Origin of the sequence: Micromonospora sp. WMMC241 (assembly GCF_027460165.1) — a bacterium.
Taxonomy (GTDB): domain Bacteria; phylum Actinomycetota; class Actinomycetes; order Mycobacteriales; family Micromonosporaceae; genus Micromonospora; species Micromonospora humi.
Genome location: NZ_JAPZBF010000001.1, coordinates 6316469 through 6371400, shown reverse-complemented (window position 1 = coordinate 6371400; position 54932 = coordinate 6316469). Strand labels below are relative to the sequence as shown.

60 protein-coding genes, 3 tRNA genes and 1 pseudogene (2 of these 64 running past the window's edge) are annotated in these 54932 nt (G+C 73.2%); 30 read left to right on the top strand and 34 right to left on the bottom strand.

Annotation, left to right across the window (positions count from 1 at the left end):
* The 5 genes from O7598_RS29040 to O7598_RS29020 all read right to left on the bottom strand — a co-directional run.
* Positions 1–516, bottom strand: partial view of a hypothetical protein gene (locus tag O7598_RS29040; protein ID WP_269694370.1) — the 5' portion only. Its footprint begins 444 nt before the window's first position; only the first 516 of its 960 coding nucleotides appear in the window; its start codon is at positions 514–516; its stop codon lies off the left edge, out of view.
* A gap of 10 nt (positions 517–526) precedes the next feature.
* Positions 527–1165 (bottom strand): serine/threonine protein kinase, encoded by a 639-nt coding sequence (locus O7598_RS29035; protein WP_269694369.1) that lies wholly within the window; start codon positions 1163–1165, stop codon positions 527–529.
* A gap of 110 nt (positions 1166–1275) precedes the next feature.
* Complete coding sequence (locus O7598_RS29030; protein ID WP_269695021.1) at positions 1276–2013, bottom strand: NUDIX hydrolase; 738 nt, start codon at positions 2011–2013, stop codon at positions 1276–1278.
* Between the two features lie 84 nt (positions 2014–2097).
* The gene (locus O7598_RS29025) at positions 2098–2931 is read right to left on the bottom strand and encodes a MaoC/PaaZ C-terminal domain-containing protein (RefSeq protein ID WP_269694368.1); all 834 of its coding nucleotides are present in this window, start codon (positions 2929–2931) and stop codon (positions 2098–2100) included.
* A 227-nt stretch (positions 2932–3158) separates the two neighbouring features.
* Complete coding sequence (locus O7598_RS29020; protein ID WP_269694367.1) at positions 3159–4514, bottom strand: 3-oxoacyl-ACP reductase; 1356 nt, start codon at positions 4512–4514, stop codon at positions 3159–3161.
* 54 nt (positions 4515–4568) lie between these two features.
* Between O7598_RS29020 and O7598_RS29015 the strand changes: the two genes are divergently transcribed.
* The 6 genes from O7598_RS29015 to purB all read left to right on the top strand — a co-directional run bounded on the left by O7598_RS29015 (position 4569) and on the right by purB (position 10435).
* On the top strand, positions 4569–5861 hold the full coding sequence (locus O7598_RS29015) for an acetyl-CoA C-acetyltransferase (RefSeq protein WP_269694366.1): 1293 nt from the start codon (positions 4569–4571) through the stop codon (positions 5859–5861).
* An 83-nt stretch (positions 5862–5944) separates the two neighbouring features.
* Complete coding sequence (locus O7598_RS29010) at positions 5945–6454, top strand: SigE family RNA polymerase sigma factor (RefSeq protein WP_269694365.1); 510 nt, start codon at positions 5945–5947, stop codon at positions 6452–6454.
* Positions 6451–7716: a hypothetical protein gene (locus O7598_RS29005; RefSeq protein ID WP_269694364.1), complete on the top strand. Its 1266-nt coding sequence runs from the start codon at positions 6451–6453 to the stop codon at positions 7714–7716. The genes O7598_RS29010 and O7598_RS29005 overlap by 4 nt, the downstream gene beginning before the upstream one ends.
* A gap of 174 nt (positions 7717–7890) precedes the next feature.
* Entirely contained in the window at positions 7891–8715 is an 825-nt protein-coding gene (locus O7598_RS29000) for a TNT domain-containing protein (RefSeq protein WP_269694363.1), read from the top strand.
* Between the two features lie 18 nt (positions 8716–8733).
* Complete coding sequence (locus tag O7598_RS28995) at positions 8734–8979, top strand: hypothetical protein (protein ID WP_269694362.1); 246 nt, start codon at positions 8734–8736, stop codon at positions 8977–8979.
* Between the two features lie 31 nt (positions 8980–9010).
* Complete coding sequence (purB, locus tag O7598_RS28990) at positions 9011–10435, top strand: adenylosuccinate lyase (protein WP_269694361.1); 1425 nt, start codon at positions 9011–9013, stop codon at positions 10433–10435.
* A gap of 111 nt (positions 10436–10546) precedes the next feature.
* Here purB and O7598_RS28985 read toward each other — a convergent pair.
* Both O7598_RS28985 and O7598_RS28980 read right to left on the bottom strand, forming a co-directional pair.
* Positions 10547–11111: pseudogene (locus O7598_RS28985) on the bottom strand (YbjQ family protein).
* Between the two features lie 24 nt (positions 11112–11135).
* Positions 11136–11819, bottom strand: coding sequence for a S1 family peptidase (locus O7598_RS28980; RefSeq protein ID WP_269694359.1), 684 nt, complete (start codon positions 11817–11819; stop codon positions 11136–11138).
* Between the two features lie 466 nt (positions 11820–12285).
* Here O7598_RS28980 and purS point away from each other — a divergent pair, with 466 nt between their 5' ends.
* From purS to O7598_RS28950, 6 genes are all read left to right on the top strand, one after another.
* Complete coding sequence (gene purS, locus O7598_RS28975) at positions 12286–12549, top strand: phosphoribosylformylglycinamidine synthase subunit PurS (protein WP_091062209.1); 264 nt, start codon at positions 12286–12288, stop codon at positions 12547–12549.
* Entirely contained in the window at positions 12546–13229 is a 684-nt protein-coding gene (purQ, locus tag O7598_RS28970) for a phosphoribosylformylglycinamidine synthase subunit PurQ (protein WP_269694358.1), read from the top strand. The genes purS and purQ overlap by 4 nt, the downstream gene beginning before the upstream one ends.
* Before the next feature lie 91 nt (positions 13230–13320).
* Positions 13321–16242, top strand: coding sequence for a phosphoribosylformylglycinamidine synthase subunit PurL (gene purL / locus O7598_RS28965; protein WP_442929902.1), 2922 nt, complete (start codon positions 13321–13323; stop codon positions 16240–16242).
* Between the two features lie 10 nt (positions 16243–16252).
* Positions 16253–17002 carry a 2-phosphosulfolactate phosphatase gene (locus O7598_RS28960; RefSeq protein ID WP_442929944.1) on the top strand — a complete coding sequence of 250 codons (750 nt, stop codon included), beginning with the start codon at positions 16253–16255 and terminating at the stop codon, positions 17000–17002.
* Positions 17003–17352: 350 nt separating this feature from the next.
* The gene (locus O7598_RS28955) at positions 17353–18753 is read left to right on the top strand and encodes a helix-turn-helix domain-containing protein (protein ID WP_269694357.1); all 1401 of its coding nucleotides are present in this window, start codon (positions 17353–17355) and stop codon (positions 18751–18753) included.
* On the top strand, positions 18753–19307 hold the full coding sequence (locus O7598_RS28950; protein ID WP_269694356.1) for a GNAT family N-acetyltransferase: 555 nt from the start codon (positions 18753–18755) through the stop codon (positions 19305–19307). The genes O7598_RS28955 and O7598_RS28950 overlap by 1 nt, the downstream gene beginning before the upstream one ends.
* 51 nt (positions 19308–19358) lie before the next feature.
* Here O7598_RS28950 and O7598_RS28945 read toward each other — a convergent pair whose 3' ends face one another.
* On the bottom strand, positions 19359–21620 hold the full coding sequence (locus O7598_RS28945; RefSeq protein WP_269694355.1) for a carboxypeptidase-like regulatory domain-containing protein: 2262 nt from the start codon (positions 21618–21620) through the stop codon (positions 19359–19361).
* A gap of 190 nt (positions 21621–21810) precedes the next feature.
* Here O7598_RS28945 and O7598_RS28940 point away from each other — a divergent pair, with 190 nt between their 5' ends.
* The 5 genes from O7598_RS28940 to amcA all read left to right on the top strand — a co-directional run bounded on the left by O7598_RS28940 (position 21811) and on the right by amcA (position 26443).
* On the top strand, positions 21811–22134 hold the full coding sequence (locus O7598_RS28940; RefSeq protein ID WP_269695019.1) for a sterol carrier family protein: 324 nt from the start codon (positions 21811–21813) through the stop codon (positions 22132–22134).
* 168 nt (positions 22135–22302) lie between these two features.
* Positions 22303–23820: an amidophosphoribosyltransferase gene (gene purF / locus O7598_RS28935; RefSeq protein ID WP_269694354.1), complete on the top strand. Its 1518-nt coding sequence runs from the start codon at positions 22303–22305 to the stop codon at positions 23818–23820.
* 56 nt (positions 23821–23876) lie between these two features.
* On the top strand, positions 23877–25031 hold the full coding sequence (gene purM, locus O7598_RS28930; protein WP_269694353.1) for a phosphoribosylformylglycinamidine cyclo-ligase: 1155 nt from the start codon (positions 23877–23879) through the stop codon (positions 25029–25031).
* A gap of 127 nt (positions 25032–25158) precedes the next feature.
* Positions 25159–26250, top strand: coding sequence for a cyclophane-forming radical SAM peptide maturase AmcB (gene amcB / locus O7598_RS28925; protein ID WP_269695017.1), 1092 nt, complete (start codon positions 25159–25161; stop codon positions 26248–26250).
* On the top strand, positions 26231–26443 hold the full coding sequence (gene amcA, locus O7598_RS28920; protein WP_091062220.1) for a multiple cyclophane-containing RiPP AmcA: 213 nt from the start codon (positions 26231–26233) through the stop codon (positions 26441–26443). The genes amcB and amcA overlap by 20 nt, the downstream gene beginning before the upstream one ends.
* Before the next feature lie 148 nt (positions 26444–26591).
* On the opposite strand, the gene O7598_RS28915 is transcribed toward amcA, so the two are convergent.
* Positions 26592–26804, bottom strand: coding sequence for a DUF3073 domain-containing protein (locus O7598_RS28915; protein ID WP_091062223.1), 213 nt, complete (start codon positions 26802–26804; stop codon positions 26592–26594).
* Positions 26805–27103: 299 nt separating this feature from the next.
* Complete coding sequence (locus O7598_RS28910; RefSeq protein WP_269694352.1) at positions 27104–28186, bottom strand: Glu/Leu/Phe/Val family dehydrogenase; 1083 nt, start codon at positions 28184–28186, stop codon at positions 27104–27106.
* A 176-nt stretch (positions 28187–28362) separates the two neighbouring features.
* Between O7598_RS28910 and O7598_RS28905 the strand changes: the two genes are divergently transcribed.
* Both O7598_RS28905 and O7598_RS28900 read left to right on the top strand, forming a co-directional pair.
* Positions 28363–29202, top strand: coding sequence for a hypothetical protein (locus tag O7598_RS28905; protein ID WP_269694351.1), 840 nt, complete (start codon positions 28363–28365; stop codon positions 29200–29202).
* A gap of 256 nt (positions 29203–29458) precedes the next feature.
* Positions 29459–29668 (top strand): BldC family transcriptional regulator, encoded by a 210-nt coding sequence (locus O7598_RS28900; RefSeq protein ID WP_007073996.1) that lies wholly within the window; start codon positions 29459–29461, stop codon positions 29666–29668.
* A gap of 57 nt (positions 29669–29725) precedes the next feature.
* Here the strand turns inward: O7598_RS28900 and O7598_RS28895 are convergent, their stop codons facing one another.
* Positions 29726–30124 carry a PPOX class F420-dependent oxidoreductase gene (locus tag O7598_RS28895; protein WP_269694350.1) on the bottom strand — a complete coding sequence of 133 codons (399 nt, stop codon included), beginning with the start codon at positions 30122–30124 and terminating at the stop codon, positions 29726–29728.
* A 53-nt stretch (positions 30125–30177) separates the two neighbouring features.
* Here O7598_RS28895 and O7598_RS28890 point away from each other — a divergent pair, with 53 nt between their 5' ends.
* Entirely contained in the window at positions 30178–30957 is a 780-nt protein-coding gene (locus O7598_RS28890) for a class I SAM-dependent methyltransferase (protein WP_269694349.1), read from the top strand.
* A 52-nt stretch (positions 30958–31009) separates the two neighbouring features.
* Here O7598_RS28890 and O7598_RS28885 read toward each other — a convergent pair whose 3' ends face one another.
* Entirely contained in the window at positions 31010–31297 is a 288-nt protein-coding gene (locus O7598_RS28885; protein WP_269694348.1) for a hypothetical protein, read from the bottom strand.
* 165 nt (positions 31298–31462) lie between these two features.
* Here O7598_RS28885 and O7598_RS28880 point away from each other — a divergent pair, with 165 nt between their 5' ends.
* On the top strand, positions 31463–32320 hold the full coding sequence (locus tag O7598_RS28880; protein WP_269694347.1) for a 3-hydroxyacyl-CoA dehydrogenase family protein: 858 nt from the start codon (positions 31463–31465) through the stop codon (positions 32318–32320).
* Positions 32317–33060, top strand: a complete 744-nt coding sequence (locus O7598_RS28875; protein ID WP_269694346.1) for an enoyl-CoA hydratase/isomerase family protein — start codon at positions 32317–32319, stop codon at positions 33058–33060. Before O7598_RS28880 ends, O7598_RS28875 begins: the two co-directional genes overlap by 4 nt.
* A 56-nt stretch (positions 33061–33116) precedes the next feature.
* Here O7598_RS28875 and O7598_RS28870 read toward each other — a convergent pair whose 3' ends face one another.
* Positions 33117–34451, bottom strand: a complete 1335-nt coding sequence (locus O7598_RS28870; protein WP_269694345.1) for an ABC transporter substrate-binding protein — start codon at positions 34449–34451, stop codon at positions 33117–33119.
* Between the two features lie 166 nt (positions 34452–34617).
* Between O7598_RS28870 and O7598_RS28865 the strand changes: the two genes are divergently transcribed.
* The gene (locus O7598_RS28865; protein ID WP_091062238.1) at positions 34618–35007 is read left to right on the top strand and encodes a hypothetical protein; all 390 of its coding nucleotides are present in this window, start codon (positions 34618–34620) and stop codon (positions 35005–35007) included.
* 34 nt (positions 35008–35041) lie between these two features.
* Entirely contained in the window at positions 35042–35746 is a 705-nt protein-coding gene (locus tag O7598_RS28860) for a DUF2786 domain-containing protein (protein ID WP_269694344.1), read from the top strand.
* A gap of 25 nt (positions 35747–35771) precedes the next feature.
* Here O7598_RS28860 and O7598_RS28855 read toward each other — a convergent pair whose 3' ends face one another.
* Entirely contained in the window at positions 35772–36287 is a 516-nt protein-coding gene (locus tag O7598_RS28855) for an SRPBCC family protein (RefSeq protein WP_269694343.1), read from the bottom strand.
* 185 nt (positions 36288–36472) lie between these two features.
* Between O7598_RS28855 and O7598_RS28850 the strand changes: the two genes are divergently transcribed.
* Positions 36473–37333 carry a hypothetical protein gene (locus tag O7598_RS28850; protein WP_269694342.1) on the top strand — a complete coding sequence of 287 codons (861 nt, stop codon included), beginning with the start codon at positions 36473–36475 and terminating at the stop codon, positions 37331–37333.
* Positions 37334–37436: 103 nt separating this feature from the next.
* Here the strand turns inward: O7598_RS28850 and O7598_RS28845 are convergent, their stop codons facing one another.
* The 4 genes from O7598_RS28845 to O7598_RS28830 are packed head-to-tail and all read right to left on the bottom strand — an operon-like array spanning position 37437 to position 39177.
* Positions 37437–37646, bottom strand: a complete 210-nt coding sequence (locus O7598_RS28845; RefSeq protein ID WP_269694341.1) for a hypothetical protein — start codon at positions 37644–37646, stop codon at positions 37437–37439.
* A 36-nt stretch (positions 37647–37682) separates the two neighbouring features.
* On the bottom strand, positions 37683–38081 hold the full coding sequence (locus O7598_RS28840; protein ID WP_269694340.1) for an arsenate reductase ArsC: 399 nt from the start codon (positions 38079–38081) through the stop codon (positions 37683–37685).
* On the bottom strand, positions 38078–38815 hold the full coding sequence (locus O7598_RS28835; RefSeq protein WP_269694339.1) for an aquaporin: 738 nt from the start codon (positions 38813–38815) through the stop codon (positions 38078–38080). The genes O7598_RS28840 and O7598_RS28835 overlap by 4 nt, the downstream gene beginning before the upstream one ends.
* The gene (locus O7598_RS28830) at positions 38812–39177 is read right to left on the bottom strand and encodes an ArsR/SmtB family transcription factor (protein ID WP_269694338.1); all 366 of its coding nucleotides are present in this window, start codon (positions 39175–39177) and stop codon (positions 38812–38814) included. The genes O7598_RS28835 and O7598_RS28830 overlap by 4 nt, the downstream gene beginning before the upstream one ends.
* A gap of 76 nt (positions 39178–39253) precedes the next feature.
* Here O7598_RS28830 and O7598_RS28825 point away from each other — a divergent pair, with 76 nt between their 5' ends.
* The gene (locus tag O7598_RS28825; RefSeq protein WP_269694337.1) at positions 39254–39661 is read left to right on the top strand and encodes an ArsI/CadI family heavy metal resistance metalloenzyme; all 408 of its coding nucleotides are present in this window, start codon (positions 39254–39256) and stop codon (positions 39659–39661) included.
* Between the two features lie 71 nt (positions 39662–39732).
* Here O7598_RS28825 and O7598_RS28820 read toward each other — a convergent pair.
* From O7598_RS28820 to O7598_RS28785, 8 genes are all read right to left on the bottom strand, one after another.
* Positions 39733–39806 (bottom strand) — tRNA-Phe (locus tag O7598_RS28820).
* Positions 39807–39881: 75 nt separating this feature from the next.
* A tRNA-Asp gene (locus O7598_RS28815) sits at positions 39882–39955 on the bottom strand.
* A 33-nt stretch (positions 39956–39988) separates the two neighbouring features.
* Positions 39989–40061: transfer RNA gene (locus tag O7598_RS28810), tRNA-Glu, on the bottom strand.
* A gap of 143 nt (positions 40062–40204) precedes the next feature.
* On the bottom strand, positions 40205–40996 hold the full coding sequence (locus O7598_RS28805; RefSeq protein ID WP_269694336.1) for a polysaccharide deacetylase family protein: 792 nt from the start codon (positions 40994–40996) through the stop codon (positions 40205–40207).
* Positions 40997–41073: 77 nt separating this feature from the next.
* The gene (locus tag O7598_RS28800; protein ID WP_269694335.1) at positions 41074–42021 is read right to left on the bottom strand and encodes a MerR family transcriptional regulator; all 948 of its coding nucleotides are present in this window, start codon (positions 42019–42021) and stop codon (positions 41074–41076) included.
* Positions 42011–42631: an isopentenyl-diphosphate Delta-isomerase gene (gene idi, locus O7598_RS28795; protein ID WP_269694334.1), complete on the bottom strand. Its 621-nt coding sequence runs from the start codon at positions 42629–42631 to the stop codon at positions 42011–42013. The genes O7598_RS28800 and idi overlap by 11 nt, the downstream gene beginning before the upstream one ends.
* Entirely contained in the window at positions 42628–44109 is a 1482-nt protein-coding gene (gene crtI / locus O7598_RS28790; RefSeq protein ID WP_269695016.1) for a phytoene desaturase family protein, read from the bottom strand. The genes idi and crtI overlap by 4 nt, the downstream gene beginning before the upstream one ends.
* Positions 44110–44138: 29 nt before the next feature.
* Positions 44139–45293 carry a polyprenyl synthetase family protein gene (locus O7598_RS28785; protein WP_269694333.1) on the bottom strand — a complete coding sequence of 385 codons (1155 nt, stop codon included), beginning with the start codon at positions 45291–45293 and terminating at the stop codon, positions 44139–44141.
* A 64-nt stretch (positions 45294–45357) separates the two neighbouring features.
* Here O7598_RS28785 and O7598_RS28780 point away from each other — a divergent pair, with 64 nt between their 5' ends.
* Both O7598_RS28780 and O7598_RS28775 read left to right on the top strand, forming a co-directional pair.
* Positions 45358–46284 (top strand): phytoene/squalene synthase family protein, encoded by a 927-nt coding sequence (locus O7598_RS28780; protein ID WP_091062268.1) that lies wholly within the window; start codon positions 45358–45360, stop codon positions 46282–46284.
* The gene (locus O7598_RS28775; RefSeq protein WP_269694332.1) at positions 46281–47603 is read left to right on the top strand and encodes a cryptochrome/photolyase family protein; all 1323 of its coding nucleotides are present in this window, start codon (positions 46281–46283) and stop codon (positions 47601–47603) included. The genes O7598_RS28780 and O7598_RS28775 overlap by 4 nt, the downstream gene beginning before the upstream one ends.
* Before the next feature lie 10 nt (positions 47604–47613).
* Here the strand turns inward: O7598_RS28775 and O7598_RS28770 are convergent, their stop codons facing one another.
* Positions 47614–48714, bottom strand: coding sequence for a serine hydrolase domain-containing protein (locus O7598_RS28770; RefSeq protein WP_269694331.1), 1101 nt, complete (start codon positions 48712–48714; stop codon positions 47614–47616).
* 93 nt (positions 48715–48807) lie between these two features.
* On the opposite strand from O7598_RS28770, the gene O7598_RS28765 reads away from it, so the two are divergent.
* Positions 48808–50292: a dihydrolipoyl dehydrogenase family protein gene (locus O7598_RS28765; protein WP_269694330.1), complete on the top strand. Its 1485-nt coding sequence runs from the start codon at positions 48808–48810 to the stop codon at positions 50290–50292.
* A gap of 4 nt (positions 50293–50296) precedes the next feature.
* Here O7598_RS28765 and O7598_RS28760 read toward each other — a convergent pair whose 3' ends face one another.
* The 4 genes from O7598_RS28760 to O7598_RS28745 form a co-directional block, all read right to left on the bottom strand.
* Entirely contained in the window at positions 50297–51061 is a 765-nt protein-coding gene (locus O7598_RS28760) for a crotonase/enoyl-CoA hydratase family protein (RefSeq protein ID WP_269694329.1), read from the bottom strand.
* A 51-nt stretch (positions 51062–51112) separates the two neighbouring features.
* A complete protein-coding gene (locus tag O7598_RS28755) occupies positions 51113–51538 on the bottom strand; it encodes a PIN domain nuclease (protein ID WP_269694328.1) in 426 nt (141 codons plus the stop codon).
* Entirely contained in the window at positions 51535–51744 is a 210-nt protein-coding gene (locus O7598_RS28750) for a type II toxin-antitoxin system VapB family antitoxin (protein WP_269694327.1), read from the bottom strand. The genes O7598_RS28755 and O7598_RS28750 overlap by 4 nt, the downstream gene beginning before the upstream one ends.
* Before the next feature lie 77 nt (positions 51745–51821).
* Positions 51822–52283, bottom strand: a complete 462-nt coding sequence (locus O7598_RS28745; protein WP_269694326.1) for a nitroreductase family deazaflavin-dependent oxidoreductase — start codon at positions 52281–52283, stop codon at positions 51822–51824.
* Positions 52284–52363: 80 nt separating this feature from the next.
* Here O7598_RS28745 and O7598_RS28740 point away from each other — a divergent pair, with 80 nt between their 5' ends.
* Entirely contained in the window at positions 52364–53215 is an 852-nt protein-coding gene (locus O7598_RS28740) for a Rieske 2Fe-2S domain-containing protein (RefSeq protein ID WP_269694325.1), read from the top strand.
* Between the two features lie 12 nt (positions 53216–53227).
* Here the strand turns inward: O7598_RS28740 and O7598_RS28735 are convergent, their stop codons facing one another.
* The 3 genes in view from O7598_RS28735 to O7598_RS28725 are tightly spaced (at most 14 nt apart) and all read right to left on the bottom strand, a layout consistent with a single transcriptional unit that may run on beyond the window.
* Complete coding sequence (locus tag O7598_RS28735) at positions 53228–54247, bottom strand: LysM peptidoglycan-binding domain-containing protein (RefSeq protein WP_269694324.1); 1020 nt, start codon at positions 54245–54247, stop codon at positions 53228–53230.
* A 14-nt stretch (positions 54248–54261) separates the two neighbouring features.
* On the bottom strand, positions 54262–54696 hold the full coding sequence (locus O7598_RS28730; RefSeq protein ID WP_269694323.1) for a hypothetical protein: 435 nt from the start codon (positions 54694–54696) through the stop codon (positions 54262–54264).
* A protein-coding gene (locus tag O7598_RS28725; protein WP_091062288.1) for a TadE/TadG family type IV pilus assembly protein crosses the window boundary here: on the bottom strand, positions 54693–54932 show its 3' portion. The gene runs 231 nt beyond the window's last position; only the last 240 of its 471 coding nucleotides appear in the window; its start codon lies off the right edge, out of view; its stop codon occupies positions 54693–54695. Before O7598_RS28725 ends, O7598_RS28730 begins: the two co-directional genes overlap by 4 nt.

Genomic DNA, 54932 nt, shown 5'->3' with positions numbered 1-54932 from the left:
CAGGTAGCCGCGCCGACCCCGCTTCGACCAGCTGTCGGTGACCGTGTGCCGGGCCATGAAGTGCAACGCCAGCTCGTACGACTCCATCATCTGCCCACCCCCGCCGCCTTCCAGCACGATCCGGCCGAGGTCGTCGTCCATCCGGTTGTCGGACTCGAACTGCCCGATCTGCAACGGCACCCGGTCGCAGGTGGCGTCGCCGATCGCGCCGAACATGACCTGCGGGTCGCGGGCGTACCCCTGGCGTTGCAGCAGGCCGAGCAGCTGCGGCAGCTTGCTCTGCAGCACCCGGGGCACGTGGCCCATCGAGCCGGTCACGTCGAAGAGCACCGCGATCGGGGTGGACTGCGGGTGTTCGGCGGAGTCGCGGCTCTCCCGCGTCGCGCCGCGCGGGTCGAGCGCCGGGTGCACGGTCCGCGCCCCGCTGTCGCTGTAGGAGAACGCGCTCCGGCCGGTCTTCCGCCGGTAGCGGTCGGCGGCGTCGTACACGTCGGTGGACCAGATTCCGCTGCCCATGGCAGCCTCCCTAGGGGTTGAGGGTGAAGGGTCGGAAGGTGCGCGGCCCGTAGAGCCGCTCCAGCACCTCGTCGAGTTCGCGGAGCAGCCGCCAGGCGTCGTCGGGCCGGGCGGACACCGCGGGTTGCCGGCAGCCGTCGGCGAAGGCGCGCAGTTCGCGTGGCGCGCGGTCAGCCATCAGCCAGGTCAGGCAGCGGGCGGCCAGCGCGATGTCGGTGCCCGGGCCGCAGGGCCGCTTGGCGGTGACCTCCGGCGGATACCAGTCGGCCAGGTCGGTGACCAGCGCCGGCACCAGTCCGCCCGGTTCGGCGGAGAAGCACCAGTCGACGAGCACCAGGCCGTGCGCGTCCGGTTCGATCAGCACGTTGCGGGGCAGGACCGCGCCGTGCACCACACCGGCGCGGTGGGCCAGGCCGAGCGCGACCAGCAGCCGCCGCCACATCCAGGCCGCGTCGCGCGGGTCGACCCCATCGGGGTACGCGCGGCGCACGTCCTCCAGGCTGTGCAGCCCGGGTACGGTCTCCAGCACGTTGACCAGCAGTTGCGCGCCGGTCGCCGGATCGCGCACCGGATAGGAGTCGACCAACCGCGGCACATACGCGAGGTGACGCGGGTCCCCGCGCTCCGCGATCCGCCGCAGTGCGCGCACCTCGCGCCTCATCAGGTCGTTGTCGCTCGGGTGCCGCGGCGCCTTCACCTGCCGGTGAGAAGGGGCACCTTCTCTACCTGAGGCGTTAACAGGGGGCCCTTCCTTCGCCCTCATCGGAGGGTCCGGAGCAGGGCGGGGTGCAGGAGGCGGGCGGTGCCGGGGCGGTAGAGCTTGGCGCGCGGGCCGCCCCGGGCGCCACCGCGTTCGGTGCTGGCGCCGGTGCTCTCCACGAAGCCGGGCACGGAGAGCACCTTGCGGTGGAAGTTGCCGGCGTGCAGCGGCTCGCCCCAGACCGTCTCGTAGACCGCGCGCAGTTCGGTGACGGTGAACTCGGGGGCGAGGAACCGGGTGGCCAGCGGGGTGTACTCCAGCTTGGAGCGGGCCCGCTCCAGCCCGTCGTCGATGATCCGGCCGTGGTCGAAGGCGAGTTGCGGGCTGCTCAGCGCGGTGACCGGCAGCCAGATCGCCTCATCGGCGTCGGTGTCGGCGACCGGGTCGGGCAGGTCGGGGGCGAACGCCAGGTGGGCGATCGACACCACCCGCATGCGCGGGTCCCGGTCGGGGGCGCCGTAGGTGCCGAGCTGCTCCAGGTGCACCCGGTCGAGCCGTTCGCCGCCGAGCCCGGTCTCCTCGGCCAGCTCGCGTCGGGCGCCGGCGAGCAGGTCCTCGTCCGGGCGGACGAAGCCGCCGGGCAGCGCCCAGTGCCCCGCGTAGGGCGGCGCGCCCCGGCGGATCAGCAGCAGGTGCAGCGCGCCGTCGCGGATGGTCAGGGCCACCACGTCGACGGTGACCGCGACCGCCGGGTAGTCCCGGGGGTCGTATCCGGCGAGGAAGTCCTGCTCGTTCACGGCGCTCACTCTCTCAGCTTGAGAACAACTCAATCTGAGAACAACTTAGCGCACGAAAGAGGGAACGCCAAGTCCCCTCTTTCCTCAGCGGACGGTGCCCACCAGATGCGGCCTGCCGTCCCGGCCGCCGTGCAGCGCGAAATCCCAGCCGTCGCCCGAGGTCGCGGCGCTGAAGGCCACCGTGGACGGCAACGGCACCGGCAACTTGAACGCCACGTCCACGGTGTACGCGTCGGGCAGCCGGCTCTCCAGCGCGGCCAGGCAGCGGGCCTTGCTCCACATCCCGTGCGCGATCGGGCGGGGGAAGCCGAACAGCCGCGCGCCCAGCTTCGAGGTGTGGATCGGGTTGTGGTCGCCGGAGACCCGCGCGTAGTCCGTACCGACGCGCGGCGTCACCCGCCACCGGGCCGAGGCCGCCGGCGCCGCCGGTCGGTCCCCCGGGTCGCGCCGCGGGCCGCCGCCGGCCGTGCGCTCCTTCCCGAGGTACGTCGACACGCCCCGCCACACCTCCTCGCCGTCGACCGAGCCGACCAGCACCACGTCGAGCTGCCGGCCCCGGTCGTGCGGGCGCAGGTTCTCCGCGTAGGTGCGGAAGTCGACGCTCTCACCGACCCGCACCGGCCGGCGCACGGTGATCCGGTTGGCCACGTGCACCACGCCGGTCAGCGGGATGGGGAAGTCGGCGGCGGTCATCAGCCGCAGCGACAGCGGGAACCCGAGCACGTGCAGGTAGGTCGCCGGCAGCCGGTCGGCCAGCCGGAACCCGCAGACCCGGTCGTAGTCGGCCAGGTGCGCCGGCTCCACGGTCACTCCCGAGACGCCCAGCTCGACGGCCGGCAGCTCCCGCCCCCGTCGCCGCCCCGTCCCGGGCAGCGCCCCCAGCATGGCCCGCCGATAGAGCGTCCCCGCCGCCGGCATCCGGACCAGCTCGACATTCCGCCGCCCGCCCGGCTCCCCACCGCGTCGATCATGAAGTTGGCTGCCTTGTGGATCTCCGAAAGTGCCGTCAACTTCATGATCAACAGGGTGGGGCGGGGTCAGTGCGGCCGCACGAGCCGAGGCGAGGTCCTGGGTGCGTCCCTCGATCAGGTCGTGCAACGACAGCTCCTCGGCCGGCTCCTCCGGCCCCTGCTTGCGCCGCGCCATCACGCCCCCAGCAGGCTCTGGCCGCAGACCCGGACCACGTTGCCGCTGACCGCGCCGGACGCCGGCGAGGACAGCCAGCCGATCGTCTCGGCCACGTCCACCGGCAGGCCGCCCTGGGCCATGCTGTTCATCCGCCGGCCCGCCTCGCGCAGCGTCAACGGGATGCGTGCGGTCAGGCGGGTCTCGATGAACCCGGGCGCCACCGCGTTCAGGCTGATCCCGCGCTCGCGCAGCACCGGGCTGAGCGAGTCGACCAGGCCGATCACGCCGGCCTTGCTCGTCGCGTAGTTGGTCTGCCCCCGGTTGCCGGCGATCCCGGCGATCGAGGAGACCGAGACGATCCGCCCGCCGGCCGGGATCAGGTCCCGTTCCAGCAGCACGTCGTTGATCCGCTCCTGGCTGGACAGGTTGACGTCGATCACCGAGTCCCACCGGTCGGCGTCCATCCGACCGAGCGTCTTGTCCCGGGTGATGCCGGCGTTGTGCACCACCACGTCGACCCGACCGTGCCGGGACGCCAGGTGCTCGGCCAACCGGGTCGGCGCGTCCGGCGCGGTCAGGTCGAGCTGCACCGCGCTGCCGCCGATCGCGTTGGCCACCGCGGCCAGCTCGTCCCCGGCCGCCGGAATGTCCAGCGCCACCACCTGGGCGCCGTCGCGGGCGAGCACCTTCGCCAGCGCCGCGCCGATGCCCCGGGCCGCGCCGGTCACCAGCACCACCTGGCCGTCCAGCGGCCGGTCCCAGTCGGCCGGCGCGACGGCGGTGCCGGCACCGACCCGGACCACCTGGCCCGAGACGTACGCGGAGCGGCCGGAGAGCAGGAAGCGCACTGTGGACTCCAGGCTCACCGGAGTGCCGGCGTCCCCGTCGCGGGTGACGTACACCAGTTGGGCGGTGACACCCCGGCCGAACTCCTTGCCGATGCTGCGGGTCAGCCCCTCCAGGGCGCGCTGGGCGGTCGCCTCCCGGGGCGACCCGCACTCGGCGGGCGGCGTGCCCAGCACGATCACCCGGCCGCTGGGCAGCAGCGAGCGGGCCTGCGGGTGGAAGAAGTCGTAGAGCTGGCGCAGCCCGGTGGAGTCGGTGACGCCGCTGGCGTCGTACACCAGGGCCGCGAAGCGGCTGTCCCCGGTCGCGGCGGCCGGGTCGACAAGCTCGACCCCGGCGGCGGTCAGGATCTTGCCGGCCGGCTCGGCCAGCCGGCCGCCGGTCGCGGCGCCGAGCAGGACCGGCCCGGGAACGAGCGGGTCGCCCGGCGTGTGCCGGCGCAGTCGGGGCGGGTCGGGTAGGCCGAGGCGCTTGACCAGCGCGCGACCGGCCCCCGTCTGGACGAAGCTCGCGTACCTGTCGGTCATAGGCGTAGCCTACTGGCGAGTAGGGTTCGGGCAACAGCTACCAGGAGGCTGATCGTGCAGAGTGTCCGGCGGGTCGCGGTCATCGGGGGCAACCGCATCCCCTTCGCCCGGTCCAACTCGCGCTACGCGCACGCGTCCAACGCGGACATGCTCGGCGCGGCGCTCGACGGGCTGGTCGCCCGGTTCGGGCTGGCCGGCGAGCGGGTCGGCGAGGTGGTGGCCGGCGCGGTGCTCAAGCACTCGCGCGACTTCAACCTCACCCGCGAGGTGGTGCTCGGCTCCCGGCTCGACCCGCACACCCCGGCCTACGACATCCAGCAGGCCTGCGGCACCGGGCTGGAGGCCGCCATCCTGGTGGCCAACAAGATCGCCCTCGGGCAGATCGAGGTGGGCATCGCCGGCGGCGTGGACACCACCTCGGACGCGCCACTGGCCGTCAACGAGGACATGCGCCGCACGCTGATCCAGCTCAACTCCGCCCGCACCCTCGGCGAGCGGCTCAAGGTGGCGGCGAAGCTGCGCCCGCTCCAGCCGTTCAAGCCGGAGATCCCGCGCAACGCCGAGCCGCGCACCGGCCTGTCGATGGGCGACCACGCGGCGGTCACCGCGCTGCGCTGGAACGTCGACCGGGCCGCCCAGGACGAGCTGGCGCTCCGCTCGCACCAGCGGCTCGCGGCCGCGTACGAGAAGGGGTTCTTCGACGACCTGATGACCCCCTACCTGGGGCTCACCCGCGACCAGAACCTCCGGCCGGACACCTCGACGGAGAAGCTCGGCTCGCTGAAGCCGGTCTTCGGCACCAAGGGTCCGGACGCCGAGCGGGCCACCATGACCGCCGGCAACTCCTCGCCGCTCACCGACGGCGCGTCGACGGTGCTGCTCGCCTCCGAGGAGTGGGCCCGGGCGCACAGCCTGCCGGTACTGGCCTGGTTCTCCTGGTCCGAGACTGCCGCCGTCGACTTCGTGCACGGCGACGAGGGGCTGCTGATGGCACCCGCCTACGCGGTGCCCCGGATGCTGGCCCGGGCCGGGCTCAAGCTCCAGGACTTCGACTTCTACGAGATCCACGAGGCGTTCGCCTCGCAGGTGCTGGCGACGCTGGCGGCCTGGGAGTCGCCGGAGTTCTGCGCCGAGCGGCTCGGCCTGGACGCGCCGCTCGGGTCGATCGACCGGGAGAAGCTCAACGTCAACGGCTCGTCGCTGGCCGCCGGGCACCCCTTCGCGGCCACCGGCGGCCGGATCGTCGCCACCCTCGCCAAGCTGCTCGACGCCAAGGGCGGCGGGCGCGGCCTGATCTCCATCTGCGCGGCCGGCGGGCAGGGCGTGACCGCGATCCTGGAGCGCTGACCCACCGATTTCGAGGGCCGGGGCAACCCGCGTGGCGGGTCGCCCCGTTCCCCAGGCATGAGACGCACGCAAGGTCCGCTGCGGTGAACCAGGCCGACGAGGACGAGTACCGGCAGTTCGTGAGCGCCCGGCTGGAGCCGCTGCGGGTCACCGCCTTCCTGCTGTGCCGGGACTGGCACACCGCCGACGACCTGGTCGCCATCACCGTCGGCAAGCTCTACCGGCACTGGCGCCGGGTGCGCCGGGTGGAGCACGTCGACGCGTACGTGCGCGGCATGCTCACCAACGCCTGGCTGGACGAGCGGCGCCGCCCGTGGCGCCGCGAGCGGTCCACCGACGAGCTGCCCGACCAAGCCGAGGCGTACCTGCCGGAGGCGGCCCTGGCGGATCGCGAACAGCTCCTGGAGTTGTTGGCGCAACTGCCACCGCGCCGGCGGGCGGTGGTGGTGCTGCGCTTCTACTGCGACCTGTCGGTGGAGGAGACCGCCCGGGCGCTGGGCGTCAGCACGGGCACCGTGAAGAGCCAGGCGGCCCGAGGGCTGGCGAGCCTGCGCGCACTGGCCTCGATCGACGTGAGCGGGGAGGGCGCATGAGCTACCGAGTGATCTTCGACGAGGCGGTCGGCGAGGTCCCGCCCAGCGCGATCGACCTGGACCGGGTGATCGCCCGACAGCGCCGCCGCCTCCGGCTCCGTCGGCTCACCGTGGTCGGCGCGGCGGCCGTCGCGGTCGGGGCGATCGCCATCGGGACGGCGGTGACCGGCGGCCACCAGCGGACGGCGCCGCCGGTGGCGCCGAGCCCGACGGTACGTGTCCCGCCGCCCGGCCAGGGCCAGACGTTCACCCCCACCGACCACGCGATCTTCGAGGCAATGAGCCGGGTGGCGCCGGGCCTGGAGTGGATCCGGCAGGACCGCGCCTGGGAGGGATCGGGGGTGTGGGATTCGGGAGCGAGCACCACCGGCTACACACCTGACGGATACCTGGGCCAGGGGCGGGTGCGGGTCGGGGACCGGGCCGGCTACCTCATGGTGGGCATCCCGCTGGACCGCGAGCCGCTGCTGCCCTGCCCGCCGAAGCAGGCGAGCAAGGCCAGTTGCGCCGTCCGGACCGGACCAACCGGCGAGACGATCCGGACCGGTTCCGCGCGCAACCGGGATGACATGTTCAAACGGAGTCCCACCGGCTTCACCGTGAACCGCTCGGTCTGGGTGGCTCGGCCCGATGGAGTGGTGGTCAACGTGAGCATCATGGGTGAGGACGAGGATCCGCCGCTCACTGAGGGGCAGATGGCCGCGTTGGTGCTCGACCCGGCGGTCGCCGCGGTGGCCGCCGACCCGCTCCGTGGTGACGAGCGCGCCCGCCGGCAGTTGATCGACAGTTGGGTGCTCGCCTCGATCCAGCGGCAGAACCCGGGTGTCACCGGCGCGGAGGGCAAGGGGCCGGTGTTCGGCGCCAACGACCTGGGCGCGGGCTGGAGCGACCGGGGCGCGGAGAACCGGAACACCACGGACACCTACTGGGGCTACGGCCGGGTCATGGTCAAGCGGGTGGCGGGGCTCATGTCGGTGGACATCCGGCGGGGTGACGCGGTTCCGGCCGGCGAACTCGGCTGCGGCGAGCCCGATCCGACGCGGACCTGCGACGCGGCCGCCGGCCCGCGCGGTGAGCGGTACCGCACCACCACGATCCGTCGGGACGGCGCCACCGTGGAGCGGCAGATCGAGGTACGCCGGAGCGACGGCATCTGGCTGCGGGTGACGCTCGCCTCGAACGTCAAGGGTGAGTTCCCGATGAGCCCTGCGCGGCAACTGGGCATCGCCCTGGATCCGACGGTCACGCTGCCCGGCAGGTAGGTGCTCGACGCGGCGACGCCCGGCCCGGTGGGTGCCGGGCGTCGCCGATCGGAGGGGTCAACGGCGCGAGACGGCAGGATAGCCCGATCAGGTAGCTAATCAGACAAAGGCTCATGTTTGTCGTAAAGCCTCCGAGGATGAGGTTACCGCTCATCCCATATCAGGAGGTTCACGGTGAAAACTCGTCGTTGGTTGCTGGCCGCCCTCTCCGGCGCGGCCCTGACGCTGGCGCCCGGACCGGCGCTGTCGGCCCTCGGGCCCTCGGCCGCGCTCGCCCAGGGCGCCACGGTGGTCGACGAGCGGGCGGCCGGTCTCACGCCGGCCGGTCCGCAGCCCGGGCCGGTCAGCCCGAGCCTCTGCGCGCCCGGGCTGCCACCGACCGCGCCGCAGACCACCCAGTTCTACGACAACAACCGGCTGCTGGGCCCGCTCGCCCTGCCCACCGCCTCACCGGTCGGACCGCTGCTCGCCGGCTACCAACGGCTCGGCGCGCAGACCGAGACCGAGTGGCTGAAGAACTGGACCAGCGGACCGACCACCCTGCTCTTCCCGCCGGAGGACGGCTTCGTCCTGGACCCGCACGGCGCGCCGATCAAGAGCCGGCAGGTCATGCTGCCCGGCTACCGGTTGGACCGCTTCGGCAACCCGACCGGTGCCTTCCTGGCGCCGCTCGGCACCCCGTTCAGCGCGCGTTCACTCGCGCCCCAGAGTCTGAACACCCCGCCGACGCCGCCGGCCACCACACCGCTCGCCCCGCTGGCCAACTACCACACGTACTGCGTGGTCAAGCCGTTCCCGGTGGACTCCGGGCCGATCGCGCCGTGGTTCGCCCAGCCCGGCATGGGCACCCAGTTCGAGCTGAACCAGGCCTACTTCCCGCAGGCGTCGGACCCGGTGAACGTGCAGTGGCTGCTCGACCACGGTTTCCTCGTGGAGGAATACCTGGACGGCCTCTGCACCGACCCGACCGGGTGGGCGCAGTCGTCGCAGATCTGCTGATCGGATCGGAGGTCGGGCGTGGACCGGTACGAGTTGCGTGCCGCGCTGCTGGCGGCGGGGGTGTCACCCGACGCCTTCCAGTTGGCGGACGCGCACGAGTACCAGCCGGTCCCGCCCGACTTCTGGTTCCTGCGGCCCGCTGACGGCGGTTGGGAGATCGGCCCCTACGAACGCGGTCGCTACCGGCGGTGGCGGTGGTACGCCACCGAGGCGGAGGCGACCGCCGCGCTGTTCCACATCCTCGCCGAGCACCCGGCGCCCTGAGCGCCCCGACAGGTACGGGAGAATGGGCCCCGTGACGACGATCCCCAACGTGCTCGCCAACCGCTACGCCTCACCCGAGCTGGTGGCCCTCTGGTCGCCGGAGGAGAAGGTCCGGATGGAACGCCGGCTCTGGCTGGCGGTGCTCCGGGCCCAGCGTGACCTCGGCGTGCCGGTGCCGGACGGGGTGGTCGAGGCGTACGAGCGGGTGGTCGACGACGTCGACCTGGCCTCGATCGCCGCGCGCGAGCGGGTCACCCGGCACGACGTGAAGGCCCGGATCGAGGAGTTCAGCGCGCTCGCCGGGCACGAGCACGTACACAAGGGCATGACCTCCCGGGACCTGACCGAGAACGTGGAGCAGCTCCAGATCCGGGCGTCGCTGGAGCTGGTCCGGGACCGGGTGGTCGCCACGCTGGCCCGACTGGCCTGGCACGCGGGCGAATACTCACCGCTGGTGATGACCGGCCGGTCGCACAACGTGGCGGCGCAGGCCACCACGCTGGGCAAGCGCTTCGCGTCGGCCGCCGAGGAACTGCTGATCGCGTACGAGCGGTTGGAGGACCTGATCGGCCGCTACCCGCTGCGTGGGATCAAGGGGCCGGTGGGCACCGCGGCCGACCAGCTCGACCTCTTCGACGGCGATCCCGGCAAGGTGGCCGAGCTGGAGCGCCGGGTGGCCGGGCACCTGGGGTTCGCCCGGGTGCTGGACAGCGTCGGCCAGGTCTACCCGCGTTCGCTCGACTTCGACGTGCTCGCCGCGCTGGCGCAGGTGGCCGCCGCGCCGTCGTCGCTGGCCACCACGATCCGGCTGATGGTGGGTCAGGAGCTGGTCACCGAGGGCTTCAAGCCGGGGCAGGTCGGGTCCAGCGCGATGCCGCACAAGATGAACACCCGCTCGTCGGAGCGGGTGAACGGCTTCGCGGTGATCATCCGGGGTTACCTGTCGATGGTCGGCGAGCTGGCCGGCGACCAGTGGAACGAGGGCGACGTCTCCTGCTCGGTGGTGCGTCGGGTGGCGCTGCCGGACGCGTTCTTCGCCGCCGACGGCCTGTTCCAGACGTTCCTCACCGTGCTGGACGAGTTCGGCCCGTACCCGGCGGTGATCAACCGGGAGCTGGAGCGCTTCCTGCCGTTCCTGGCGACCACGAAGATCCTCGTCGCCGCCGTACGCCGGGGCGTGGGCCGAGAGGTCGCGCACGAGGTGATCAAGGAGCACGCGGTCGCCGTGGCGCTGGCCATGCGGGAGAAGGGCGCGGCCGAGAACGACCTGTTCGACCGCCTGGCCGCGGACGGTCGCCTGAACCTGACCCGCTCCGAGATCGACACCCTGGTGGCCGACCGCAGCACCTTCACCGGTGCCGCCGACGACCAGGTGACCCGGGTCAACGTGAGAATCACCAGGATCGTCCAGGCCCACCCCGAGGCCGCCGCCTACTCCCCACCCCCCATCCTCTGACCCCGGATCTTGTCGTCGATCATGAAGTTGACGGCGAAGTGGATCTCCATTGCTGCCGCTAACTTCATGATCGACGGGGAGAGGCGGGAGGGCGGAGGGCGGGGCAGGGGGTCAGGGGCCGGTGGGGGTTTCGGCGGCCGAACTGAGGTTGGGGGCGCTGGCGGGCTCGGCGATGCCGCCGGGGGCGGTGGCGATCTCCGGCTCGTGGGCGGTCTCGGCCGCGATCATCGGCTGGTCCGGGGGCATGACGTCGGGGGTCTTCGGGGCGACGATCACGGCGGTGCCGTACGCGCAGATCTCCATCCACATCTCGCCGCAGTCGCGGCTGTCGAAGCGCATGCCGATCACCGCGTTCGCGCCGAGCCGCTGTGCCTCCTCGCCCAGACGGGCCACCGAGTCGGTCCGCCACCGGGTGAGGTTGTCCGGCGCCATCGGGTCGTACGCGCCACCGCGCAGGTTCTTGACCCCCTCGCGGTACGGGTTGCGGGTCCTCGCCATCGAGGAGACCACTTCGCCGAGGATCTGGCGGATCTCGTAGCCGGGCAGTTGATCCGTCGTCACGACCAGCACGGTTCCGATGCTGTCAGTCACCGGCGGAGGTGGTTCGGGTGCCGTGTGCAGCTGATCGCATGCTGCGAAACGGCGCGGCGCGGACGGTCGGGCCGGTCCCGACCATCCGCGCCCTACGCGGTGGAAAGCGTCAGACACCGGCCACCGAGGTGATCCAGGACCGGTTGTACGCGACGCTGCCGTAGTTCTGGATGCTGGAGCCGTCGGCGGTGGAGGCCACGCCCACCTGCTGGCCGTTGTAGAACTCCGGGCCGCCCGAGTCGCCGCGCCAGGCGTTGCCGTTGACCCGGGTGCTCCGGATCGCCTGGCCGCCGTACGCGTCGGTGGCGCTGGTGCTGGTCACCCGGACGCTGGCGGTCTTGAGCTGGGGCGACGCGCCGCAGCCGCTGTAGCAGGTCATGCCCCAGCCGTAGATCGAGTTGGTGGAGCCGACCGGCGGGTTGCTGCTGGCCAGCGACACGGTGGAGGTGCTGACCGTGCTGGAGAGGCGGAGCAGGGCCAGGTCGTTGCGGGTGTAGGAGGCACTCACGGTGCGGGTGACGCCGCCGGAGGCGTAGTAGACGCTGCCGACCCGGACCGACATGGTGCCGCTGACGCAGTGCCGGGCGGTGAGCACCCACTGGGACGCGATCACGCTGCCGGAGCAGGTGAACGAGCCGTTGCTGAAGACGGCCGCGGCCCACGGGGCGGACGAGACGGTGCCGCCGCCGATGATCGGCTGCGGGCCGGCCGGTGCGGCGCCGGCGCCGGACGCGGTGGCCAGCACGCCGGCCAGGGCGGCGGTCAGCACGGCGAGCAGGGGACGGAGGCGCATGGTCGGGCTCCTTCTGGGGGACACCCGGGGTCACCGGGTGCGGATCGGGGCCGCCGGGCGGGGTGGACCGACGGGGACATCGATCAATTGCATCGACATCTGACGATGCATGCTACGGGCGGCCCGGGCCGTGTCACAAGATGTGAATCGAACGAAGTCGATCGTGTGAGGTGCGCCGCGCGGTGCGGCGGGGCGGTGTCGGAAACCGGTCCCACCGGCCGCCGGTAGAGGGCAAAATGCCTGGTGAGAGCCGTTGCGCCCGGTCGGTGCGCGCCGTGCTGCGCAACGTTTACGTATCGACGCCGCAACGAACGCGCAACGGTCTCCGACCCGTGCCGCAGCTCCCGCCGATCGTCGCCGGAACTGGCCCGGCCGGTGCGGGCAGGACGGTATCTGCCAGGTAGGCTGGCTGCGCTCGGCCGTTTGTGGGCCGGCACCCAACTGCGTACACAGTCAGGAGTGCCCAGTGCCTCGCGTCGTCGTCGACGTCATGCTCAAGCCCGAGATCCTCGATCCGCAGGGCCAGGCCGTCGCAAACGCACTGCCCCGGCTCGGCGTCAGCGACGTCGCCTCGGTCCGGATCGGCAGGCGGATCGAGATCGAGTTCACCGGCGAACCGGACCTTGACCGGGCCCGCGAGATCGCCGACAAGCTGCTCGCCAACCCGGTGATCGAGGACTTCACCGTCCACGTCGTCACCGCCGACGAGAACGCGGGCGCGCACTCGTGACCGCCCGGGTCGGTGTGGTGACCTTCCCCGGCTCGCTCGACGACGGGGACGCGGCCCGCGCCGTGCGCATCGCCGGCGCCGAGCCGGTTCGGCTCTGGCACGGCGACCCGGACCTGCACGGGGTGGACGCCGTCGTCCTGCCCGGCGGTTTCTCGTACGGCGACTACCTGCGCTGCGGCGCCATCGCCCGCTTCGCCCCGGTGATGGAGACGGTCGTGGAGGCCGCCCGCGGCGGCCTGCCCGTGCTGGGCATCTGCAACGGCTTCCAGATCCTCTGCGAGGCGCACCTGTTGCCCGGGGCGCTCACCCGCAACCAGCACCTGCACTTCCGAAACCGTGACCAGGTCCTGCGCATCGAGGCCACCGGCACCGCGTGGACCAACGCGTTCCAGCCCGGCCAGGAGGTGCTCATCCCGGTCAAGAACGGCGAGGGCTGCTACGTCGCCGACCCGGCCACCCTCGACCGGCTGGAGGGCGAGGGGCGCGTCGTCGCCCGCTACCTGGGCGGCAACCCCAACGGGTCGCAGCGTGACATCGCCGCGATCACCAATGAGGCCGGCAACGTCGTCGGCATCATGCCGCATCCCGAGCACGCGGTGGAGGCGCTCACCGGCCCCTCCCTGGACGGCCTCGGCTTCTTCACCTCGGTGCTCAAGCACCTGGTGGGAGCCCCCGCGTGAGCGCGAGGAGTGAGCCGGTTCTGCGAGCCCCGCAGTCGCTCACTCAAGGCAGTCGCGTGAGTGTGCGGAGCGAGCGCAGCAAGGAGACGTCATGACCACCCATCCGGAGCCGACCCTGCTCCAGGCGCAGGGCGTGGTGCCGCAGACCGGCCCGACCGAAGACTGGGCGCCGGGCGTGGACACCGTGCAGCGCGCCGGTGGCACGCCGGAAGAGCTTCAGCCGTACGCCGAGCTGGGGCTCCGCGACGACGAGTACGACCGGATCCGGCACATCCTCGGCCGCCGGCCCACCCAGGCCGAGCTGGCCATGTATTCGATCATGTGGAGCGAGCACTGCTCCTACAAGTCGAGCAAGGTGCACCTGCGCCAGTTCGGTGAGAAGGCCCCGCCGAGCGACCGGCTGCTCGCCGGCATCGGGGAGAACGCCGGCGTGGTCCGGGTCTCCGACGAGCTGGCGGTGACCTTCAAGGTCGAGTCGCACAACCACCCGAGCTTCGTCGAGCCGTACCAGGGCGCGGCGACCGGCGTCGGCGGCATCGTCCGCGACATCCTCGCCATGGGCGCCCGCCCGGTGGCCGTGATGGACCCGCTGCGCTTCGGCGCGGCCGACCACCCGGACACCGCGCGCGTGCTGCCCGGCGTGGTGGCCGGCGTCGGCGGCTACGGCAACTGCCTCGGCCTGCCCAACATCGGCGGCGAGGTCGTCTTCGACCCCTGCTACCAGGGCAACCCCCTGGTCAACGCGCTCTGCCTGGGCGTGCTGCCGGTCGACCGGCTCCAGAAGAAGGACGCCACCGGCCCGGGCAACGTGGTGGTGCTGATGGGCGCCCGGACCGGCCGCGACGGCATCGGCGGCGTGTCCGTGCTGGCCAGCGCCACCTTCGACGAGGGCAGCGAGCAGCGCCGCCCGTCCGTGCAGGTGGGCGACCCGTTCATGGAGAAGCTGCTCATCGAGGCGTGCCTGGAGCTGTACGACGCCGAGCTGGTCGTCGGCATCCAGGACCTCGGCGGCGCCGGGCTGACCTGCGCGCTCACCGAGACCGCCGCCTCCGCCGGCACCGGCATGCGGGTCTGGCTGGAGCGGGTGCCGCTGCGCGAGCCCTCGATGGAGCCGCACGAGATCCTGGCCAGCGAGTCGCAGGAGCGGATGCTGCTGGTCGTCACGCCGGAGAAGCTGGAGGCGGTGCTCAAGACCGCCGAGAAGTGGGGCGTGTGGGCGACCGCCATCGGCGAGGTCACCGCGCCGGCGCCGGACGGCCGGCCGGGCCGGCTGGTCATCACCTGGCGCGACCAGCTCGTGGTCGACGTGCCGCCGGGCTCGCTGGTCGACGACGGTCCGGTCTACGCCCGCCCGATGCGTGAGCCGGCCGACCTGATCCTGCTCCAGGCCGACCGGGCCGAGACGCTGCCCCGGCCGAGCACCCCGGAGGCGCTCCGGGAGACCGTGCTCCGGATGATCGCGTCGCCGAACCTGGCCGACAAGACCTGGGTGACCGAGCAGTACGACAGGTACGTGCTGGGCAACACCGTGCTCGCCCAGCCGGAGGACTCCGGCGTGATCCGGATCGACGAGCGGAGCGGCCTCGGCGTCGCCCTCTCCGTCGACGGCAACGGCCGGTACGCCCGCCTCGACCCCTACCAGGGGACGAAGCTGGCGCTCGCCGAGGCGTACCGGAACGTGGCCGTGACCGGTGCGAAGCCGATCGCGGTGACCAACTGCCTCAACTTCGGCTCGCCGGAGGACCCGGGCGTGATGTGGCAGTTCGCCGAGGCCGTGCGCGGCCTGGCCGACGGCTGCCTGGAGCTGGGCATTCCGGTCACCGGCGGGAACGTCAGCTTCTACAACCAGACCGGTGCCGCGGCCATCCACCCGACCCCGGTGGTCGGCGTGCTGGGCGTGCTCGACGACGTCGCCCAGCGGGTGCCGATGGGCTTCGAGCCGCGGTCGGGCGGCGACCACGACCAGCTCTTCCTGCTGGGCGAGACGCACGTCGAGCTTTCCGGCTCCGAGTGGGCCTGGGTGACCCACGAGCACCTCGGCGGCATCCCGCCGCAGGTCGACCTGGCCCGCGAGCGGCAGCTGGGCGAGCTGCTGGCCGAGGCGGCCCGGGTCGGGCACGTCAGCTCCGCGCACGACCTCTCCGACGGTGGCCTGGCGCAGAGCCTGATCGAGTCCAGCCTGCGTCGAGGCGTCGGCGCGCAGATCGCGCTGCCGGAGCACTTCGCCGAGGGCTCGATGCCGTTCGTCTTCCTGTTCAGCGAGTCCGCCGGCCGGGTGCTGGTGTCGGTGCCGCGCGGGCACGAGAAGGCGTTCACCGCCCTCTGCGGCGAACACGGCGTGCCGTGGGAGTTCATCGGCGTCACCGATCCGGCCGGCGGCGCGCTGGAGGTGCGCGGCCAGTTCCGGATCGGCCTGGACGAGCTGCGCGAGGCGCACGGCGCGACCCTGCCGCGTCTCTTCGGCGACGTGGAGGCGGCTCGGGTGGAGGTGGCGGCGACCCGCACCGGCACCACCACGGTGCTTCCGGCCACCGCCGAGCAGCCGGTCGGCGTGGAGCCGGCACAGGTCGACGCGGAGCCGATCGCCAAGACCGGCCGGACCGCGGAGGCCGAGGTTCCGGCCGACCGGACCCGACCGGACACCGCTACCGCTGCCGCCCCGGCCCGGTCCGTCCCGGCGACCGACGACACGTCCGCCGAGCCGGCGACGCCCGGGGCCGAGGCCACGGACGTGGCTCGGGGCAGGGCCGAGGCCGAATCCACCGGTCCGGCTCCCGTCGCGCCCGAGGCGACGCGCTCCGGGTCCGCGCCGGCAGGCACGCCGGGCCGGCACACCTCGGCGCGGGCCGAGGCGGCCCCGGCCACGGGCACCCCGGCTTCGGCCACGGACACCCCGGCCGAGGCGACACCCACCGGCGGGCCGAGCGAGACGACCGATGCGACGACCGGCCCGGCCGGCACCCACCCGGCCTCCGGTGAGCCCGACCAGCGCCCGGCGCCGGACCAGCGCTGAGGCCCTGACCTTGGCGGTCTTCGCGCAGCCCGGCGCCGGTGCCCGGTTCGACTGGGGGCTGACCGGGGCGGCGGAACTCGGCCGGGTCTGCGCCGCCCTGGTGGTGGTGGACGTGCTGTCGTTCACCACCGCCGTGGAGGTCGCGGTCAGCCGGGGCTCCCGGGTGCACCCGTTCCCGTGGGGCGAGCAGGCCGCCGAATACGCCCGCCGGATGGGCGCCGTCGCCGCCGTGGGCCGCCGGCAGACCAGTCCGGAGCACCCGTGGTCGCTCTCCCCGGCGGCGCTGCGGACCGCGCCGGTGCTCGCCGACCTGGTGCTGCCGTCGCCCAACGGCTCGGCGATCAGCGCCGCGGCGAGCGCCACCGGGATGCCGGTGGTCGCCGCCTGCCTGCGCAACGCACGCGCCGTCGGGCGTTGGCTCCGCAACCAGGGGTACGGGACGAACGACGCCCCGGTGGGCGTGGTGGCTGCCGGGGAGCGCTGGCCCGACGGGTCGCTGCGCCCCTGCGTGGAGGACCAGCTCGGGGCGGCATGCGTCCTGGACGCGCTGGCCGGGGTGCCCGGCGGTCTCTCGGTGGAGGCAGCCATGGCGCTGGCCGCGCTGGCCAGCACGCCGGACGTGCCGGCGGCGGTCCGGGGCTGCGTGTCCGGCCGGGAACTGGCCGAGGGCGGCTTCGCCGAGGACGTCGTGATCGCCACCGAGGTCGGCGTCTCCGACGTGGTGCCGGTGCTCCGCCAGGGCTACTTCACCGCCGCCTGAGGTCCGCCCGCCACCCTCAGCGTCGATCTTGGGCTTGTGGCACCCCAGATGTCGCTTATGCGCCCCTCCGTCAACGACCACAAGTCCAAGATCGACGCTGGTCGCCCGGCCCGCCTCGCTCGCTTCGCACCGCGCAGGCGCGGATATACGCGCCACGCATACCGTCCTGCCGCGAAGCGGATTGAATGGTTAGGCTCGATTTCGGACACAGCCACCCGCGTGGAGCGAGGTCGCCGGTGACATACGCCAACTGCCCCCGCTGCGGCGGACGCCTGGCTCGCGACAACGACAGTGGACGCTGCGCGCCCTGTCAGGCTGCCGAGCGGGACCGGTTGAGCAGGCCGCCAGTGGTGCCGGCGTCGTTCTGGGAGCACGAGCCGGTGCGGTTGGCGTTGGCCGGACGGCATCTGGGCCGGGCCATCCGGGCGTACCGGAATCATCCGTACCAGGGCCGGAGTCCACTGCCGCAGAGTGTGGTGGCAGCGTGGCTGGGGATCACGCAGGCGCAGTTGAGCCGGGTTGAGAACGGGCCGCCGATCGTTCACCTTGATCGCCTCATCCACTGGGCGCGGTTGCTCCGGATTCCGTCATCGCACCTGTGGTTCACTCTGCCCGGCCAGCTGTCAGCGATGCCGACGGCCATCGAAGGGTCGGACCACGACTCCGCCGAAACCCTGGAGACAGCTGGGGCGGCGCACCCGCCGGTCCCGGCGGATGCCGCGACATCGGCATCGGAACGAGGAGGTGGCACCACGGACCGCCGACAGTTTCACGCCCTGGCCGCACTTGCCGGCATCGCCGCGACCGGCTTCCACGACCTGCTTTCCGCACCTGCCGAGGCCCCTCGCAGTGTCGGCATGGAACAGGTGCGCTACGCCGGTTCGCTGGTGGAGCAACTCCGTCAGGCCGACGCGGTGGCGGGCGCCGACCAGCTCTACGACATCGCCGTCCGGGTTCATTCGCGCCTGTCGTCGTGGGCAACGAAGGCCACGTACAGCCGGGAGGCCGGCGAGGCGTTGCAGATCGCGCTGGCCGACCTCGCGATCGCGACCGCCTGGCTCGCCATCGACTCCGAGAACCGGCCGATGGCCCGGCCGTACCTGAACGAGGCGATCACCCGCGCCCGCATCGCCGACGACCCGCGCCTGGAGGTTCTCGCCTTCGCCCAGCTCGCGCTGCTCGTCCGGGACGACCATCCCGCCGAGTCGTTGCACAGCGCGCAAGCGGCGCTGCGGGCCTCGGCCGGGTGGGGCACGCCGAGGCTGGCGACATTGGTCCACCTGCGGACGGCGCACGCATTCGCCGCCCTGCGTGACGTGAGCGGTTTCAGCCGGGCGATGACCAAGGCCCGCCGCGAGTTCGAGCGCGGCACCAGCGAGGACGACATGCCGTTCCTCCACTTCGTCACCGCGCAGGAGGTCCAAGGCATCGAAGGGCTGTCGTATCTCGCGATGGGTCGGGCCGAGCGCGCGGCGGACGCGTTCCGCGCGACAACCGAGAGCACCCCACCGGCGTTGCGTCGGAACCGGATCTACTACACGGTCCAACTCGCCGACGCGCAGTGCCGGCTCGGCGATGTCAACGAGGCCGCGCGTACGGCGATGGCCGTGCTGCCGGACCTGAGCCAGGTGAGTTCCGGGCGGGTGTGGCGGGATCTCACCCGGCTCAGGTCGAGCCTGACGAAGACCCGGCAGCCAACCGCCACGAGCCGCGAGTTCATCGACGCGTACGACCAGGCGGTGAGCCGGTAGTGGGGGACCTCGACCTCCGTCACCACACCGCCGCCGAGGCCACCCCGCTCGTCGACGACCTCGTCGCGGTCTACCGACAGGTGTACGCGAACGGCGGCGAGTTCCACAGCGAGGATCGTTACCGCCGCCAGCTCGCCGCCCACATGACGCGCGACGGGTGGAACCTGGTCACCGCCACGGCGGGCGGGGAACTGGTCGGATACATCTACGGCTTTCCGCTGCCCGCCGAGACCGGATGGTGGGCGGGAATCGAGCCGCCCGTACCGTTCGGGTTCGCCGAGGAGACAGGGCGACGCACGTTCGCCGTCAGCGAACTGCTCGTGTTGCCCCGGTGGCGGCGCCAGGGCGTGGCGCGGGCACTGCACGACCAGCTTCTGGACCGCCGTACGGAGGATCGCGCCACACTTCTGGTGGACCCGGAGAACGATGTCGCTCGACGCGCCTACGATTCCTGGGGATGGCGGCACGTCACCCACCTGACGCCGTCCTGGGATGACGCACCGAGATTCATGGTCCTGGTCCGGCAGCCGTCTCCCGCGGAACCAGTTACCTGACGACGATGGCCGCCCGCGGATCGCGGGCGGCCATCGCGGTGCAGGTGTGGGTCAGTCGTCCAACCAGTCCAGACGCCGTCCGCCCCGGTCGGGCTGGCCGTCCGGGCGGGCGCGACCGGCCTGGGCCGGGTCGTCGTTGTGGTATCCGTCCTGGTTGTCGTAGCCGCCACCGCGCTGCTGCGGCGGCTCCTGGCCGTATCCGCCCTGCTCGCCGTAGCCGCCCTGGCCGTAGCCACCCTGCGGCGACTGACCGTAGCCGCCGCGCTGGTCGTATCCGCCCTGCTGGCCGCCGTCGTAGCCGCCGGCGGGCGCGTTGCCGTAGGCACCGTCGTAGCCGCCCGGCTGCCGCCCGTCGTAACCGCCGGCCGGGTTGGCGTCGTAGCCGCCGGTCGGCGCGTCGCCGTAGCCGCCGGACTGCCGGGTGCTGTCGTAGCCGCCGGCGGCGTTGTCGTAGCCACCCGCCGGGGCGTTGTCGTATCCGCCGCCGGGCCGGGTGCCGCCGTAGCCCGGGGCGTCGCCGTATCCGCCGGTCGGGGCGGCGTCGTAGCCGCCGGCCGGGGCGTCGCCGTAACCGCCGCTCCGGGCGGCGTCGTAGCCGCCGGCCGGGGCGTCGCCGTAGCCGCCGGTCGGCGCGTCGCCGTAGCCGTCCGACTGCCGGCCGCCGTCGTAGCCGGCGGGGGCGTTGTTGTAGCCGCCCGACGCGGCGCCGTAGCCACCGCCGTAACCGTCGCCCTGCTCGGCGCCACGGCCGTACTGCCCCGGGGCGGCCTGGTCGTAGCCCTGGCCCTGCTCGGGCTGGTAGGTGCTGGTCGGGTACGGGTCGGCTGCGGGCGCGTACTGGGTGCTGTCACCGGTGTAGCGGCCGGTGGGCTCGTCGAAGCGCTCGTTGCCGTAGCTGCCGCCCTGAGCCGGCGGGTAGCCGGCCGCTCCGGCTGCCCCGGCCGCTCCGGCTGCGTAGTCCGGGCTGCCGTAGCCGGGGCCGGAGGCCGGGCTGTTGCCGTAGCCGCTGCCCGAGGAGGGCGCGTTGCCGTAGCCGTTGTTGCCGCCGTAGCCGCCCTGACCGGGCGCGTCCTCGCCGTAGCCGTAACCGGCCTGGCCCGCCCCGACGCCGTACCCGGTGCCGGGCGGCGCGCCGTACGGGTCCGGCGGGACGTCGTCCACGACCGGGCGCTGGAGCATGGTCGGCGCCTCGCTGAGCGCGGCGCCGCCGACCATGGTCGGCGCCGGTCCGGCGCCCATGCCGTTGACCACCCGGGTCTGGTCGTCCGCGCCCCGGTAGGCGCCGCGCGCCGCGGGGATCGCGCCGGCCGCGGCGGCCCCGCCCGGGCCACCCGGACCGAGCGGCCCACCCGGGCCGTCGCCGTCGGAGTCGCCGTCCTCGTTCTTGCGGCGCATGTAGAGCAGCACGATCGTGCCCACGCCCACGGCGACGAAGAGGCCGCCGAGCAGGATGAGCAGCCACGAGCTGAAGCCGCCGGAGTCCTCGTTGGCGGTCGGCTGCTGGGCGGCCGGCGCGTCGGAGGTGGCCGCCTCGGTCGCCTCGTCCTCGGTCACTTCCTCGGACGGCGGGGCGGACTCGCTGGCCGACGGGGTCGCGCTCGGGCTCTCCGACGCCTTGACCGCCACGCTGATCCGCAGCCCGGTGACGGACTGGCCGGCGTTGGCGTTGATCGACTTGGTGCCGGGCTCGGCGCCCTGTGTGGTGGCGCCGAGATCGAGCCGGCCCGGCGCGATCGGGTTGTCGGCGGAGCCGCTGAAGCTGAAGTTGCCGCTGCCGTTCGCGTTCGTCCGGCGCTCCTTGCCGGCGCTGTCGCGCAGCATGACGATCGCACCGGAGATCGGCTCGCCGTTGGAGTTGACCACCTTGCCGGAGACCGTCTTGACGGTCTGCGGCTGCTGCGGCGGCGGCGGGGCGGCCGCGCCCTTGACCGTGACCCGGAGCTGACGGCCGCCGTCACCGGTGACCGTGATCCTCGCCTGCCGGCCATTGGCGTCCGGCGCGTTCCCGGCGGCGGACAGCGTCAGGCTGACCTGCTTCGCCGGCTGGCCACCGAAGTCGATCGGCCCACAACCCCCGCAGGTCACGCCGTCTGGCAGACCGGTCACGTCGATGTCGGCGGACGTCTCGCCGTCACCCAGCCGGACCAGGACGTTGACGGTGCTGCTCTTGCCGGCCTCGACCGTCACGGAGTTGTCGGCGGTGACGATGTTCGCCGCGAGGGCGGGTGTGGCGGGGACGGTGAGCAGCGCGCCGAAGACCAGCGCCACGACCACACCGGCCCGATGCTTCCAGGCACGTCGGTGTGTTGACACGTCCACCGCCTTCCGGGTCTGATCTCCCCGCCGGCCGGTCCGGCCGGGTTGATCACTCACGGTACGAATTACGCCGTCGGCAACTATGCCTTGTCTGACCGGATCATCTCTACCCAGGGCCGGCGTCGGGCGGCCTTCTGCCGGGTCGTATCGTCCCGTCGTGTCCTCTCCGCACGCTTATTCCGACTCGGTGCTCGCCGCGCTCACGGCGCTGGACGGGGGGCGTACGGCCGAACGGCCGGTGCTCCGGGAGGCGGTCCGGACGCTCTTGGCCGCCCTCACGGAGCGCGCCCCCGGCCGATCGGTGGAGGTGCGCGTCCCACCATACGGCGCGGTGCAGTGCGTGCCGGGGCCGCGACACACCCGTGGCACCCCGCCGAACGTGGTGGAGATGGACCCGGCCACCTGGCTGGCGGTCGCCACCGGACGCCTCGGGTGGACGGAGGCGGTCACCGAGGGTCGCGTCCGAGTGTCGGGGAACCGGGCCGACCTTTCCGCGTACCTCCCGATTTAGTCGGCCGGCGCGACCGGTTCGGGTCACGCTCGGCGGACATGTCGTGACTGTCGGTGGCGACGCCTGTTCGCGTACACTGGTGCCCGACGACGGTCCCGGCCCACCGTGCGGAGCTGCCCCCCGACTCCGCCAGGCCAGTCCAGACCCCCCAGCACGAGGGAGCGGCAGGTGCCCCGAGGCGATGGCCGGCTGAGCCACGACCTTGACCCCCAACGACCCGGCCCCCAGGACGCGTGCGGCGTCTTCGGTGTCTGGGCGCCCGGGGAAGAAGTCGCCAATCTGACCTACTTCGGGCTCTACGCCCTGCAGCACCGCGGTCAGGAGGCCGCGGGCATCGCGGTCAGCGACGGCTCCGGGGTGGTGGTCTACAAGGATCTCGGCCTGGTCGCCCAGGTCTTCGACGAGCCGACGCTTGCGAGCCTGCGCGGGCACGTCGCGATCGGGCACGCGCGCTACTCCACCACCGGCGGCTCGACCTGGGAGAACGCCCAACCGACGATCCGGGCCACCAGCGCCGGCACGACGATCGCGCTGGCCCACAACGGCAACCTGGTCAACACCGCCGACCTCCAGCGCGAGGTGTCCGCCCGAGGGCTGGACTCCGACGGGTCGAGCAACGACACGTCGCTCGTCACCATGCTGCTGGCCAGCCGGCCCGACCTCTCGGTCGAGGCCGCCGCGCTGGAGGTGCTGCCGCAGCTGCGCGGCGCGTTCAGCTTCGTCTTCATGGACGAGTCGACGCTCTACGCGGCTCGCGACCCGCACGGCGTGCGCCCGCTGGTCCTCGGCCGGCTGGAGCGCGGCTGGGTGGTGGCGAGCGAGACCGCCGCGCTGGACATCGTCGGCGCGAGCGTGGTCCGCGAGGTGGAGCCGGGCGAGCTGATCGCCGTCGACGAGGACGGGCTGCGGTCCAGCCGGTTCGCCGCGCCGGAGCCGAAGGGCTGCCTCTTCGAGTACGTCTACATCGCCCGCCCGGACGCCACCATCGCCGGCCGGAACGTGCACGCCGCCCGGGTGCAGATCGGGCGCCAGCTGGCCAAGGAGCACCCGATCGAGGCCGACCTGGTGATCCCGGTGCCGGAGTCGGGCACACCGGCGGCCATCGGCTACGCCGAGGAGTCCGGCATCACCTACGGCCAGGGCCTGATGAAGAACCCGTACGTCGGGCGCACGTTCATCCAGCCCTCGCAGACGCTGCGCGCGCTCGGGGTGCGGCTCAAGCTGAACCCGCTGCGGCAGAACGTACGCGGCAAGCGGCTGGTGGTGGTGGACGACTCGATCGTCCGGGGCACCACCCAGCGGGCCATCGTCCGGCTGCTGCGGGAGGCGGGCGCGCTGGAGGTCCACGTCCGGATCTCCTCGCCACCGGTCAGCTGGCCCTGTTTCTACGGCATCGACTTCGCCACCCGGGCCGAACTGCTGGCCAACGGGCTGGACAACGAAGGCATCCGGCGGTCGATCGGCGCCGACACGCTGGGCTACGTATCCCTGCCCGGTCTCATCGCGGCGACCGAGCAGCCGAAGACCCGGCTCTGCCGGGCGTGTTTCGATGGGGAGTACCCGATCGAACTGCCGGCCGGGAACCTGATCGGCAAGCACGTGCTCGAGGGCGTGGGTCGCCGGGTCGTCGCCGAGGCGGCCGAGCCCACCGGCCCGCTCGTCGCCACACCGACCCACCACCCGTAGCACCACCGACGCGGGTCCGGCCGATCCGGCCCCGCGGGACCACAAAGGGGAGAACCGTGACGCACGTGTCCGAGCGCAGCGGCGCAGGATCCAGCCCGACGGGCGCCGGCGGCGACCGCCAGCCCTGGTCGGCGGGGTCCGGCCGGACGCAGCGCAAACGCTCGGTCTCGTACGCCGACGCCGGGGTGTCGATCGAGGCGGGCGACCGCGCGGTCGAGCTGCTCAAGTCCAAGGTCAGGGAGACCCGGCGCCCGGAGGTCATGGGTGACCTGGGCGGCTTCGCCGGCCTGTTCCGGCTGGACACCAAGAAATACAAGAGCCCGATCCTGGCCTCCTCCACCGACGGCGTGGGCACCAAGCTGGTGATCGCCCAGCAGCTCGACATCCACGACACGGTCGGCATCGACCTGGTCGCCATGGTCGTCGACGACCTGGTCGCCTGCGGCGCCGAGCCGCTGTTCCTGCTCGACTACATCGCCACCGGCGAGGTCGTGCCGGACAAGGTCGCCGAGATCGGCGCGGGCATCGCCGACGGCTGCCGCTACGCCGGCTGCGCGCTGCTGGGTGGCGAGACCGCCGAGCACCCCGGCGTGCTGCGCCCGGACGAGTACGACATCTCCGCGACCGGCGTCGGCGTGGTGGAGGAGAGCGACATCCTCCGCCCGGAGCGGGTGGAGGTGGGCGACGTGGTGATCGCGATGCGCTCCTCCGGTCTGCACTCCAACGGCTACTCCCTGGTCCGGCACGTGCTGCTGGGCGCCGGCCGGATGCGGCTGGACGTGGTGATCGACGACTTCGGTCGCCAGCGCACGCTGGGCGAGGAGCTGCTCACCCCGACCAAGATCTACGCCCAGGACTGCCTCAAGCTGATCGCCGAGGCCGAGGTCCGGGCGCTGGCCCACGTGACCGGCGGCGGCATCCCGGGCAACCTGGTCCGGGTCCTGCCCGAGAACGTCGACGCGGTGGTCAACCGGTCCACCTGGAAGCCGCAGCCGATCTTCGACCTGATCCAGTCCAAGGGCCGGATCGAGGACCCGGAGATGGAGGCGACGTTCAACATGGGCGTCGGCATGTTCGCCATCGTCTCCGCCGAGGACGCCGACCGCGCGCTGGCCACGCTGACCGGCCGGGGCGTCGACGCCTGGCAGGCCGGCGAGATCATCGAGGGTTCCGGCAACGTGCAGATGGTCGGGCAGCACACCCGGGGCTGATGATCACCCTGCGTTGATCATCCGGGCACCTGATCGGGGGTTCACCCGAGTGGTCGCCTCCGCCTAGCCTGAAGGTTCGGTTTTTTCAGGCGGGGGAGGGTCGATGGCTGCGCGCGCACCCGGGGGAATGCGAGGCATCGCCTCCGTTCCCTCCTACGTGGTGATGCAGCCGACCACGCTGTGCAACCTCGACTGCGCCTACTGCTACCTGCCGCTGCGCGCGGCGGACCGGCGAATGCCGGTGGCGGTGGCCGAGGCGGTCGCGGCGTCGGTGAACCCCTGGGCGGCCCAGGGCCGGTGCTCGGTGGTCTGGCACGGCGGTGAGCCGCTGGCGGCCGGCCGGGAGCACCTGGCCGCCCTGCTGGCCCCGTTCGGGCCGGAGGTCGAGCACCACGTGCAGACCAACGCCACGCTGATCGACGACGCCTGGTGCGCGTTCTTCGCGGAGCACCGGGTGCGGGTCAGCGTGAGCGTGGACGGCCCGCGGGCACGCAACGCCGAGCGGGTCACCCGGGGCGGCCGTCCCGCGTACGACCGGATCGTGGCCGGGGTGGCGGCGCTGCGCCGCCACGGGCTGCCGTTCTCGGCCCTCGCGGTCGTCTCCCGGCCGGAGCCGGGGCTGGCGGCCGAGTTGTACGGCTACTTCCTCGACCTGGGTTGCGAGGTGCTGGGCGTCAACATCGAGGAGACCGAGGGGGTCAACACCCGGACGAACGCGCGGGACGCGACCGCGGTGACCGGCTTCTGGGCCGAGTTGGTCGCGGCCTGGCGTCGGGATCCCCGGATCCACCTCCGCGAGGTGGAGTGGTCGTTGCGGTACGCCGGCGCGGTGCTGGCCGGCGCCGCCGACGACCTGCTGCCCCGCCGGCTCGACCCGATCCCCACGGTCGGCCACGACGGCTCGGTGGTGGTGCTCTCACCCGAGCTGGCCGGCTTCACCGACCCTCACTACGGCGACTTCGGCAGCGGGAACGTGCTCACCACCCCGCTGCGGGAGATCCTCGTCGGCGCCGGGCGCACGCCCTGGGTGGGTGAGTTCCTCGCCGGCGTCGAGGCGTGCCGGGCGTCCTGCCCGTACTTCGGCTTCTGTGGCGGCGGGCATGCCGCGAACCGCTACTTCGAGCAGGGGCGGTTCGACGGTACGGAGACCGAGCACTGCCGCAACAGCAAGATCCGCCTATTGGAGGGAGTGTTGGAGCATGCCCGAGATCACCAGTGACACCGACCGGGACGTGGTCGCCGACCGGGTGCGGGAGGCCGCCGCGGGGCTGTCCGCGCTGCTCCACGAGGCCGAGGCCGCCCGCCTGCTACGGGCGGAGGTGTCGGGTTCCGACGGTGCCCACGCGGTGTGCGCGTGGAACCACTTCGAGAACATCCCGACGTTCTACAACTGGAACAACCGGCCACGCTGAAGCGACGGTCCCGTGATCAGGGACCTGCCGGCGCGGCCGGGGAGGCACCCGGTGCGGCAGGTCCCTGATCGTCGGATGTGCGCCGGCTCCGGGGTGAGCACATGCGTGAGCACGCGGGTGTTCCCGCGTGCTCAGATGTGACCGGAGGTCAGCGGGTCGGACGGGCCCAGGGGTCCGGGTCGTCGTCCGCGTGGTCCTCGTCATCGTCGTCGACAAAGTTCTTGTCGTCGTCGAAGTTGTGCTCAGACTTTCCACTACCCGCCAGTTCACGCTGCAAGGCGGTTAGGTCGGTGTTCGGGGAGTGGTACTTCAACTCCCGGGCCACCTTCGTCTGCTTGGCCTTAGCACGGCCGCGCCCCATGGCTCGACCCCCTCGCACAGAATGCGGGGCAGCCCGAAGGCGGGCCCCGATGACGTCAGGCATCTCTCGTGGCTCTTACGGTACATGGGGATGCCGCCGTTCGGCACCTCGGGTCACCGTCGACCGGCCTTGCGCGTCGCAGTGTTCCGGCTGTCACCCAGTGTACCCGGTAAGGGGTGCTGACCGAGACCGGCCGTGACAGCCGGCAAATCGGCACGAAGCCACCGATGCCCAGCTTAACGCCCCAGCGAGGGTTGCGCGGCCCGGGGGCGGAGCCGGCGGCCCGCCCCCGGGAGCCGTCAGCGCAGGTGGATGGCGCGCAGCCGACCGACCTCGGCCATCCGTCGCTCGGCGAGCCGGTCAGCCGCGACCGCCGGCGGGACGCCCTCGTCGTCGGCGAGCCGCAGGATCTCCCGGGTGGTGTCGAAGATCCGGGTGGCGCGCAGCTTGGCCCGGTCGAAGTTGAAGCCCTCGATCTCGTCGGCCACCTGGATCACGCCGCCGGCGTTCACCACGTAGTCCGGGGTGTAGAGGATGCCCCGGTCGGCGAGGACCTTCTCGATGCCCGCGTGGGCGAGCTGGTTGTTCGCCGCACCGGTGACCACCTTGGCCCGCAGCACCGGCACGGTGTCGTCGTTCAACGCGCCGCCCAGCGCGCACGGGGCGTACACGTCGATGTCGGACGCGACCAGCGCCGCGGTGTCGTCGACCAGGGTGACCTGCGGGTGGGTGGCGCGCACCCACTCCTGGGCGCGGGGGTTGACGTCGGTCGCCACCACCTCGGCGCCGTCCTCCAACAGGTGCGCGGTCAGGTACTTGCCGACCTTGCCCAGACCGGCCACGCCGACCCGCCGGCCGGACAGCGTCGGGCTGCCCCACACGTGCTCGGCGGCGGCCCGCATGCCCTGGTAGACGCCCCAGGCGGTGAGGATCGAGGAGTCGCCGGCGCCGCCGTGCTCCACGCTGCGACCGGTCACGTAGCGGGTCTCGCGGGCGATCACGTCCATGTCGGCGACGTAGGTGCCGACGTCGCAGGCCGTGTAGTAGCGGCCGTTGAGCGACTCCACGAAGCGGCCGTACGCGCGCAGCAGGGCCTCGCTCTTGAGCTGCTCGGGGTCGCCCCAGATGACCGCCTTGCCGCCACCGAGGTCGAGGTTGGCCAGGGCGTTCTTGTATGCCATGCCGCGGGAGAGGTCGAGCACGTCGGCGAGGGCGTCGGCCTCGCTGGCGTACGGGTAGAACCGGGTGCCGCCCAGCGCGGGGCCCAGCGCGGTGGAGTAGATCCCGATGATCGCCTTCAGGCCGGACTGCTTGTCCTGGCAGAACACGACCTGTTCATGACCCGTGGATCCCGGGTCGTCGGTGGTGGCGAATACGCCCATGGCTGACTCCTGTGTCGGTGTGCGCCCTTGTGGGGCGCGGAACCCTCGGTGGCACGCCGGCGGGATGCTGCCGGTGTCGTTGAGCCTAATATCGGCCGGAACCGTACTGTCGCCCCCGTCACGTCGCCGGTGTGACGGCGGCGACGGACGGTCCCGTCTCGTGGGAGGATCGCGCCGTGCCGTCGCTCTTCGCTTCATACCTGCGCGTGTACGAGCCGCTGACCGCCTTCGACCGGGACCGGCAGTCGTACTGGCGCCGGTACGTCAGCGAGGGCCGGGCGATCGCCCCGCTGGAGGGGCCGGGCCGGCAGCGGACCTCGGTGATCGAGGCGCTGGGCGCGGGGTGGACCCGGCTGCCCGACCTGCCCGACGAGGCGTACGTCCTGGAAGCCGACGACACGCTGCTGGTCTGCCCGTGGAACCTGCGGATCCGGGTCGCCGAGGCGGCGCTGAGCGCCCGCGACGGCGTGCCCCCGGTGCTGGCCGACGCGTTCGTGCCGCCGGTGCTGGCCGGGCAGGCCAAGGCCGTGGTGGAGGACTGGCGCAGCGGGGCGCGGGTGCTGGAGCACGGCGTGCCGCGGGTGCACGAGCAGGTCGCCACCTGGGGGGTGCCGCTGCGCTGGTTCGTGCTCTTCGAGGCCGGGGAGCGGCACCTGGTCACCGACCCGGAGCGGCGGGCGCTGCGCTACCGCACCGAGATCTCGAAGGCGCGTCGACGCTCGTCCCGGGCGCTGTCGGTGCTGCGCAAGTCGGTCGGCGAGGCGCCGATCACCGAGGCGGTCGAGGAAGCCGCCCGCTGGCTGGAGGAGTTCCACCCGCGCTCGGTGGTGGAGCTGGACTACGGCGGCCTGGTGCGGCTGCTGCCGGACGAGGCGCTCACCGAGGACGACTCGACCGAGCTGGTGGCGACCGGTCTGGCCGGTCTGGCCCGGGGCGAGGCGGAGGAGGCCTCCGCGGCGTACGACAAGCTGGTGGCCCGCTGGCGCGCGGTGCAACTTCTGGAGCGCTGCAACTGACGCCCGGTTTGTACCTGTTCGGGCTAGGGGATACGAGACTGTCTCGTAGTTGACGCATCACGAACCGTGATCATGAGTCCGAATAAGGTAGTTTCTGCGGCATAAAAGTCGTAAAAATCGGGCATGGTTCATCCGTCCGTCTAGGGACCTTCAGCCGTTCGGCCCATGTCGGACATCGGGGACTAGCCGGACCATGGGAGACGCGTCGGCCGGCGGGACCCCGGCCGATGTCTATACATGTGGAGGAGTGACCCCGATGGCATCGCGAACGCACGAACCAGAGCCGCTACTCACACCGGCCGAGGTGGCGTCGATGTTCCGAGTCGACCCGAAGACGGTGACCCGGTGGGCCAAGGCTGGCAAGCTCAGCGCCATCCGGACCCTGGGCGGCCACCGCCGTTACCGCGAGTCGGAGGTACGGGCCCTGCTGCAGGGGCAGATCCCCCAGCAGCGTCAGGGAGACTGACGAACCGGAGTTTTCCAGCTTTTCGATCAAGGGCGGTCGGCCGACGGGCCACCGCCCTTAATCATGCCCGGGGGTTGCTCCGTCCAGCACGATCCGCAGCCCCACCGTGCCGCTCTCCCCCCGACGCAGCCGGCTGCCCAGCAGGCTCAACCGGCCGATCAGCCGGTACTTGTGCTTCAACAACCCCCGCACCCGGCGGCTGCTCTCCGGATCGTCGATGGTGGCGTGACCGGGCACCGCCTCCCCGTGCGGCCGGCCGCGCACGTCGCACGGCGCCACCGTGACCCGGCCGTCGCGCCGGATCCGCTTCACCTTGCCGGAGTCGGACACCGTCCACACCGCCAGCGCGTCGCCGTCGCGCACCGCCCACACCGGCGTCGGCACCGCCCGACCGTCCTTGCGGAATGTGGTGAGCAGGACGTACTTCTCCGCCGCGAGGCGATCCAGGTCGGTCACGCCGCCCAGGATACGGCCGCGACCGCGACCGCGAGCCCGGATAGCGTGCTCCCATGACCAGCGAGCCCACGATCGGCGACGTGTTCGGCGAGATGATCCGCGACGCGTACGCGGTGGCGACCGGCGTCGGGCCCCGACCGATGGCCGGCGGACGACTGCCGCGCCCGGTCATCGAGATCATCGAACGGGACGACGGGCTGGTCAACGGCGCCCCCGCCGGTCACTACCTGGATCCGCCCGAGCGGTGGCAGCCGCACGACCACCGGGCGGTGGACCGGGTCCACGGGCACGTGCTCGACGTCGGGGTCGGCGCCGGCCGGATCGCGTTGCGCCTGCAGGAACGCGGCGTGCCGGTCACCGGCCTGGACACCTCGCTCGGCGCGCTGCGGGTCAGCCGCCACCGGGGCGTACGCGAACTGGTGCACACGACGGTCGACGAGCACGTCGCCGACGGCCGGCGCTACGACACGTTCCTGCTGCTCGGCAACAACCTGGGCCTGTTCGAGGGACGGGAGCGCGCCCCCGCGCTGCTGGCCGCGCTCGCCGCGCTGGCCCGTCCCGGCGCACGGGTGATCGCGCACGGCACCGACCCGTACGGCACCACCGACCCGGTGCACACCGCCTATCACGAGGCGAACCGGCGGCGGGGCCGGCTGGGCGGGCAGCTGCGGCTGCGGCTGCGCTACCGGCTGCTCGGCACCGAGTGGTTCGACTACCTGGTGTGCTCGCCCGACGAGTTCGCCGAGCTGGTGCACGGCTCGCCGTGGCGACTCACCGACGTGGACACCACCGACCATCCCTACTATCTCGCCACGCTCGCGCTCAGGCGTTAGGAAGGGGCCCCTCCTATCGCGTAGGCGATAAGAAGGGGCCCCTCCTTACATCTCAGACCTGGACGGTGGGCGTCGTCTCCTCGGGCGGGAGGCCGCCGTCGCCGTCGACCACCTCGTCCGGCGTGCCGTCCTCGTCGATGTCGACCATGGTGATGTCCACCTTGCCGTCGCCGTCGGTGTCGAACTGGAACAGGTCGGCCTTGCCGTCGCCGTCGGTGTCCACCACCCACACGTCGGTCTTGCCGTCGTTGTTGGTGTCCGCCCGAAGCAGGTCCACCCGCTCGTCACCGCGCGTCTCGACCGTCTCGGTGCCCTGCGCGCTCTCCGGTGCCTGGCTCATCTCGTTCCTTCCTTCGGCGTTGACGGCGGTCTTTACCCCGTCCGGCCGGCCCCCACGCATGCCCGGCGGTCCCGCCCTGCATAGGGTCGCATCCAGGATCGAGCGAGCGGCCGGCCCGGCGCGGCGGAGACCCCGCGCGCCACCGGTAGCGACGAGAGGGCAGCGATGAGTGGTCGTTTTGTGGTCGTCGGAGCCGGCACCATGGGCCTCGGCATCGCGTACGTGGCGGCCGGCGCCGGGTACGCGGTCGAGTTGGTCGAGGTCGACCCGGAGCGGGGCGCCGACGCCGTCCGGCGCCTCGGCGAGCTGTGGGACCGCGCCGTGGGGCGGGGCAAGTTGACCGCGGAGGCGGCCACCGCCAACCGGGTCCGGGTGACCCTGCGGACCGGCCTGGCCGAGGTGGCCGAGGGGCCGGACGTGATCGTGGAGGCGGTGCCCGAGCGCCTCGATCTCAAGCGGGCCGTGCTGCGCCAGGCCGAGGGCCTGCGGCCGGCGCTGCTGGGCAGCAACACGTCGAGCATCCCGATCGCCGAGCTGGCCGACGGGCTGGCGCGTCCGGCGGACTTCCTCGGGCTGCACTTCTTCAACCCGGTCTGGGCGATGACGCTGCTCGAGGTCGTGGTCGGCCCGGCCACCGCGCCGGAGACCACCGAGGCGGCGGTCGCGCTCGCCGCGCGGCTGGGCAAGGACCCCGTCGTGGTACGCGACATGCCCGGCTTCGCCACCTCCCGGCTCGGCGTCACGCTCGGCCTGGAGGCGATCCGGATGGTGGCCGACGGGGTGGCCGCGCCCGCCGACATCGACAAGGCGATGGTGCTCGGCTACCGGCATCCGGTCGGCCCGCTGGAGCTGACCGACCTGGTCGGACTGGACGTCCGGCTCGACATCGCGCGCACCCTCCAGGCCGCGTACGGGGACCGGTTCGCGCCGCCGCCGCTGCTGGTGGAGATGGTCGCCGCCGGTCGGCTGGGCAAGAAGTCCGGTCAGGGTTTCTACACCTGGGAAGGCGGCACGAAGAAGTGAGCGGGCTGCGGATCGAGGAACTGCCGGACCGGCTCGTGGTCACGCTGGACCGGCCGGAGAAGCGCAACGCGATCGACGCCGACCTGGTCGGCGAGCTGCACGCCGTCTGCGCCGAGCTGGAGGCGCGGCCCCGGCTGATGCTGCTCACCGGCGGGACGGCGGGCATCTTCGCCGGCGGCGCGGACATCGCGCAGCTGCGCGAGCGCGGCCGGCTGGACGCGCTGGCCGCCATCAACCAGGGCGTGTTCGCCCGGATCCGGGCGCTGCCGCTGCCCACCGTGGCGGCCGTCGACGGCCCGGCGCTGGGCGGCGGCGCCGAACTGGCGTACGCCTGCGATCTTCGGGTGTGCACGGACCGGGCGGTCTTCGGCCAGCCCGAGGTGCGGTTGGGCATCCTGGCCGGCGCCGGCGCGACCTACCGGCTGCCGGCGCTGATCGGCGAGGCCCGGGCCAAGGAGCTGCTCTTCACCGGCCGCCGGGTGGACGCGGACGAGGCGCTGCGGATCGGCCTGGTGAACCGGGTGGTGGCCGAACCGGCGGAGCTGCTGCCCACCGCCCACGGCCTGCTCGACGAGATGGCGAAGGGCTCGGCGCTGGCCCTGCGCCTGACCAAGCTGGCGGTGGACGCGCCACCGGCCGCGCACCCGCAGCTCGACCTGCTGAGCCAGGCGGTGCTCTTCGAGGACGAGGAGAAGCACCGGCGGATGACCGAGTTCCTGGAGCGCCGCCGGCCGCGCTGAGTCACCACGGCGAGGGCCGCACCGGATCCCCGGTGCGGCCCTCGATGCGTGGCGGCTCAGTCCCTGATCTGCACCCCGGCGTCGGCCAGCGCGGTGATCGCCCGCGCCGACTCGCCGAAGCCGATCACCAGCACCGCCTCCGGGCCGAAGCTCTTGATCTCCTGCGCGATGCCGGTGAAGTCGACGGGCGTCTTCGGGTCGGCCGGCGGCGTGTAGGTGAGCAGCTTGAGCCGGTCCGCGCCGACCCCCGCCTTCTCCAGCTCGGCCCGGACGTTCTCCTGGAGGCCCTCGCCGTAGGAGTCCTTGCGGGCCAGCAGCACGATCTTGCGCGGCCCGTCCCGCAGCATCACGTCCGCCAGCGCGCGGCCCTGGAGGCTGTCCGGCGGCGCGGTGCGGAAGTAGAGGCCCTTGTCGTCGACGGCGCTCAGCCCGGCGTCGGTGTTCGACGGGGAGAAGAGGATTCGCTCGGCGGCCACCACGTCCGGCAGCACGGCCCGGGAGATGCCGGACGCGCCGGCGCCGATGATGATCGAGACACCCTGGCCGACGTGCGCGGCCACGGTCGCCTTGGCCACCGCCGGGTTGGTGCCGTCGTCGCCCTCGATGAACTTCACCGGCTCGCCGAGCACCCCGCCGGCGGCGTTGATCTCGTTGAGCGCGAGCGTGACCGCGGCGGCCATCGGCGGGTACGCCAACGCCAGGTCACCGGTCTTCGGCAGCAGGCCGCCCATCACCAGCGGCGCGTCCTTCGCCTTCCCGCGGGCCTTGCGGCCGCGCGGCGGGGCCTTGCTGCTCGCGCCCGACTCCTCGCCGGCGCCGACGAACTCGGTCTTCCCGTCGTCGAGCTGCTGGTTGTCGAAGTGCAGCGTGCCGTAGCTCGCGGTCGCCGGCTCGCCGGTGTCGGTGAAGCCGGCCCGGGTCAGCGACACACCCCGGTATTCCAGGTCCTGACCGGCGCGGGCGAGCTGGAGGCAGGCCGCCACCTCCTCGCAGCGCTGGCCGCCGGCGGTCACCCCGACGATCTGCTGGGCGATCTCGCGCGGCGCGGTGGTGCCGGCGAGCTGGGTGGCCAGTGCGCTGATCACCACGGCGTCGTACGACTCGGCGGCGTAGAGGAAGTCGTTCAACTTCGGATCTACGTTGCGTAGCCGTTCCTTGAAGCTCTCCGGCAGCGGCGTGAGCGGGGTGGTGCCCTTCATGCCGTTGACGAGATTCGCCCGGTCCTTGAGTTCCGCGGCGAAGGAGTTCTGCATGTTGCCGTCGGTGCCGTAGAGGCGGACCTGGGTGGTGCCCGCGTCCTTCGGCTCGTCGCTCCCGCAGGCGCTGGTAGCGAGCAGGAGCACCGCGCAGGCCGTGGACAGGGCCGCGCGCGACGTGCGATTTCCAAGCATGGTCGTCCTTCCTCCGGCGAAGGTCCGCTGCGCACATTAGCGTGCCCGCGCGGCACGTGGGACTGTGGACCTGGCTCCGTCGGGACGCCGACTGCGGGTATCACTCTGGGTGATCGTCGGCCCGGTTACGGGTCACCGCTTGACCCTCGCCGCTACTGTTCCGCAGGTGACCGACGACGCAGAGCAGACGCTCGACGACGCGACCGCCGTGCTCCGTTCGGCGTTGGCCGGCGACGGCGCCGGCGTCGTCGGCGCCTTCGACGCGGTCGTCGACCGGTCCGGGCTCGCCGGGGCGTACGGGGTGGCCTGGTGTCTGGCCGCCACCATGCTCGGCGACGACGCCCCCGCGGGCGCCGCCGCGCTCGACTTCCCCGGCATCGACCAGGCCGACTACGACACCCGCTGGGTGGCCCGCTTCGTCAGCGCGTACGCCAACGACGACGCCGACACCGGCGAGGCGCTGTTCGGCGCGGCGGCCGCCGACGGGCTGCTGCCCGACTGCCTGCTCACGCTCGCCGGCTCGACCATCGCCACGCTGCGCAGCCGGGAGGGCTGACACCCCGCGCGCCTCGTTGTGATACCCCTGACGGATGTCCGAGGCGATGCTCAGCAAGGTGCGCAAGCTGCTCGCCCAGGCCGAGGACCCGGCCTGCACCCCCGCCGAGTCGGCGACCTTCATGGCCAAGGCCACCGAGCTGATCGCCCGCTACGGCGTCGACCGCGCGCTGCTCGCCGCCCGCGAGCCGGCCGCCGACCCGGTCGGCGACCGGGTGGTCGAGGTGATCGCCCCGTACGCCCGGGACAAGGCCGGCCTGCTCGCCGCCGTCGCCGACCCGCTGCGCTGCCGCTGCGTACGCCGCCGGGAGGGCAACGGCTTCGCGATGCACCTGTTCGGCTTCGCCAGCGACCTGGAACGCGTCGAGCTGCTGTTCACCTCGCTGCTGGTGCAGGCCGCGCACGGGCTGGCCGGGGCGGCCGTGCCGGCCGGCGAGCACCCGGCCGCGTTCCGGCGCGCCTGGTTGGCCGGCTTCGCCCAGGTGGTCGCCGAGCGGCTGCGCGCGGCCGAGGCCGGCGCGGTCGCCGAGGCCGGCGCGCCCTCGGTGGCGCTGGTGCTGGCCGACCGCTCCGACCGCGTCCAGCGCCGGCTCGCCGAGGTGTACCCGCGACTGCGCACCGCCCCGCGTCGCCGGCTCGCCGGCGGAGGATTCGGCCCGGGCGCCGCCGCCGGCCGGCGCGCCGACCTGGGCGACCCCGGTCTGACCGGTACGGCGTCGAGCCGGGGCATCTCCGGCTGACGCCGTTCCCGCGCCGGCGGTGGGGTCAGTCGGTGGTGCGGGTGACCGTCGCCAGATAACGACAGAGCAACTCGTGCCAGCCGGCGGTGAGCGCCTCGCGGTAGCCCTCGGCGGCCGAGCCGTGCCGGTCGAAGTAGCGGTGCTCGACGTCCACCCTCGTCGACGCCGGACCCTCGGGGTGGAAGAGCACCTCCACCTCGCTGGCCCGCGCCGGATCCGGCACCGGGACTCGGTCCGGCCCGATCTGCCAGGTGAACACCAGCCGCCGGGGCGGATCCCAGGTCAGCACGCGACCCCAGTCGTTGCGGAAGCCGTACGGGCCGATCTCGTAGAGCATGCCGCCGGCCCGCGGTTCCATACCGAGCCCGGCCAGCGCCTCCGGCCCGGACCAGGTGTATTCGCGGACCCACCAGTCGGCCAGCGCGCCGGTGAAGACCGCGTACGCCCGCTCACCGGACGCCGGGACGAGGAGGCTGCTGCGGAGGGAGAAACGGTCGAACTCCTGCCGGACCTCTTCCTTGTCGGCCATCTCCTGTCCCATAAGCCCGGACCATACCGGCTGATGTCTCGCTGTGCAGCTTTGGTTTCGCCCGCTTCCGGACAGCGGGAATCCCGGTTTCCGACAGCTCGACCGGGTGGCGTCGGGAGGCTTCGACGGCCCGGCGGATGCCGTACCGGAAAGCGGGTAACCGCCGCTGACCCGGACCGGGATGGGGGAGCGGGAGCATGAGCGACGACGGAGCCACCGACGACCAGGTCACCGGGCGGAGTGCGGCCGGGCCGGAACCGGACGTCCTGCTCGACGTGCCGGAACTGTCGGTCGACGAGATCCGGCTGACGGTCGACGGGCTCGACGCGGACCTCTCGCTGCGCGCCCGGCTGGCCAACCTGCTCCAGCTCGACGCCGGCGTCCGCGTGCACCTGGAGGGCGTCGAGCTGGACATCACCGGCGTCCGGGCCGAGGCCCTGCTGAAGGTACGCCTGGAGAAGCTGGTGCAGATCCTGGACCGGGCGTTGACCACCATCGACCGCAATCCCGAGCTGATCGACGCGCTGGCCCGCTCTGTCGGGGCCACGGTCGACGACGTGCACCGGGTGGCCGGGCAGGTCGCGGGGCCGGCCGTGCACCGGACCGCCGACGCCGGTGAGGTGGTAGACCGGACCGTGCCGGAGGTGGCCGGGCGGATCGGGCAGTCCGCACCCGCTGAGCCGGACGCGCGCGAGCCGTCCGGGAGGGAGCCGTCGGCCGGAGCGGGTGGTGGTTCCGGTTCCGGTTCCGGCGGAGGTTCCGATTCCACCGGTGGTGGCGCGCCTGGCGGTGGGGCCGAGTCGACCGGCGACGCCGAATCTGGGGCGGGTACTCAGTCTCGCGGTGGCGCAAGTGAGTCGGCGGGGGACGCCGGGCCCGGGAGCGAAGCGGAATCCCCCCAGGTCACCGCATCCGACGCCAGGGCTGGCTCGGGCGGGGACAGGGCCGCGCAGTTGGCCGGGCAGGCCGGGCAGACTCTGCGGCAGGCCGGCCGGAGCGTCTGGGAGGCGATCCAGAGCGGCATGAGCCAGCAACGTCAGCAGCGTCCGAGACGCTGACCGGACCCGTCGAGGAGATCTTGGAAGGAAACGGCCCGCAGAGGGGCCTGGAGCTTCCAAGATCTGCCGCTGCCCTGCCGCCGCGGCAGCCGGGCGTGGCTCGTCAGGTGCTGTTCGGGGTGCGGCTGCGGTACACCTCGCTCTGCCCGAGGTGGCGCTGCACGTCGGTGCGGGCCTGCTCGGCGCGGGCGGCGCGCAGCGCGGTCGGGTCTTCCGACGACATGCTCCGGCTCCGGTCGCGCCGACCGACGAGGATCGCCACCGCGAGCACCAGCAGCACGGCCACCAGGAGGGAGAACACCAGCGTCGTCATGACCCGACGGTAGGGCACGGACTCCAGCCCACCCGGTCAGCCGGGGAGGCGGGCCAACAGCTCGACGACCCGCTGCCGGATCTCGTCGCGCACCTGCCGGACCACGTCGACGGGCTGACCCGCGGGATCGGTGAGCGGCCAGTCCTCGTACCTCTTTCCCGGGAAGACCGGGCAGGCGTCGCCGCAGCCCATGGTGACGATGACGTCGCTGGCCTCGGCCGCGTCCCAGGTGAGCCGGGCGGGGGTCTGGCCGGTGAGGTCGATGCCGACCTCGCGCATCGCCGCGACCGCGACCGGGTTGATCCCCTCGGCGGGCTCGCTGCCGGCCGAGCGGACCTCGACGCGGTCGCCGGCGAGGTGGCGGAGCCACGCGGCGGCCATCTGGGAGCGGCCGGCGTTGTGGACGCAGACGAACAGGACGCTGGGCTTGCTCATCGGACTTCGATCTCCCGGGTGGGGTGCGGCACGACCACGTCGTCCGCCGTGTCGGCGGCGTGCGGGTACCAGTGGGCGAGGGCGGCGACGGCGATCAGGCCGCCGGCGAGTTGGGCGGCGACGAAGCCGGGGGTCGAGGCCGGGGCGATGCCGGCGAACGTGTCGGTGAAGGCCCGCCCGATGGTGACCGCGGGGTTGGCGAACGAGGTCGACGAGGTGAACCAGTAGGCGGCCCCGATCCAGGCGCCGACGGCGGCCGGTGCGGCCGAGGTCCGGCCGGAGCGGGCGAGGGCGAAGACCAGCAGGACCAGGCCGGCGGTGGCGACCACCTCGGCGAGCCACAGGTGGCCGCCGCTGCGCCCGGTGCGTGACCACGCCACGGCGGGCAGGCCGAACATCAGGTGGGCCAGGACCGCACCGGTGATGGCGCCGGCGACCTGGGCGACGACGTACGCGGCCAGGTCCCGCGAGCCGAGTCCCGTGCCGGCGCGGCGGCCGAGCCACCAGTCGACGGCGGAGACGACCGGGTTGAAGTGCGCGCCGGACACCGGGCCGAAGGTCAGGATCAGCGCGCCCAGCGCCAGCGCGGTGGCGACCGCGTTCTCCAGGAGTTGAAGCCCGACGTCGGTCGGGGAGAGCCGGGCGGCGGCGATGCCGGAACCGACGACGGCGGCGACGAGCAGCGCCGTGCCGGTGAACTCCGCGGTGGCCCGGCGGGGCAGGGCGAGGGTCACGAGTCGCCGCCTCCGGCGCCGATCTCCAGCAGGTCGCCGAGTCGGCGGAACGCCTCGGGGCGGACCCGATACCAGACCCAGGTGCCGCGCCGCTCCGAGTCGACCAGGCCGGCCTCCCGCAGCACCCTGAGGTGGTGCGAGACGGTGGGCCCGGCGAGGTCGAAGGCCGGGGTGAGGTCGCACACGCAGATCTCCGGCACCGAGGCGATCATCGACATCAGCCGCAGCCGGACCGGGTCACCGAGGGCCTTGAACATCGGTGCCACCACCGCGGCCTGATCCGCGTCCAGCGGGCGGGCGGCGATCGGCGGGCAGCAGGCGACGGCCTGGAGGTCCACGACCGGCAGCGCTTGTTTCGACATTTCTCTAGGTTGACAGATTTGAAAACAGGGTGCAACGTGGCTCTTGCTTCGAAGAACATCTAGGCAAGGAGACGACATGTCCCGCGTCCAGCTCGCCCTGCGCGTGTCCGACCTCGAAGGCTCCGTGGCCTTCTACAGCAAGCTGTTCGGCGTCGAGCCGGCGAAGCGCCGCCCCGGCTACGCCAACTTCGCCGTCGAGAACCCGCCGCTGAAGCTCGTGCTCCTCGAAGGCGAGACCGGCCGGCCCACCGTCATGGACCACCTCGGCGTCGAGGTCGCCAGCACCGACGAGGTCACCGCCGCCACCGACCGGCTCACCGGCGCCGGCTTGATCACGCTGGAGGAGAACGACACCGAGTGCTGCTACGCCCTCCAGGACAAGGTCTGGGTGCGCGGGCCGGGCGACGAGCCCTGGGAGGTCTACACCGTGAAGGCCGACTCGCCGCAACTGGAGAAGAAGGCGGAAGGCGCCTGCTGCTCCTGAGCCCCGATACAGCAAGATCCCCACCGGCGTTTCGGCTGGTGGGGATCTCTGTAGCCCGGCGAAAGGCTATGTGGCCAGGGGCGGGGTCGAACCGCCGACCTTCCGATTTTCAGTCGGACGCTCGTACCAACTGAGCTACCTGGCCGTGGTGCTCGGCACATGCTACCGCACGGGCCGATACGCAGAACGCCGCGCATGATGTGCGCGGCGTCAGCGCTTGCGGTCCTGACGGGACTTGAACCCGCGACCTCCGCCTTGACAGGGCGGCGAGCACTCCAACTGCTCCACAGGACCTGGCTGGTGTTGCAACCGGCATGAGCCGGATCGTGCCCCCAACGGGATTCGAACCCGTGCTACCGCCTTGAAAGGGCGACGTCCTGGGCCGCTAGACGATGAGGGCGGCCCCGCCATCATTGCACACTCGCAACTTCAAGCGGACTTGCTCCCATCCGGCCCCGCCGGAGGCATGAGAAGCATATGCCATGCCTCCTCGGACGACCAAACCGGTATGGCAGCAGGCGCATCGCGGAGTGAAACCGCAGGTCACCGCAGCCGGACGATGCCGTACCGCCGCTTGAGGTCCGGGATCAGGTGCCGGCAGGCGGCCATCGTCTGGGTCCGGTCGCCGCCTGCGTCGTGCATCAGCACGACCGATCCGTGGTGGCTGGCCGACTCCACCCGCTTGATGATCTTCTTGGCCGGCGGGTGGTCCCAGTCCTGCGGGTCCACGCTCCAGTGCAGCGGACGCAGCCCCAGTTGCCGGGCGACGGTGAGTTCCTCGGCCGTCCACCGGCCGCCGGGCTGCCGGAACCAGGTGATCGGCGCGTTCGGCGCGGCGGCGTGGATGGCCCGGTTCGTCCGTTCCAGGTCGGCTCGGATCGCGGCGAGCGGGCGCCGGCCGAGGTCCACGTCGTGCCGCCAGCTGTGGTTGCAGAGCTGGTGGCCCTCGCGGACGATCTGGGCCACCAGCTCCGGGTGGCGCTTGGCCTGCCGGCCGACCACACAGAAAGTGGCGGTGACGTGGGCCGCCCGGAGCTGGGCGAGGATCTGCGGCGTGTAGCGCGGGTCCGGCCCGTCGTCGAAGGTGAGCGCCACCCCGGGGCTCCCGCTGCGCCGGTGCAGGCCGGCCGGGAGCTGCTTGGGCAGCGGCCGCAGCTTCGGCTTGGCCGGCGGAGTGGTGTGGGTGGGCTTCGGTTTCGGACTGGGGGTCGGTTTCGGCGCGGCCGAGGCCGACGGCGGGGCGGCGACCTTCTGCGGGGTCTTGCCCGGGCCGCCGCAGCCGGTGACGAGGAGCATCAGGCCGAGCGCGAACACCAGAACGGTGCGTGGACGCATCTGTCGCTCCCGGAGGGGTCGGGTCAGACGGACTTTCCGACCGTAGTGGACGACACCCTCCGAGCGGGAGGCCCCCCTCAGCCCGCCGTCGACTGATCCAGCGAATCCCGGACGGCGACGGCCAGCGAGAGCGCCTCGGCCAGGTCGACCGGTCGGACCACGCCGGCCGGCAGGGAGTCGGCCCGCCAGCCCGGCCCGGCGGCGAGCGCCAGCAATGGCCGGCGCGGGACCGCCAGCAGCGCGGCGAGCTGGTGCGGGTCGGCGGTGGCGCGGGTGTGGGACCAGAGCACCACGGCCGCCGGCCCGGTCCGGTTGACCGCCTCGACGAGGGCGGCCACCGGCACCCGGGCACCGAGCATCCGGTAACTCACCCCGGCCTCGGCCAGCGCGGCGGCCAGCGCCTCGAGCGGCAGCGAGTGCTGCTCCTCGTCGGCGCAGGAGAGCAGGATCCGGGGCGGTCCGACGGCGGGGTGCGCCCGGGCCACCGAGGCGAACGCCTCGGACACGCACCGGGACATGAGGTGTTCCACCTCGATCAGCCCGGTGGTGGCGGCGTGCCGTTCCCCGATGCCGGCGAGCACCGGCCGGAGCAGCCCCTCCCAGGTCGCCACCACGCCGTCCGTGGCCAGCGCGTCGGCGATGGTGCGGCCGATCGTCACCGAGTCCAGTCGCATGGCGGCCCGGGCCAGGCCGCGGGCGACCGGCCCGGCCCGGCCGACCGGAATGGTGGTGCCGCCGCCGTCCCGGACCGTGGACACGCCGGCCTTCAGGCCGAGCCGCTCGGGCGGCAGCACGGCCGGTGCCTGCCGGGCCCAGCGGGCCGCCTCTGCGGGCGCGATCCCCTCGGCGGTGAGCCGTCGCATGATCTCCAGGCGGGCGAGGTCGACCGGCGTGTAGCGCCGGTGGTGACCCGGCACATGTTCGCTGGGACCGAGGCCGTAGCGCTGGTGCCAGGTTCGCAGCGTGGTGACCGCCACACCCAGTCGGCGCGCGACGGCCCCCGCGCTCAGCGCCTCATCGGCCACCCGACCGCTCCGGTGCCTCGGTGGCCGGCGCGCCGGACCGGGACGGCCCGGCCGGTGTGCCCGACCGGGACGGGTGGGCCGGATGCAGCAGCCGGTTCACCACGCCCCCCAGCCAGGGGGCGTATGCGCGGGGGTCGGCGTCGAGGTCGGCCGAGACCGCGCCCGGGTCGACCCAGCGCAACTCGGCGACCTCGTCCGGGTCGGGCCGGAGGGCCACGTCGGCGGGGACGTCGGCCCGCAGCACGTGGTCGTACTCGAACTCGACCCGGCCGGTGGCCGGGTCCTCGGCGTAGTAGAGGTAGACCCCCACCTCGGTCAGGTCGACCGGGCCGAGGCCGAGCTCCTCGGCGAGCCGATGGTTGGCCGCCTCGGTCAGCGACTGGCCGGGCAGCGGGTGCCCGCAGCAGGAGTTGGCCCAGCGCAGCGGGAACCGGGTCTTGACCGCGGCCCGCTGCTGGAGCAGGACCCGGCCGGCGGGGTCGACCAGGAGCACCGAGAAGGCCCGGTGCAGCCGGCCGGGCGGCTGGTGCGCGGTGGCCACGGTGGTCTCGCCGACCACCCGGCCGCCGTCGTCCACCAGCTCGACCAGGTGGTCCTCCCGTGCCGTCACGAGATGTGCCCGGTGATCCGGGAGGCGGCCAGCTTGCCGCTGATCAGCACCATCGGCACGCCCACGCCGGGCTGGGTGCCGGAGCCGACGAAGACCACGTTGCCCAGCGTCCGGTGCAGGTTCGACGGGCGGAACGGGCCGGTCTGGAAGAGGCTGTGGGAGGCGGCGAACGGGGTGCCGGCGGCCATGCCCTGCGCAGCCCAGTCGGCCGGGGTGACCGTGCGCAGCACCTCGATGCCGTCGCCGAAGCCGACGTAGCCGCGTTCCTCGAGCGTGCTCACGAGTTGGTCGGCGTAGCGTCCGGTGAGGTCGCCGGGCCAGTCGAACGGCGCCCGGTCGAGGTTCGGCACCGGGGCCAGCACGTAGTAGGTGTGCTTTCCGGCCGGGGCCACCGACGGGTCGGTGCGGCTCGGGTTCGTCACCAGCAGCGACGGGTCGGTCATCAGCTCGCCTCGCCGGATCACCTCGTCGAACGTGCCCTTCCAGGCCCGTCCGAAGTGGATGTTGTGGTGGGCGATCTTGCCATAGCCCTGCTTCGAGCCGACGTGCAGCACCACGCAGGACGGCGAGTAGGTGAGCTTGCGCTGCCGGCTCTCCGGCAGCAGCTCCTGGTAGGCGACCGGCAGGTCCGGGTTGAGCACCACCACGTCGGCGGGGACGAACTCACCGTCGGAGGTGATCACACCGGTGGCCCGCCCGTGCGCGGTCTCCACCCGGGTCACCGTGGTGCCGTAGCGGATCTGCACGCCGTGCTTCTCGGCCGCGCCGGCCATGCCCCGGGAGACCGCGTGGATGCCGCCGCGCGGGAAGCTCACCCCGGCCACCGAGTCGAGGTACGCGATGACGGTGTAGATGGCCAGCGCGTCGTGCGGCGACAGGCCCGCGTACATCGCCTGGAAGGAGAAGATCCGCTGGGTACGCGGGTCGCGGAAGAACTGGTTGATCTTCGTCTGGAGCCGCCGGAAGGCGCCGTTGGCGAACAGCTTCAGCAGGTTGCCGGTGAGCAGGTCGGTCGGCGCGTCCAGGTTGCGTTCGATGAAGTCGGCCCGCTCCCACTTCCACAGGTTCCGGGCGTAGTCGACGAAGCGCAGGTAGCCGTCCGCCTCGCGAGGGCCGCAGACCTTGGCGATCTCGGCGGCCATCCGGGTGGTGTCGGTGATGACGTCCAGCGTCGACCCGTCCGGGTAGTAGGCCCGGTAGGCCGGGTCGAGCGGGGTCAGGTCGAGCCAGTCGGTCAGCTCCTCGCCGACCGCGCCCAGCGCCTCGGCGATCAGGTCGGGCATGGTGAGGACCGTCGGGCCGGTGTCGAACTCGTACCCGTCGACGCTGAGCCGGCCGGCGCGCCCGCCCGGCACCGGCTCGCGTTCCAGCACTGTCACCTGCCGGCCGCTGCCCGCCAGGTGCAGCGCGCAGGCCAGCCCACCCAGCCCGGCGCCGACCACGACCACCCGGTCGGTCCGTCCGTTGACGGTGCGCATTCCGGCTCCCTTGTTCACGAGGTTGCTCATCAGGACCGCCGCGCGGTGGCGGCGGTGGCGAGGCCGGTCAGCGCGGTGCGCGCCGTCTCGTCGATCGGTGCGGTGTCGAGCGCGGCCAGTGCGTCGGTCACCCGTTCGGAGATCATCCGCTCGACCTGGGCGGTGGCCCCGGTCTCCCGGACCAGGTCGGCCAGCCGGGCCACCTCGCCCGCGCCGGTGACCGAGCCGGCCCGGTCCAACGCGCGACGCTGGGCCGGGTCGGCGAGCTGCCGGGCCAGCATCAGCAGCGCGGTCGGCTTGCCGGTGCGCAGGTCGTCGCCGGCCGGTTTGCCGGTGGTGGCCGGGTCGCCGTAGACGCCGAGCAGGTCGTCGCGGAGCTGGAACGCCTCGCCGACGGCCAGCCCGTAGCGGGTGTACGCGGCGATAAGCGGGCCGTCCGCGTCGACGCCGGCCAGGCAGGCGCCGAAGAGCAGCGGTCGCTGGACGGTGTAGCTGGCGGTCTTGTAGCGGGCCACCCGCAGCGCCCGGTCGACCGACCAGTTCGCCGCGTCGTTCTCGCCGAGCACGTCCAGGAACTGGCCGGCGACCGTCTCCACCCGCATCTGGTCGTAGCAGCGGCGCACGTCGAGCAGCCGGTCGGCCGGCACGGCGGCGTGTGCCATCAGCCGGTCGGCCCAGACCATGCAGAGGTCGCCGATGAGCACGGCGATCGCCTCGCCGTAGCGGTCGGGGTCACCGGTGTGCCCGGCCGACCGGTGTCGCGCGGCGGCGGCGCGGTGCGCGGTGGGCCGGCCGCGCCGGGTGTCGGAGGCGTCCATGACGTCGTCGTGCACCAGCGCGAACGTGTGCAGCAGCTCCAGCGCGGCGAGGGCGGGCAGCACCGAGGGCAGCGGGTCGTCGCCGCCGACCACGCCGCGCCAGCCCCAGTAGGCGAACGTGGGGCGCACCCGCTTGCCGCCGGCCAGCACGGCGTCGCGCGCCGTTGCGGCGAAACCACCCATCGCTGCGTCGATCTCGGTGAGCGAGTCGACCTCGGCGGCCAGGAACGCGGCGAGCGTGTCGTCGACGCCCGTGATCAGGTCCTTCGTGAACGCGGCCAGCACGCCGTTGACCGGATCGTCCGTCGCCTCCGGCTGTGCCGGCGCGACGCGGAGCGCATTCCCCGCAACTGCGTCGTTGGCCATGAGGGGGAGCGTACCCTAGGGTTACGAGTTGCGTCGATTGCTGCGTCGAAACCGAGGAGGGCCGGTGGACACGGATCTCACCGCTGCCTATGACCGTTGCCGCGAGCTGCACCGGCGTCACGGCCGTACCTACTATCTCGCCACCCGGCTGCTCCCCGCTTGGAAACGGCGGCATGTGCACGCCCTCTACGGATTCACCAGGTACGCGGACGAGATCGTCGACCGCACCGAGGACCTGCCGCCCGCCGAGCGCGCCGCCCGGCTGCGCGAGTGGTCCGACCGCTTCGTCGCCGGCCTGCACGGTGCGTCGGTCGACGACCCGCTGCTCCCCGCCGTGCTGCACACCATCGCCGTGTTCGACCTGGACCGCGACGACTTCGCGTCGTTCCTGCGCAGCATGGCGATGGACCTCACGGTCATGTCGTACCCGACCTACGACGACCTGCTCGACTACATGGAGGGCTCGGCCGCCGTCATCGGCACCATGATGCTGCCGATCCTGGGCAGCTCCGACCCGGCCGCCGCCCGCGAGCCCGCCCGCCAGCTCGGGTTCGCGTTCCAGCTCACCAACTTCATCCGGGACGTCGCCGAGGACCTCGACCGGGGCCGCACCTACCTGCCCGACGAGGACCTGGCCAAGTTCGGCGTCACCCGCGACGACCTGCTCGCCGCCCAGGCCGCCGGGCGCACCACGCCGGCGATCCGCGAGCTGATCGAGTACGAGGTGACCCGCGCCCAGGCCCACTACCTCGCCGCCGCGCCCGGCATCCCGCTGCTCAACCCCGCCTCGCAGGCCTGCATGCGCACCGCGTACGCGCTCTACGGCGGGATCCTCGACGAGGTCGCCGGGCAGGGCTTCGACGTCTTCGTCCGGCGGGCCCTGGTCCCGCAGCGGCGGCGGATGGCGGTGGCCGCGCGGGCGCTGCTCACCCCGACCGGCACGCCGGTCCAGGTGCCCGGCCCGGCGCTCACCCCGGCCCTGGCCGGATGACCGAGCGTACGGCGGTCGTGCTGCTCACCCGCGACCTGCGGGTGCACGACCACCCGGCGCTGGCCACGGCCGCCTCGGCGTTCGACCGGGTGGTGCCGCTGTACGTGCTCGACCCGACGCTGCAGAAGCTCTCCCCGAACCGCACCCGCTTCCTGCACCAGAGCCTGGCCGAGCTGCGCGAGGCGCTCCGAAAACGCGGCGGCGACCTGGTCGTCCGACGCGGCGACCCGGTGGTCGAGACCGTCAAGCTGGCCCGCGCGGTGGGCGCCGAGGGCGTCGGGCTCTCCGCCGACGCGACCCGGTACGCCCACCGGCGGGAACGCCGCCTGCGCGCCGAGTGCGAGCGGCACCGGATGTTCCTGCGGCTCTTCCCCGGGCTGACCGTCGTCGAGCCGGGCGCGCTGAAGCCGACCGGCGGCGACCACTACCGGGTGTTCAGCCCCTACTTCCGCGCCTGGCAGGGCGTCGAGCCGCGGGAGGAGCTGGCCGCGCCGAAACGGATCCGGCTGCCCGACGGCGTCGACCCGGGCCGGCTGCCGGAACCGCCGAAGGGCGACAGCCCGGACGCCGCCGAGGGCGGGGAGAAGACCGCCCAGCGTCGCCTCAAGGCCTGGCTGCCCACGCTCGACCGCTACGACGACATCCACGACGACATGGCCGGCGACGACACCTCCCGGCTCAGCCCGTACCTCAGGTGGGGTTGCGTCTCCCCGCTCGCGGTGGCGAACCGCGCGGGCGACCGCGACGGGCCGTTCGTCCGGCAGCTCTGCTGGCGCGACTTCTACCACCAGGTGGTCGCCGGCTTCCCCGACCTGACCACCACCGCCTACCGGCGGGGCGCCCGGGAGGACTGGCGGGACGACCCGCACGCGCTGGCCGCCTGGACCGAGGGGCGCACCGGGATGCCGATCGTGGACGCCGGCATGCGGCAGCTGCGCGCCGAGGGCTGGATGCACAACCGGGCCCGGCTGATCACCGCCGGCTACCTCACCAAGCACCTCGGGCTGGACTGGCGGCCCGGGCTGGAGGTCTTCTTCCGGTGGCTGCTCGACGGCGACCGGGTCAACAACTCGGGCAACTGGCAGTGGGTGGCCGGCACCGGCAACGACAGCCGGCCCTACCGGGGCTTCAACCCGGTGCGGCAGGCCGAACGGTACGACCCGGACGGCGCGTACGTGCGGCGGTGGGTGCCCGAGCTGGAGTCGGTGGCCGGTAAGGCGGTGCACCAGCCGTGGCGGCTGCCCGACGAGACGCGTCGCACCCTCGACTACCCGCCGCCGCTGGACGTGCCCGGCAGCGACCCGGTCTGGATGCGCTGACCGCACCCGGTCACAGGCAGGAGTGCAACACCTCGGTCAGCTCGTCCACCCGGTCGTGCTCGGCCAGCCGGGCGGTCACGAACGCCAAGGCGTAGCCGCGCTCCGGGTCGGCCCAGGCGCTGCTGCCGCCGATCCCGCCCATGCCCCAACTCCCGTCCGGCTCCCACTGCATGCCGAGCGTCCAGTGCGCCGTCCGGCCCAGCACCAGGTCCGGGCCGGCGTACTGCACCCTCGTCGCCTCGGCGACCAGCCCCGGTTCGAGCAGGCGCACGCCGTCCAGCGTGCCGCCGGCGAGCAGGCCCGCGTAGAAGCGGGCCAGCGCCGACGCGGTGGCGTGCAGGTTCACCGCCGGGATCTCGGCGGCCCGCCAGGCGTCGCCGTTCACCACCGCCACGTCGCGCCCGCCCGGCGGGTTGTCCAGTGCCCGCGCCCGCAACGAACCCGGCTCACCGCGCGTCCGGTCCGGCCAGCCCGGATCGGTGTACGACAGGTCGGCGCACCGCCGCCGGTCCGCCGGCCCGAGCCCGAACGCCAGGTCCAGCCGCCACGGGCCGGCGATCTCCTCGGCCAGGAAGCGCCCCACCGAACGCCCGTCCACCCGGCGGACCAGCTCGCCCACCAGGTGCCCGTACGTCCAGGCGTGCTCGCCCGCGACGGCGCCCGGCGTCCACTCCGGCTCGGCGGCGGCCAGGTCGGCGCAGAGCAGCCCCCAGTCGGTGATCGCCTCGGCGGGCCGGGGCACCGGGAACGCGGGCAGCCCGGCGGTGTGGGCGAGCACCTGCCGCACGGTGGCCGGCGCGCGGAACCCCGGCCAGTACGCGGCCACCGGCGCGTCCAGGTCGACCCGGCCCCGGTCCACCAGCAGCAGCAGGCAGAGCGCCACCACCGGCTTGCCCACCGAGTAGACGTCGACGAGCGTGTCCGGCCGCCACGGCCGGTCCGCCCCGACGGCCGACACGACCGCGCCCGGCGGGACCGCCGCCGTGGTGCCGCCCACCAGCTCCACCACCGGGACGCCGTCGAGCCGGACGGACAGCGCCGCGCCGGTCTCCCGGCCGGTGGCGAACAGGTCGTGGAAGGCGTCCCGGACCGGGGCGAAGCGCGCGTGCATCCGGCCACGGTAGGCCGTCGAACGCATTACCGGCGGGGGAATTCCGGCCGGGTCCGGTGGCCGGACGCCCCGGCGGTGCGGAATGCTGGCGGGATGGCAGAGCCGGAAGTGGTGGACGTGGTCGTGGTCGGGCTCGGCGTCGGCGGCGAGGAGGTGGCCGGGCGGCTCGCCGAGGCCGGCCTCGACGTGGTCGGCATCGAACGGGACCTGGTCGGCGGCGAGTGCCCCTACTGGGGGTGCGTGCCGAGCAAGATGATGATCCGGGCGGCCAACGCGCTCGCCGAGGCGCACCGGGTCAACGAGCTGGCCGGCTCCGCGCAGGTGCGACCCGACTGGGCACCCGTGGCGAAGCGGATCCGCGAGGAGGCCACCGACACCTGGGACGACAAGGCGGCGGTGGACCGGTTCACCGGCAAGGGCGGCCGGTTCGTGCGCGGCAGCGGCCGGCTCGACGGCCCCAACCGGGTACGCGTCGGCGACCAGGTCTTCGAGGCCCGCTTCGCTGTGGTCCTCGGCACCGGCACCCGGCCCTCGGTCCCACCGATCGACGGGCTCGCCGACACGCCCTACTGGACCAACCACCAGGCCATCGAGGTCGAGGAGCTGCCCGGCACCCTGCTGGTGCTCGGCGGCGGCGCGATCGGGCTGGAACTGGCCCAGGTGTTCGCCCGCTTCGGCGTCCGGGTCACCGTCGTCGAGGCGGCCGACCGGGTGCTCGCGGTCGAGGAGCCGGAGGCCTCGGCGCTCGCCGCGGAGGCCCTGCGCGCCGACGGGGTGGAGATCCGCACCGGGGCCAAGGTCGGCCGGGTCAGCCACGACGGCACCGAGTTCACCGTCCACGCCGACGATGCCGCGTTCACCGGCGAGAAGCTGCTGGTGGTGACCGGCCGCCGGGCGCACCTGGAGGAGTTGGGCCTGGACACGGCCGGCGTGGACGCCGGCCAGCGCTACCTGGCGGTCAACGACCGGATGCACGTCACCGACGGCATCTGGGCGGTCGGCGACCTCACCGGCGAGGGCGCGTTCACCCACATCGCCATGTACCAGGCCGGCATCGTGGTGGCCGACGTGCTCGACCACATGCGGCGGGCCAAGGGCGGCCCGGACGCCAGCGGCACCGCGAGCGTGGTCGGCGGCGCGGCCGGCGTGGTCAGCGCCGTCGGCGGCGCGATGAGCGCGGGCGGCTCGACGGTCGCGCCGGGCAGCGTCCCGGTCGCCGACTACCGGGCGCTGCCCCGGGTGACGTTCACCGACCCCGAGGTGGGCGCCGTCGGCCTGACCGAGCAGCAGGCCCGGGACCGGGGCATCAACGTCCAGGTCGGCCACACCGACCTGACCTCGTCGACCCGGGGGTGGATCCACAAGACCGGCAACGCCGGCTTCATCAAGCTGATCGCCGACGCCGACCAGGGCGTGCTGGTGGGCGCCACCTCGGCCGGACCGGCCGGCGGCGAGGTCCTCTCCGCGCTGCTGGTGGCCGTGCACGCGGCGGTGCCGATCAGCCAGCTCCGACACATGATCTACACGTACCCGACGTTCCACCGGGCCATCGAGGACGCGCTGCGCAACCTGAAGTGACGCCTCAGCCGGCCGGCGCGCCGTGCCGGCCGGCACCGGCGGCGAATCGGCCGGCGCCGCGCACCCCGTCCGCGGCCAGCGACTCCATGCCGTAGGCCAGCTCCACCGCGAGTGCCTCCGGCTCCGGGCGGCCGGCTCCGGCCAGCAGCGCCACCCGGTCGTTGCGCAGGCAGGTCTGCGGGTGCCGGGCGAGCCCGGCAGCCAGCCGCTCGGCCTCCGCACGGGCCGCGCCGGGCGCGACCAGCCGATTCACCAACCCCATCTGGTACGCCTCGTCGGCCGGCACCGCCCGCCCGGTGAGGATCAGGTCCATCGCCCGGCTCTCGCCGATCAACCGGGGCAGCCGGACCGTCCCGCCGTCGATCAGCGGCACCCCCCACCGCCGGCAGAACACCCCGAGCGTCGCGTCCGACTCGGCGACCCGCAGGTCGCACCAGAGCGCCAGCTCCAGGCCGCCGGCCACCGCGTACCCGGAGATCGCGGCGACCACCGGCTTGGACAGCACCATCCGGGTGGGCCCCATCGGGCCGTCGCCCTCCGCCTCGACCCGGTTGCCGCGTGGCGTGCCGATCGCCTTCAGGTCGGCGCCGGAGCAGAACGTGCCGCCCGCGCCCCAGAGCACCGCCACCGCCGCGTCCGGGTCGGCGTCGAACGCGCGGAACGCGTCGGCGAGCGCCCGGGCGGTCGGCCCGTCCACCGCGTTGCGGGCCTCCGGCCGGTCCAGGATCACCGTGGTCACGGCACCGGCGTGCTCGACGCGTACCCCCATGGGCCCAGCATGCCCGCGGCGGCGCCCGACGCGCCAGCGGACGCGGCCTGGCTACTTGATCGCGCCGGGTGGGGCCAGCCAACGCATCGGCTGGCCGGTGACCGCGCCGACCTGGTCGAAGTCCCGGTCGTAGTGCAGCAACGAGAGCCCGTGGTATTCGGCGGTGGCGGCGATGAGTAGATCCACCGCACCAGCCGACCGGTGAGTTCCTCGGGCGGTCAGCTCGAGCTGCGTCTCGGCGGCGCGCTCGTAGATCCGGTCGGGCATCGTCACCCACCCGAAGACAGCTCGGAGCTGCTCCTCGAGCTGCGCGCGGTCGGCAACGGACCGGGCGGTGTAGAGGAACTCCAGTTCGACGAGCGGACACACCGCAACCAGTCCGGCGGTCACCGACTGCTCCCAACGGCCCAGCACGTCCGGGTCGCGGAGAAGCCGGACCAGGGCGCTGGTGTCGATCAGATAGTCAGCCAGCTTCACGAGCGGTAGTTGCCCTTGTCGAGCAGCTCGTCGAAGTCGCCGGCCCGCCCACGCCCGGCCAGCTCGGCCAACGCCCGGGCACGGCGCAGGCGTGCCGCGCCCTCACGGAGAGCGACGTTTACCGTGTCCTTCTTGGTCTTGGTACCGAACGCCTGGGCCGCGTCCGCCAACGCCTCGTCATCGACATCGACCAGGATCTTGGTCATCCTCGCCCCCTATATACGACACGCTGCTGAAGTATATCCAGTCGGGGGTAGGCGTACGCCTGGTTCACAGGAAGGGATCACCGTTCCGCGACGTCGAGGCGGACCAGGGGGAGGCGGGCGTCCACGTCGGCCGGCAGCGGGTCGCCGCCGGTCAGCTCGGGAATGCCGAGCGTCCGGCCCAGCGCCGCAGCGGCCCGCCGGTGCCGCTGCCGGTAGCGCGCCAGCCGCTGCCGGACCTCCTCGCCGGTCAGCACCACCGCCCGCGCGGGCACGCCCTGGTCCGGCCCGGTCCACACCCGTACGGCCGGATCCGCGCGCACGTTGCGGAACCACTGCGAGCCCGGGCCGTAGCCGGAGGCGAGGAAGAGCGCGCCCTGCTCCCGGTCGACCACCTCCAGCACCACGTACCGGGGCAGGCCGGAGCGGCGGCCCCGGTGCTCCAGCATCATCAACCGGCGGCCGAGCAGCCGGCCGAAACCGTGGCGGTAGAGCGGGATCGGTGCGCGGGCGAGCCAACGGGGGATACGACGGCGGGCCATGGCCTCGACGGTACGCCGGGTGTCGCGCGGTTTTCCCGGGCGTCCGGTTTGGGCGCTCTGCTACCGGGAAGTCGGAAGAGGTGCGCCGACTACTGACGAAGCTCGAACAGGCCTCCGGACTCGACCGGGTGAGTGACCGGCTGCAACGTGCCGTCGAGGGCACGCTCAGCTCGCAGCGGGTCCGGGACGCGCTGCACGGCGTCTGGTTGGGGCATCCGCTGCACCCCGCGATGGTGCAGGTCCCGGTCGGCGCGTGGATCTCCGCCGCCGTGGTGGACCTGCTGCCCGGTCAGCGCCGGGCCGCCACCGCCCTGGTCGGGCTCGGCACGGTCAGCGCGTTGCCGGCGGCGGTCGCCGGGTGGAACGACTGGGCGGCCCTCTCCCGCGACCAGCGCCGGGTCGGGCTGGTGCACGCCGGGGCCAACATCGTCGGCCTGACCCTCTACGCCGGCTCGCTCGCGGCCCGCCTGAACGGGCGGCACGGGCTCGGTCGGACGCTTGCCTACCTGGGGCTCTCCGCGGCGAGCGGCGGCGCCTACCTGGGCGGGCACCTGGCGTACAAGCAGGGGGCGCAGGTCAGCCAGAGCGTCTCCGAGCTGCACCTGATCGGCGACGGCTGGCACCCGGTGGGTGACCTGAGCAGCCTGCCGCAGCGGGAGCTGCTCACCCGCAGGATCGACGACGTGTCGGTCCTCGTCTACCGGCACGGCGACGACGTCACCGTGATGCTGGAACGCTGCCCCCACCAGAGCGGGCCGCTCGGCGAGGGCAAGGTCCAGCAGATCGACGGCCACGCCTGCGTGGTGTGCCCGTGGCACGGCAGCGCGTTCCGCCTCGACGGTGGCCAGGTGGTGCACGGCCCGGCCGCCAACGACCAGGTCGTGCTGCCCACCCGCGTGGTCTCCGGCAAGGTCGAGGCCCGGCTGCCCTGACCTCCGCCTGTCTCAGTCGCGGCGGTGCCGTCCGTTGCCCGGGATGCGCGCCGGCACCGGCCGCCGCCGCAGGCCCAGGACGGCTCCGATCTGCGCGCCCACGATGCTCGCCACCGCCAGCACCGCCGAGATGGCCAGCGGGCGGTTGATGCCCTCCTCGGCCGTGGCCCGGGACGCACCCGCCGCCATCGCCGGCTGCTGCCCGTCCGGCGCCTCCACGGTGGGGGTGGCGTCCCGAGCCGGCGTGTCCGGCGCGGGCTTCGGCTTCGGCTTCGCCGCCGGCGAGGACGTGGCACCCCCGCCGGGCTTCGCCGGCACCGGCTTCGCCGCCGTCACCACCAGCCGGCCCGCCGCGTGCCGCCGGGCGCCGTCGTCCACCGCGCCGCCGGGCAGCTCGATCAGCTGGCCGGGACGGATCCGGTCCGGGTCGGCGAGCCGGTTCAACCGGGCCAACTCCCGGTAGCGGTCGAAGTCGTCCAGGTAGCGGTCGGCGACCTCGCCCAGGTAGTCGCCCTTCGCCACCCGGTACACCGCCGGGCCGGCGGCGTCGGGCGCGGGCGTGGCGACCCGGGGCGCGGTGTACGCCGTGGTGACGACCGGCGCGGCCATCGCCGGCTGCGGGGCGGTCAGCGCGGCGGCGCTCGCCGCGGCCGGGCTGGCCGCGAGGATCAGCGCCACGGAACCGACGAGCGCGGCTGCGGCCCGCTGCTGGCGGTGCATCCCGGGCAGCTTCGGCGCGGGCCGGCGCACCGCCGACGCGAGCAGCTCCACCACCACGGAGAACGCGAACGTGGCCCAGCCGAACCACCCCACCACCGCCAGCGCCCGCAGGAAGAGTTGCCCGTCGTCGCGGCTGGTCAACGCCGTGCCCAGCTCGGCCAGCGTGGGCAGGTGGTCGGGCAGCGGGTTGCCGGCGAAGGCCAGCAGCGCGACCGGCCCGCCGGCCAGCACCCCGACCAGCACGACGAGGGCGCCGAGCCCGGTGAGGACCTGACCGGCGCGGCGGGCGGCGGAACGTCCTGGTGCACCCATGGCGGCCTTCCTTCCTACGGTGGTGGCGCGGTGAGCGCCCGAGCGGTGGCCTCACCGGTGACGGTGGCGGTCTTCTGCGCGCCGAACAGACCGAGCAGGTCCCGGCGGTAGGTGATCCGCACGCGTACCCGGATCTGGGTCTCGGTGCCGACCACGGGGAAGTCGACCTCGTGGCCGTCGACCCCACCGGCGGCGGAGAGGTAGCCGGCGACGGCGACGCGTGCGGCGTCCTGGTCGATCCGGCTCGGGCCGCCCTCGATGGCGCTCGCCCGGTCGATCATCTGGCCACCGCTGCGGGCCGCCTCGGCCGCGAGGTTGTCGGCGCGTTGCAGCGTGCGTAGCTGCCCGGCGCCGTCGTAGGCGAGGCTGACGATGGCGAGTACGCCGGTCATCGCCACGGCCAGGAAGAGACTCACCCGGCCGCTCTCCGCCCCGCGCCGCCCGGTCATCCGCGGCTCCGGTAGGTGTCCAGCGGCGAGGTGAACCGCGCCGAGACGGTCTTGCCGCCCGGCACCCCGGGCAGCCCGGGGGCGCGCAGGTCGTCGAAGGAGACCGTGCAGGTCACGGTGACGGTCACGGTCGCCGGTACGCCCGCCGCGCTGCGGTACGCGGCGGCGAAGGTGGCCCGCTTCCCGGCCACCGAGCCGGTCAGGTCCAGCCGGGGCGGGGCGGTGCAGCGCAGGCC

Excerpts from the sequence above, each read along its gene's own strand:
- O7598_RS28855 (WP_269694343.1), bottom strand. The coding sequence starts at position 36,287 with ATGGGACAGGAGATGGCCGACAAGGAAGAGGTCCGGCAGGAGTTCGAC.
- O7598_RS28900 (WP_007073996.1), top strand. The coding sequence starts at position 29,459 with ATGGCATCGCGAACGCACGAACCAGAGCCGCTACTCACACCGGCCGAG.
- O7598_RS28770 (WP_269694331.1), bottom strand. The coding sequence starts at position 48,714 with ATGCACGCGCGCTTCGCCCCGGTCCGGGACGCCTTCCACGACCTGTTC.
- O7598_RS28860 (WP_269694344.1), top strand. The coding sequence starts at position 35,042 with ATGTCCGAGGCGATGCTCAGCAAGGTGCGCAAGCTGCTCGCCCAGGCC.
- O7598_RS28745 (WP_269694326.1), bottom strand. The coding sequence starts at position 52,283 with ATGGCCCGCCGTCGTATCCCCCGTTGGCTCGCCCGCGCACCGATCCCG.
- O7598_RS28845 (WP_269694341.1), bottom strand. The coding sequence starts at position 37,646 with ATGACGACGCTGGTGTTCTCCCTCCTGGTGGCCGTGCTGCTGGTGCTC.
- O7598_RS28885 (WP_269694348.1), bottom strand. The coding sequence starts at position 31,297 with ATGAGCCAGGCACCGGAGAGCGCGCAGGGCACCGAGACGGTCGAGACG.
- O7598_RS28870 (WP_269694345.1), bottom strand. The coding sequence starts at position 34,451 with ATGCTTGGAAATCGCACGTCGCGCGCGGCCCTGTCCACGGCCTGCGCG.
- O7598_RS28805 (WP_269694336.1), bottom strand. The coding sequence starts at position 40,996 with ATGCGTCCACGCACCGTTCTGGTGTTCGCGCTCGGCCTGATGCTCCTC.
- O7598_RS29025 (WP_269694368.1), bottom strand. The coding sequence starts at position 2,931 with ATGCCGGCGGCGGGGACGCTCTATCGGCGGGCCATGCTGGGGGCGCTG.
- O7598_RS28840 (WP_269694340.1), bottom strand. The coding sequence starts at position 38,081 with ATGAGCAAGCCCAGCGTCCTGTTCGTCTGCGTCCACAACGCCGGCCGC.
- amcA (WP_091062220.1), top strand. The coding sequence starts at position 26,231 with ATGCCCGAGATCACCAGTGACACCGACCGGGACGTGGTCGCCGACCGG.
- O7598_RS28825 (WP_269694337.1), top strand. The coding sequence starts at position 39,254 with ATGTCCCGCGTCCAGCTCGCCCTGCGCGTGTCCGACCTCGAAGGCTCC.
- O7598_RS28850 (WP_269694342.1), top strand. The coding sequence starts at position 36,473 with ATGAGCGACGACGGAGCCACCGACGACCAGGTCACCGGGCGGAGTGCG.
- O7598_RS28830 (WP_269694338.1), bottom strand. The coding sequence starts at position 39,177 with ATGTCGAAACAAGCGCTGCCGGTCGTGGACCTCCAGGCCGTCGCCTGC.
- O7598_RS28750 (WP_269694327.1), bottom strand. The coding sequence starts at position 51,744 with ATGACCAAGATCCTGGTCGATGTCGATGACGAGGCGTTGGCGGACGCG.
- O7598_RS28910 (WP_269694352.1), bottom strand. The coding sequence starts at position 28,186 with ATGGGCGTATTCGCCACCACCGACGACCCGGGATCCACGGGTCATGAA.
- amcB (WP_269695017.1), top strand. The coding sequence starts at position 25,159 with ATGCGAGGCATCGCCTCCGTTCCCTCCTACGTGGTGATGCAGCCGACC.
- O7598_RS29020 (WP_269694367.1), bottom strand. The coding sequence starts at position 4,514 with ATGACCGACAGGTACGCGAGCTTCGTCCAGACGGGGGCCGGTCGCGCG.
- O7598_RS28765 (WP_269694330.1), top strand. The coding sequence starts at position 48,808 with ATGGCAGAGCCGGAAGTGGTGGACGTGGTCGTGGTCGGGCTCGGCGTC.
- O7598_RS28880 (WP_269694347.1), top strand. The coding sequence starts at position 31,463 with ATGAGTGGTCGTTTTGTGGTCGTCGGAGCCGGCACCATGGGCCTCGGC.
- O7598_RS28760 (WP_269694329.1), bottom strand. The coding sequence starts at position 51,061 with ATGGGGGTACGCGTCGAGCACGCCGGTGCCGTGACCACGGTGATCCTG.
- O7598_RS28775 (WP_269694332.1), top strand. The coding sequence starts at position 46,281 with ATGACCGAGCGTACGGCGGTCGTGCTGCTCACCCGCGACCTGCGGGTG.
- O7598_RS28735 (WP_269694324.1), bottom strand. The coding sequence starts at position 54,247 with ATGGGTGCACCAGGACGTTCCGCCGCCCGCCGCGCCGGTCAGGTCCTC.
- purL (WP_442929902.1), top strand. The coding sequence starts at position 13,321 with ATGACCACCCATCCGGAGCCGACCCTGCTCCAGGCGCAGGGCGTGGTG.
- O7598_RS29005 (WP_269694364.1), top strand. The coding sequence starts at position 6,451 with ATGAGCTACCGAGTGATCTTCGACGAGGCGGTCGGCGAGGTCCCGCCC.
- O7598_RS28890 (WP_269694349.1), top strand. The coding sequence starts at position 30,178 with ATGACCAGCGAGCCCACGATCGGCGACGTGTTCGGCGAGATGATCCGC.
- O7598_RS28980 (WP_269694359.1), bottom strand. The coding sequence starts at position 11,819 with ATGCGCCTCCGTCCCCTGCTCGCCGTGCTGACCGCCGCCCTGGCCGGC.
- O7598_RS28915 (WP_091062223.1), bottom strand. The coding sequence starts at position 26,804 with ATGGGGCGCGGCCGTGCTAAGGCCAAGCAGACGAAGGTGGCCCGGGAG.
- crtI (WP_269695016.1), bottom strand. The coding sequence starts at position 44,109 with ATGCGCACCGTCAACGGACGGACCGACCGGGTGGTCGTGGTCGGCGCC.
- O7598_RS28785 (WP_269694333.1), bottom strand. The coding sequence starts at position 45,293 with ATGGCCAACGACGCAGTTGCGGGGAATGCGCTCCGCGTCGCGCCGGCA.
- O7598_RS28730 (WP_269694323.1), bottom strand. The coding sequence starts at position 54,696 with ATGACCGGGCGGCGCGGGGCGGAGAGCGGCCGGGTGAGTCTCTTCCTG.